The organism is Mitsuokella sp. oral taxon 131 str. W9106 (assembly GCF_000469545.1).
Classification (GTDB): Bacteria; Bacillota; Negativicutes; order Selenomonadales; family Selenomonadaceae; genus AWVT01.
In genome coordinates, this window is the sequence record NZ_KI273056.1 from 1 (window position 1) to 56,673 (window position 56,673).

Annotated in this window: 53 protein-coding genes and 2 tRNA genes (1 of these 55 only partly in view); 13 read left to right on the forward strand and 42 right to left on the reverse strand. The window is 60.0% G+C overall.

What is annotated here, in order from left to right:
- The first annotated feature begins 438 nt into the window (after window positions 1-438).
- Window positions 439-1,464 carry an inositol 2-dehydrogenase gene (gene iolG, locus HMPREF1985_RS02770; protein ID WP_021770931.1) on the forward strand — a complete coding sequence of 342 codons (1,026 nt, stop codon included), beginning with the start codon at window positions 439-441 and terminating at the stop codon, window positions 1,462-1,464.
- Between the two features lie 123 nt (window positions 1,465-1,587).
- Here the strand turns inward: iolG and HMPREF1985_RS02775 are convergent, their stop codons facing one another.
- The gene (locus tag HMPREF1985_RS02775; protein WP_040636873.1) at window positions 1,588-3,270 is read right to left on the reverse strand and encodes a hypothetical protein; all 1,683 of its coding nucleotides are present in this window, start codon (window positions 3,268-3,270) and stop codon (window positions 1,588-1,590) included.
- A 12-nt stretch (window positions 3,271-3,282) separates the two neighbouring features.
- Window positions 3,283-4,194: an AAA family ATPase gene (locus HMPREF1985_RS02780; protein ID WP_021770933.1), complete on the reverse strand. Its 912-nt coding sequence runs from the start codon at window positions 4,192-4,194 to the stop codon at window positions 3,283-3,285.
- 173 nt (window positions 4,195-4,367) lie between these two features.
- Here HMPREF1985_RS02780 and HMPREF1985_RS02785 point away from each other — a divergent pair.
- Window positions 4,368-4,443, forward strand: a tRNA-Thr gene (locus HMPREF1985_RS02785).
- Window positions 4,444-4,530: 87 nt separating this feature from the next.
- Window positions 4,531-5,667 (forward strand): chemotaxis protein CheB, encoded by a 1,137-nt coding sequence (locus HMPREF1985_RS11530; RefSeq protein ID WP_021770934.1) that lies wholly within the window; start codon window positions 4,531-4,533, stop codon window positions 5,665-5,667.
- 75 nt (window positions 5,668-5,742) lie between these two features.
- Here the strand turns inward: HMPREF1985_RS11530 and HMPREF1985_RS02795 are convergent, their stop codons facing one another.
- From HMPREF1985_RS02795 to HMPREF1985_RS02805, 3 genes are read right to left on the reverse strand one after another with little or no spacing between them, the layout of a single operon-like run.
- The gene (locus HMPREF1985_RS02795) at window positions 5,743-7,101 is read right to left on the reverse strand and encodes an amino acid permease (protein ID WP_021770935.1); all 1,359 of its coding nucleotides are present in this window, start codon (window positions 7,099-7,101) and stop codon (window positions 5,743-5,745) included.
- Window positions 7,082-9,166, reverse strand: a complete 2,085-nt coding sequence (locus tag HMPREF1985_RS02800) for a molybdopterin-dependent oxidoreductase (RefSeq protein ID WP_071782664.1) — start codon at window positions 9,164-9,166, stop codon at window positions 7,082-7,084. Before HMPREF1985_RS02800 ends, HMPREF1985_RS02795 begins: the two co-directional genes overlap by 20 nt.
- 40 nt (window positions 9,167-9,206) lie before the next feature.
- On the reverse strand, window positions 9,207-10,175 hold the full coding sequence (locus tag HMPREF1985_RS02805; RefSeq protein ID WP_021770937.1) for an asparaginase: 969 nt from the start codon (window positions 10,173-10,175) through the stop codon (window positions 9,207-9,209).
- 208 nt (window positions 10,176-10,383) lie between these two features.
- On the opposite strand from HMPREF1985_RS02805, the gene HMPREF1985_RS02810 reads away from it, so the two are divergent.
- Window positions 10,384-10,457, forward strand: a tRNA-Gly gene (locus tag HMPREF1985_RS02810).
- Window positions 10,458-10,634: 177 nt separating this feature from the next.
- On the opposite strand, the gene HMPREF1985_RS02815 is transcribed toward HMPREF1985_RS02810, so the two are convergent.
- On the reverse strand, window positions 10,635-11,912 hold the full coding sequence (locus HMPREF1985_RS02815; RefSeq protein ID WP_021770938.1) for a pectate lyase family protein: 1,278 nt from the start codon (window positions 11,910-11,912) through the stop codon (window positions 10,635-10,637).
- A 353-nt stretch (window positions 11,913-12,265) separates the two neighbouring features.
- Here HMPREF1985_RS02815 and HMPREF1985_RS02820 point away from each other — a divergent pair, with 353 nt between their 5' ends.
- Both HMPREF1985_RS02820 and HMPREF1985_RS02825 read left to right on the forward strand, forming a co-directional pair.
- A complete protein-coding gene (locus HMPREF1985_RS02820; protein WP_021770939.1) occupies window positions 12,266-13,804 on the forward strand; it encodes a sensor histidine kinase in 1,539 nt (512 codons plus the stop codon).
- The gene (locus tag HMPREF1985_RS02825) at window positions 13,801-14,487 is read left to right on the forward strand and encodes a response regulator transcription factor (protein ID WP_021770940.1); all 687 of its coding nucleotides are present in this window, start codon (window positions 13,801-13,803) and stop codon (window positions 14,485-14,487) included. The genes HMPREF1985_RS02820 and HMPREF1985_RS02825 overlap by 4 nt, the downstream gene beginning before the upstream one ends.
- A gap of 25 nt (window positions 14,488-14,512) precedes the next feature.
- On the opposite strand, the gene HMPREF1985_RS11255 is transcribed toward HMPREF1985_RS02825, so the two are convergent.
- The 34 genes from HMPREF1985_RS11255 to sufC form a co-directional block, all read right to left on the reverse strand.
- Entirely contained in the window at window positions 14,513-14,677 is a 165-nt protein-coding gene (locus tag HMPREF1985_RS11255; protein ID WP_155943508.1) for a PepSY domain-containing protein, read from the reverse strand.
- Window positions 14,678-14,852: 175 nt separating this feature from the next.
- Window positions 14,853-16,304 carry a glycoside hydrolase family 32 protein gene (locus HMPREF1985_RS02830; RefSeq protein WP_021770942.1) on the reverse strand — a complete coding sequence of 484 codons (1,452 nt, stop codon included), beginning with the start codon at window positions 16,302-16,304 and terminating at the stop codon, window positions 14,853-14,855.
- A 171-nt stretch (window positions 16,305-16,475) separates the two neighbouring features.
- Window positions 16,476-18,332, reverse strand: a complete 1,857-nt coding sequence (locus HMPREF1985_RS02835) for a glucose PTS transporter subunit IIA (RefSeq protein WP_021770943.1) — start codon at window positions 18,330-18,332, stop codon at window positions 16,476-16,478.
- Between the two features lie 151 nt (window positions 18,333-18,483).
- On the reverse strand, window positions 18,484-19,224 hold the full coding sequence (locus tag HMPREF1985_RS02840; protein WP_021770944.1) for a hypothetical protein: 741 nt from the start codon (window positions 19,222-19,224) through the stop codon (window positions 18,484-18,486).
- The gene (locus tag HMPREF1985_RS02845) at window positions 19,215-19,457 is read right to left on the reverse strand and encodes a hypothetical protein (protein ID WP_155943509.1); all 243 of its coding nucleotides are present in this window, start codon (window positions 19,455-19,457) and stop codon (window positions 19,215-19,217) included. Before HMPREF1985_RS02845 ends, HMPREF1985_RS02840 begins: the two co-directional genes overlap by 10 nt.
- Before the next feature lie 91 nt (window positions 19,458-19,548).
- Window positions 19,549-20,877 carry a replicative DNA helicase gene (dnaB, locus tag HMPREF1985_RS02850; RefSeq protein ID WP_021770946.1) on the reverse strand — a complete coding sequence of 443 codons (1,329 nt, stop codon included), beginning with the start codon at window positions 20,875-20,877 and terminating at the stop codon, window positions 19,549-19,551.
- Between the two features lie 2 nt (window positions 20,878-20,879).
- Window positions 20,880-22,832: a Lon family ATP-dependent protease gene (gene lonC, locus HMPREF1985_RS02855; protein WP_021770947.1), complete on the reverse strand. Its 1,953-nt coding sequence runs from the start codon at window positions 22,830-22,832 to the stop codon at window positions 20,880-20,882.
- A 59-nt stretch (window positions 22,833-22,891) separates the two neighbouring features.
- Window positions 22,892-23,335, reverse strand: coding sequence for a 50S ribosomal protein L9 (gene rplI, locus HMPREF1985_RS02860; RefSeq protein ID WP_040636874.1), 444 nt, complete (start codon window positions 23,333-23,335; stop codon window positions 22,892-22,894).
- Window positions 23,307-25,316, reverse strand: coding sequence for a DHH family phosphoesterase (locus HMPREF1985_RS02865; RefSeq protein ID WP_040636920.1), 2,010 nt, complete (start codon window positions 25,314-25,316; stop codon window positions 23,307-23,309). Before HMPREF1985_RS02865 ends, rplI begins: the two co-directional genes overlap by 29 nt.
- 58 nt (window positions 25,317-25,374) lie before the next feature.
- The gene (locus HMPREF1985_RS02870; protein WP_021770950.1) at window positions 25,375-26,349 is read right to left on the reverse strand and encodes a YybS family protein; all 975 of its coding nucleotides are present in this window, start codon (window positions 26,347-26,349) and stop codon (window positions 25,375-25,377) included.
- Between the two features lie 15 nt (window positions 26,350-26,364).
- Complete coding sequence (locus HMPREF1985_RS02875) at window positions 26,365-27,282, reverse strand: hypothetical protein (protein WP_021770951.1); 918 nt, start codon at window positions 27,280-27,282, stop codon at window positions 26,365-26,367.
- Window positions 27,283-27,508: 226 nt separating this feature from the next.
- Window positions 27,509-28,873 (reverse strand): class II fumarate hydratase, encoded by a 1,365-nt coding sequence (gene fumC, locus HMPREF1985_RS02880; RefSeq protein ID WP_021770953.1) that lies wholly within the window; start codon window positions 28,871-28,873, stop codon window positions 27,509-27,511.
- A gap of 48 nt (window positions 28,874-28,921) precedes the next feature.
- Window positions 28,922-29,671, reverse strand: a complete 750-nt coding sequence (gene gpmA, locus HMPREF1985_RS02885; protein WP_021770954.1) for a 2,3-diphosphoglycerate-dependent phosphoglycerate mutase — start codon at window positions 29,669-29,671, stop codon at window positions 28,922-28,924.
- A 126-nt stretch (window positions 29,672-29,797) separates the two neighbouring features.
- The gene (locus HMPREF1985_RS02890) at window positions 29,798-30,718 is read right to left on the reverse strand and encodes a cation diffusion facilitator family transporter (RefSeq protein WP_021770955.1); all 921 of its coding nucleotides are present in this window, start codon (window positions 30,716-30,718) and stop codon (window positions 29,798-29,800) included.
- Between the two features lie 14 nt (window positions 30,719-30,732).
- Window positions 30,733-31,146 carry a hypothetical protein gene (locus HMPREF1985_RS02895; protein ID WP_051349043.1) on the reverse strand — a complete coding sequence of 138 codons (414 nt, stop codon included), beginning with the start codon at window positions 31,144-31,146 and terminating at the stop codon, window positions 30,733-30,735.
- Window positions 31,147-31,322: 176 nt separating this feature from the next.
- The gene (sdhB, locus tag HMPREF1985_RS02900; RefSeq protein WP_021770957.1) at window positions 31,323-32,075 is read right to left on the reverse strand and encodes a succinate dehydrogenase iron-sulfur subunit; all 753 of its coding nucleotides are present in this window, start codon (window positions 32,073-32,075) and stop codon (window positions 31,323-31,325) included.
- Window positions 32,076-32,098: 23 nt separating this feature from the next.
- On the reverse strand, window positions 32,099-33,922 hold the full coding sequence (sdhA, locus tag HMPREF1985_RS02905; RefSeq protein ID WP_021770958.1) for a succinate dehydrogenase flavoprotein subunit: 1,824 nt from the start codon (window positions 33,920-33,922) through the stop codon (window positions 32,099-32,101).
- Between the two features lie 21 nt (window positions 33,923-33,943).
- Entirely contained in the window at window positions 33,944-34,567 is a 624-nt protein-coding gene (locus tag HMPREF1985_RS02910; protein WP_021770959.1) for a succinate dehydrogenase cytochrome B subunit, b558 family, read from the reverse strand.
- A gap of 37 nt (window positions 34,568-34,604) precedes the next feature.
- On the reverse strand, window positions 34,605-35,171 hold the full coding sequence (locus HMPREF1985_RS02915; protein WP_021770960.1) for a Fe-S-containing hydro-lyase: 567 nt from the start codon (window positions 35,169-35,171) through the stop codon (window positions 34,605-34,607).
- A 21-nt stretch (window positions 35,172-35,192) separates the two neighbouring features.
- Entirely contained in the window at window positions 35,193-36,035 is an 843-nt protein-coding gene (locus HMPREF1985_RS02920; RefSeq protein ID WP_021770961.1) for a fumarate hydratase, read from the reverse strand.
- Between the two features lie 295 nt (window positions 36,036-36,330).
- A complete protein-coding gene (locus HMPREF1985_RS02925) occupies window positions 36,331-36,825 on the reverse strand; it encodes a metallophosphoesterase family protein (RefSeq protein ID WP_021770963.1) in 495 nt (164 codons plus the stop codon).
- Window positions 36,822-37,436, reverse strand: coding sequence for an RdgB/HAM1 family non-canonical purine NTP pyrophosphatase (gene rdgB, locus HMPREF1985_RS02930; protein WP_040636876.1), 615 nt, complete (start codon window positions 37,434-37,436; stop codon window positions 36,822-36,824). Before rdgB ends, HMPREF1985_RS02925 begins: the two co-directional genes overlap by 4 nt.
- 2 nt (window positions 37,437-37,438) lie before the next feature.
- Complete coding sequence (rph, locus tag HMPREF1985_RS02935; protein WP_021770965.1) at window positions 37,439-38,185, reverse strand: ribonuclease PH; 747 nt, start codon at window positions 38,183-38,185, stop codon at window positions 37,439-37,441.
- Between the two features lie 7 nt (window positions 38,186-38,192).
- The gene (locus tag HMPREF1985_RS02940) at window positions 38,193-38,861 is read right to left on the reverse strand and encodes a coenzyme F420-0:L-glutamate ligase (protein ID WP_021770966.1); all 669 of its coding nucleotides are present in this window, start codon (window positions 38,859-38,861) and stop codon (window positions 38,193-38,195) included.
- A gap of 15 nt (window positions 38,862-38,876) precedes the next feature.
- Window positions 38,877-39,428 carry a hypothetical protein gene (locus HMPREF1985_RS02945; RefSeq protein ID WP_021770967.1) on the reverse strand — a complete coding sequence of 184 codons (552 nt, stop codon included), beginning with the start codon at window positions 39,426-39,428 and terminating at the stop codon, window positions 38,877-38,879.
- An 11-nt stretch (window positions 39,429-39,439) separates the two neighbouring features.
- The gene (locus tag HMPREF1985_RS02950) at window positions 39,440-39,883 is read right to left on the reverse strand and encodes an acyl-CoA thioesterase (protein WP_040636878.1); all 444 of its coding nucleotides are present in this window, start codon (window positions 39,881-39,883) and stop codon (window positions 39,440-39,442) included.
- A gap of 193 nt (window positions 39,884-40,076) precedes the next feature.
- A complete protein-coding gene (locus HMPREF1985_RS02955; RefSeq protein ID WP_021770969.1) occupies window positions 40,077-40,796 on the reverse strand; it encodes a Crp/Fnr family transcriptional regulator in 720 nt (239 codons plus the stop codon).
- Complete coding sequence (locus HMPREF1985_RS11265; protein ID WP_021770970.1) at window positions 40,793-40,936, reverse strand: hypothetical protein; 144 nt, start codon at window positions 40,934-40,936, stop codon at window positions 40,793-40,795. Before HMPREF1985_RS11265 ends, HMPREF1985_RS02955 begins: the two co-directional genes overlap by 4 nt.
- Before the next feature lie 58 nt (window positions 40,937-40,994).
- Complete coding sequence (locus HMPREF1985_RS02960) at window positions 40,995-41,495, reverse strand: flavin reductase family protein (RefSeq protein ID WP_021770971.1); 501 nt, start codon at window positions 41,493-41,495, stop codon at window positions 40,995-40,997.
- 329 nt (window positions 41,496-41,824) lie between these two features.
- On the reverse strand, window positions 41,825-42,253 hold the full coding sequence (gene sufU, locus HMPREF1985_RS02965; RefSeq protein ID WP_021770973.1) for a Fe-S cluster assembly sulfur transfer protein SufU: 429 nt from the start codon (window positions 42,251-42,253) through the stop codon (window positions 41,825-41,827).
- Window positions 42,243-43,478, reverse strand: a complete 1,236-nt coding sequence (locus HMPREF1985_RS02970) for a cysteine desulfurase (RefSeq protein ID WP_021770974.1) — start codon at window positions 43,476-43,478, stop codon at window positions 42,243-42,245. The genes sufU and HMPREF1985_RS02970 overlap by 11 nt, the downstream gene beginning before the upstream one ends.
- Complete coding sequence (locus HMPREF1985_RS02975) at window positions 43,471-44,307, reverse strand: SufB/SufD family protein (protein ID WP_021770975.1); 837 nt, start codon at window positions 44,305-44,307, stop codon at window positions 43,471-43,473. The genes HMPREF1985_RS02970 and HMPREF1985_RS02975 overlap by 8 nt, the downstream gene beginning before the upstream one ends.
- On the reverse strand, window positions 44,307-45,725 hold the full coding sequence (gene sufB / locus HMPREF1985_RS02980; protein WP_021770976.1) for a Fe-S cluster assembly protein SufB: 1,419 nt from the start codon (window positions 45,723-45,725) through the stop codon (window positions 44,307-44,309). Before sufB ends, HMPREF1985_RS02975 begins: the two co-directional genes overlap by 1 nt.
- A complete protein-coding gene (sufC, locus tag HMPREF1985_RS02985; RefSeq protein WP_021770977.1) occupies window positions 45,725-46,480 on the reverse strand; it encodes a Fe-S cluster assembly ATPase SufC in 756 nt (251 codons plus the stop codon). The genes sufB and sufC overlap by 1 nt, the downstream gene beginning before the upstream one ends.
- 318 nt (window positions 46,481-46,798) lie before the next feature.
- On the opposite strand from sufC, the gene clpX reads away from it, so the two are divergent.
- The 7 genes from clpX (at window position 46,799) to HMPREF1985_RS03020 (ending at window position 55,102) form a co-directional block, all read left to right on the forward strand.
- The gene (gene clpX, locus HMPREF1985_RS02990; RefSeq protein ID WP_040636882.1) at window positions 46,799-48,073 is read left to right on the forward strand and encodes an ATP-dependent Clp protease ATP-binding subunit ClpX; all 1,275 of its coding nucleotides are present in this window, start codon (window positions 46,799-46,801) and stop codon (window positions 48,071-48,073) included.
- Window positions 48,073-49,047: a LacI family DNA-binding transcriptional regulator gene (locus tag HMPREF1985_RS02995; protein ID WP_021770979.1), complete on the forward strand. Its 975-nt coding sequence runs from the start codon at window positions 48,073-48,075 to the stop codon at window positions 49,045-49,047. Before clpX ends, HMPREF1985_RS02995 begins: the two co-directional genes overlap by 1 nt.
- A gap of 180 nt (window positions 49,048-49,227) precedes the next feature.
- Complete coding sequence (locus HMPREF1985_RS03000; RefSeq protein ID WP_021770980.1) at window positions 49,228-50,628, forward strand: glycoside hydrolase family 32 protein; 1,401 nt, start codon at window positions 49,228-49,230, stop codon at window positions 50,626-50,628.
- Window positions 50,625-51,893 carry an oligosaccharide MFS transporter gene (locus HMPREF1985_RS03005; RefSeq protein WP_021770981.1) on the forward strand — a complete coding sequence of 423 codons (1,269 nt, stop codon included), beginning with the start codon at window positions 50,625-50,627 and terminating at the stop codon, window positions 51,891-51,893. The genes HMPREF1985_RS03000 and HMPREF1985_RS03005 overlap by 4 nt, the downstream gene beginning before the upstream one ends.
- Window positions 51,894-52,031: 138 nt before the next feature.
- Entirely contained in the window at window positions 52,032-53,051 is a 1,020-nt protein-coding gene (gene dcm / locus HMPREF1985_RS11535; protein WP_021770982.1) for a DNA (cytosine-5-)-methyltransferase, read from the forward strand.
- Window positions 53,048-54,217 (forward strand): type II restriction endonuclease, encoded by a 1,170-nt coding sequence (locus HMPREF1985_RS03015; RefSeq protein WP_021770983.1) that lies wholly within the window; start codon window positions 53,048-53,050, stop codon window positions 54,215-54,217. Before dcm ends, HMPREF1985_RS03015 begins: the two co-directional genes overlap by 4 nt.
- A 21-nt stretch (window positions 54,218-54,238) precedes the next feature.
- Window positions 54,239-55,102: an NAD(P)-dependent oxidoreductase gene (locus tag HMPREF1985_RS03020; RefSeq protein ID WP_021770984.1), complete on the forward strand. Its 864-nt coding sequence runs from the start codon at window positions 54,239-54,241 to the stop codon at window positions 55,100-55,102.
- Window positions 55,103-55,189: 87 nt separating this feature from the next.
- Here the strand turns inward: HMPREF1985_RS03020 and HMPREF1985_RS03025 are convergent, their stop codons facing one another.
- Entirely contained in the window at window positions 55,190-56,476 is a 1,287-nt protein-coding gene (locus HMPREF1985_RS03025; RefSeq protein ID WP_021770985.1) for an adenylosuccinate synthase, read from the reverse strand.
- Between the two features lie 27 nt (window positions 56,477-56,503).
- Window positions 56,504-56,673: the 3' portion of an adenylosuccinate lyase gene (purB, locus tag HMPREF1985_RS03030; protein WP_040636884.1), read on the reverse strand. It continues 1,123 nt past the right edge of the window; the window shows 170 of its 1,293 coding nt (coding positions 1,124-1,293); its start codon lies off the right edge, out of view — the gene reads right to left on this strand; its stop codon occupies window positions 56,504-56,506.

The window sequence follows — 56,673 nt, forward strand, 5'->3', positions numbered from 1 at the left end:
CGAGGCTTTCCGCCTCTCGCTTCAAGCGACTACGTCAGTATACTCCAGCCGATGCCATCCTGTCAACATCTTTTTCAAAAAAAGTTTTCTTCTTCAGCTTTTTCGCTTCTGCCGCCACTTTTGCTACAAGACGGCATTCCTTCATCGTGATTTCATGCCTCATGTTCTCAACAAATTGATATGCGTAATGATGCATCATATTTCAGTGTATCCAATGAAAATGATGCGCAAGATTTTATAGTTTTCTTTTCATCGGTGCCGTGCGGAACATGGAATCTCTCTTTTTTTTCATTACTTTGGACAAAATATTGAAGGATTCTCTCGTGTTCTCGTGCTATAATGAATACGAAGTTAATCAAGAAGGACCATGTATCTACTCAAGAACATACCTACTTGGTGATGTATCTGTTTCTTCTATTTTAGAAAGGCGGTATCCTGATGATCAAAGTTGGTATCATTGGCGCCGGTCGCATCGGCCACGTCCATGGGGAGAGCATTTCGAAGTTCGTCAAGAACGCGACGGTCAAGACGATCGCCGATCCGTTCATGAACGAAAAGACGGAAGCATGGGCGAGATCCCTCGGCGTCGAAAAGACGACGAAAGACTACCATGAAATCCTCAACGACCCCGAAATCGCCGCAGTTCTCATCTGCGCGTCCACGGATCAGCATTCCCCGCTTTCGATCGAAGCGCTGAACGCAGGCAAGCACGTCTTCTGCGAGAAGCCGATCGACCACGATGTGAAAAAGATCCAAGAAGTCCTCGATGTCGTAAAGAAATCCGGCAAAAAGTATCAGGTCGGCTTCAACCGCCGCTTCGACCACAACTTCAAGGCGATCCACGATGCGGTTGCGGCAGGCAAGGTCGGCAAGCAGCAGATCATCAAGATCACGTCGCGTGACCCCGAGCCGCCCTCCATCGACTACGTCAAGATTTCCGGCGGCATCTTCCTCGACATGACCATCCATGATTTCGACATGGTCCGCTACCTTTCGGGCGCAGAGGTCGAAGAAGTCTATGCAGAGGGCTCGGTCACAGTCGACCCTGCAATCGGCAAGGCCGGCGACATCGACACGGCCGTCATCACGCTGAAGCTCGACAACGGCGCAACGGCCGTCATCGACAACTGCCGCGCGGCTTGCTACGGCTACGACCAGCGTGCGGAAGTATTCGGCGACAAGGGCTGCATCGCAATCTCGAACGACTCCGACTCCAACGCCGTATTCTCCTGCAAGGACGGCGTCATCGCCGAAAAGCCGATGTTCTTCTTCCTGGAGCGCTACATGATGGCGTATGCAAACGAGGTTGACCAGTTCGTCGAATCGATTGTCAACGACACGCCGACGCCGGTCAATGCGAACGACGGCCTCCAGCCCGTCCTCATCGGCCTCGCGGCAAAGAAGTCCGTGGACGAGCACCGCCCCATCAAGATTTCCGAGATCCGCGCGCAGTACGGCCTTTGATTTTCCCTTTGCATGCCCTTCATTTGAGGGGGGGCACGCAAGCACAAAAAAGCAGCCTTTTGATCGAGGCTGCTTTTTCTTTTCCGAAATTCCGAAATGCTTTCCCGTAATCGTTTCCTATGCCTAACCGCGAATCTGCCGTGCCACCAGCGCTCCGACACGGGCGGCGAGCTGCTCAGGCCGATCGATGCGCGTAAAGTCGTGACCGAAGACCATGCGTGCGACGCTGTCCGTCTCGCCCTCAGGCAGCACGCTTTCCACGATGCCGGCGACGCGAACGCCGCCTGAGCGCAATTCGCGTACGGCGTCCGCCGCATCCTGCACGGCGCGAGCCCCCGCGTATCCATGCATGAGCATGCCATCCGCGAGCGGCAAGGTATCGGCGGGATGCGCATCGGTGAAGACGATGAGAAGCGGCCTTCCCCTTCCGCCTGCAAGCAAGGGGCGCACGGCGCGAAGTGCGAGCCCGTCGCGGTTCCACCCGCGTGCTTCATAGCGGAGCACCGCCTTCGCCTCGCCGCCCACAAAAGGCTTCAGGCGCACGAGCACGGTACATCCCTTGACGCTTGAAAACGCAACGACCTGCACGGGAATCCGTGCGCGCGAAAGCGCTGCAGCAACGAGGTATGCCTGTGCGGCGATCGCCCCCTGCTGCGCTTTGCGCGAAGCGGACGCATCGAGCAGCAGCGTCACCGAAAAATCGGAAACGGGCGTCTCCTCGCCCGCATGAAAGACACGCCCATCGTTTGCATGGAGCGCGCGCCATACGAGCCTCGGCGCGAGCCGGCCGCAGCGCGCGTCGAGCGTCATAGGCGCGCGCGTGACGGCGAGCGTATTTTTGAGCTGTGCGGCGAGCTGCCGGATCCCCGTCTCGTAGACGCGCGCGTGCGAAGCAAGATACGCAGCGTTCGCTTCCCGCGCCGTCGAGTGCACGCGCCCGCGCGTAAAGGCGAGATGTGCCTTTCGATGGGCACCTCGGCAGACCATGCACTCGATCGCGCTGCGTTCGCGCTCGGCGATGAGCGGTGCGCCGAACCGCTCCGCAATTTCCGCCGCGAGCCGAGCTGTCCACGGCGCAGCGTCTGCGACCAGGCCGCGGAGCGTCGCGAGCGTTGAGCCGCCCGCCGCTGCCGTTTCCTTCGCACGTGCGGGGACAATGCCATCCTCGAACCGATGCTCCATCGGCATCGCGCGCCGAATCCATGCGTTCATGCGGCTGCCAAGCGAGATGTGCCAGGCGTGGCGGTGCAGGACATCGCGAAAGTGAAAGCGGAAGTAATGGTGCAGCACGGCCTGTGCGCGCTGCACGATCGCTTCTGTCGCAAGCGATCCCTCCCACGCAAGCGCCGCATAAAGCGAGCGTTCCCATGGATTGCGGAGTCCAGCCTTTCCCGTGAGGCATGCGCGGCACCGCGCTGCCCGCAGCGTATGGACGAGGTCGTCGCGCGCCATGAGCTCTTGCATGGAGAGGTCGGCTTGATCGGCGAGAAAGCGGCGCGCATGCTCCTCGCGGAGGTCGAAAAGCGCGGGGCGCACCCCGATCTCACGCTCGTAGACGGCATGCTCCAGCCCCATCCACACGACGTCAAGGAACGTATCGCGCAAAAGAGAATCGTCCAAAGAATGAAAGAACGCGCCTAGGATCGCCGCATCGTAGTGACGGTGCACGAGCCCAACAATCGTATTGAGGTAGCGATCCGGCGTGCCATCGCGGTAAAACGCCAAGAATTCGGGGGTGAAATCATACGCTCCAGCTGCCGTCCAAACGATATTTTTCGCGCGGCGCATGCGTTTCTCCCGGCTCATACGCATACCTCCTCAGCGCACCTTGCCGCGTACTGCATACGCCTTCGGCACGCGCAGCGCGACGGTGTCCGCAACGATTTGGCGCTCGTCGGGGTCAAAGCACTGATTCGTGATGCCCATTGCGACAGCAGAGCGAGGCGCGATGCCTTTCTCCATGAGACGGAGCGCAGCGATGAGCCCGCGCAGGTCAACGGCGTGCGCGGAGATCTCTCCCTGCGCCGCCTTTTCCTGCAAGTCGGCAAAGAGTGCCGCAAACAGCGCATACGTCTCCTGGCGAAGGTCCGGCACGGCTTTCTCCAGGAGGCGCGCGATGCCCGCCTCGTCGAGCATCGGCATTTGGATGACGACAAAGCGCGAGGCGAGCGCCTCATTGAGGTCGCGCGTTCCGGCATAGCCGTAGTTCATCGTCGCGATGAAGCGCGTCGCCGCATGCACGCGAAGCTGCCCATAGCCCGGTACATCGAGACGGCGACGGTGATCCAGGAGGGCGTGCAGCACGGCAAGCGCCTCGTTGCGCGCCATGTTGATCTCATCGAAGATCGCCATGCCACCCGCCTCGGCGCAGGCACATACAGGACCGGGGCGAAAGCGCACGGCGCCCGCCTCGAACGTGTCCGTGCCGATAAGCGACGCCGCATCCGTATGGATATGGAATGAAACAGTCCATTCGGGACGCGCGAAAATCGCGGCAAGATGCTCTGCGAGCACGTTCTTGCCCGTCGCCTTCGGCCCCGCGAGCAGGAGGTTTTCCCCCGCGAGCAATGCGGCAATCGCCGATTCCAGCACCTCTTTCCCGTCGTAGAAATACTGCGGCACGGCAAGCGCCTGCTCATCCTGCCAGGGATACCTCTCCCGGTAACGGCGCACGCCCACGAGGAGATCTGCATTTACCCCCTGCTGCCGAAGCTGCTCCAATACGTCCATCGCATTCTTCCTCCCATTCCAGTCTGTCCTCTGTCCTGCAACTCCCCTAAGAAAACCTTCGCTTTCGGAACGCCAAAATCCTAGGTTGCGGCATCGAAAAATAAAAAAGTATTGACAACGTATCCTGATCCCGCTATAATGAGTGCTGTCAGTTGCGGCGACGCAAGGGACATGCTGATTTAGCTCAGTTGGTAGAGCAGCTCATTCGTAATGAGCAGGTCGTAGGTTCAAGTCCTATAATCAGCTCCATCTGAAAGCAAAAGGCTTCTGTACGGAAGCCTTTTTTCATACGATTTTATTCCAGCTTTTATTCTGGATCTGAGGCAGGTGAACAGCATGAGCGGACTGCGTGTGCTCATCGTAGACGGCTCCCCGCTCGAGCGGGACCGTCTTGTGCGGGAGCTCTCCACGCGCCTTGCGTCGGGCACACTCGTAGAGGCGGCAGCCAGCGTCGACGAGGTGCAGGAGAAGCTGCGCCTTTTTCATCCAACTGTCGTCCTGCTGAGTTTCGCAAGCGCTGCGACCAGCGTCCATGACGCATGCAGTCTCCCCCGGCTCATCGAGGAAAGCCGCGTGCCGATCATCACGTATGGACGGCTCGAAACGAGCCGCGAGGCGGCGCTCTCGATGGGCGTATTCGATTACCTGCACAACCCCGGCGACGAGCGGGGACGCGCTTCGTTCTATCGTCTGCTCATCGCCGCAATCAAGCGTGCGTCCGAAGCGGAGCACGTTCGCCCGTTCGCGTCGCTGCGCCCGCTCGCACCACCCCGCCCCTTCCCTGCGCCACGCGATGCGGAGCCGGCGCAGCGGGATGCGGAGCCCTCCCCCCCAAGTCCCGCACCCGTCAGCCCATTCGTCATCCCTGCCGTGCGCCCCGCCATTCCCATGGCAAGCCGCCCGGCACATCCGTCGCTCATCGCGATCGGCGCATCGACGGGCGGCCCGGACGCCCTTTCCAGGGTTCTCGTAAAACTCACGACGCCGATGCCGCCGATCGTCATCGTCCAGCATATCCCCGCGACGTTCTCAGGCCTCTTCGCCAAGCGCCTCAACGGCGAATGCGCGCTCCATATCAAAGAAGCGGAAACGGGCGATATCCTGCGCCCCGATACCGTCTACATCGCGCCGGGTGGCAAGCACATGACCGTGCAAAAAAAGGGGAATGCCCTCTGTCTCGTCTGTGAGAAAGGCGTGCCGCGCCACAATGTCTGCCCCTCCGCCGACGTGCTCTTCGAATCCGTCGCCGAAACGGTCGGCGCAGCGGCGGCAGGCGTCATCCTGACGGGCATGGGGCGCGACGGCGCAGCGGGCCTTCTCAAAATGCGTCAGGCCGGCGCGCCGACCATCGGCCAGGACGAGGCGTCGAGCGTCGTTTACGGAATGCCACGCGCCGCTTATGAAATCGGTGCCGTCGAAAGACAGTGCCCGCTCGAGGAGATCGCCACCGCTATCACGCGCCTCGTGCGATAAAAAGGCATATACGAGAAAGCCGCTCCCCATCACGGAGCGGCTTTTTCGCAATAGGTTGCCTTATGCTGCCTTTGATCAAGCCTGCGCCTGCCCGTGCTTCTTGCAGCGATAACCGAGGTAGAGCACGATGAGCCAAATCGGAAGCACGATGACGGCAGGCAGCATATCCGGGATCTGCGTCATGCAGGCGAGCACGCCTGCGAGAAACGCGAGGCAGAGGTAGTTCGCCGTCGGGTAAAAGAGCGAGCGGTACCGCAGTGCTTTTCCCGCGCGCTCGCACTTCGCGCGAAATTTCAGATGCGTCACGCAGATCGTCGTCCAGCTTATGACGGCAGCACACGTCGCGATCGAGAGAAGGAACATGAATACGTGCCCGGGGAAAAAGTAGTTGAGCACGACGCAGACAAGCGTGATGCCCGACGAGACGAAGATGCCGCGCACGGGCACGCCGCGTCCTGAGAGCACCTGCAGGAACTTCGGCGCATCGTCCGTCGCCGCGAGCCCGTAAAGCATGCGGCTGTTGCTGTAGATCGCGGAGTTGTAGACGGAGACCGCCGCCATGAGCACGACGACGTTCAGAATATGCGCTGCGGCGGGCACGCCGACATTCGAAAAGATCTGCACGAAGGGACTTGCCTCCTTGCCGACCTCATTCCACGGCCAAAGCATCATGAGCACCGCCATCGTGCCGACGTAGAAGACGAGGATGCGCCAGACGACCTGCCCGATCGCGCGCGGGATCGTGCGCGCAGGGTCCTCCGCCTCGCCCGCCGTGATGCCGATCAGCTCGATGCCGCCGAACGAGAACATGACGACGGACAAAGAGAGCGCCATGCCGTACCAGCCGTTCGGCAGGAAGCCTCCATTCTCCCAAAGGTTGCTGATGTTCGCGGGAAAGGGCGCGGGACTCGTGACGATGAGAAAAAGCCCGAGGACGATCATGCCGACAATCGCGAGGATCTTGACGAGCGCCATCCAGAATTCCGTCTCGCCGTACGCACGGACGTTGATGAGGTTGAGCGCCGTGATGACGATGAGCACCGCGAGCGCCGCGACCCACTGCGGCAGGTCAGGCAGCCAAAAATTCATATAAATGCCGACGGCGGTCAGCTCCGCCATCGAGACGATGACGTAGTTGAACCAGTAGTTCCAGCCTGCGAGGAATCCCGGAAACGCGCCCCAGTACTTCGTCGCGTAGTGGCTGAACGAGCCCGACACCGGCTCATCGACCGCCATCTCGCCGAGCATGCGCATGATGAGGAAGATGACGATGCCGCCGATGAGGTACGAGAGCATGACGGCGGGTCCTGCGAGCGCGATCGTCGACGCCGAGCCGTAGAAGAGTCCCGTGCCGATCGCGCCGCCGAGCGCGATCATCTGCAAGTGGCGGTTCTTGAGCCCGCGCTTCATGGTTTTATGTTGGATTTCTTCCATATCCGTCTTTCCCTTCTTTATCCGTCTCCACGTTCTTAGCGAAATCGCCTCTGCCCCACACGCACCGCACCGCCCGTACGTCGACGCAGACGTCGTAGAATGTGCTGCCGCCGCCACTATCCGTGAGGCGCTGGGCGGTCAGGCGATTGACATTGCCGCCCTTTGTGAGTGCCTGCCACCAGACGCCCTCCGTGACGACGCGCCCGACGGGCACGCGCGGCGTGCATTTCAGCGTGAAGCGCGCCGCGCCGCGCGTATTCCCGCAGACGACTTCCACGCCGTCCGTGAGCGCGAGCCGCGCGGCATCCGCAGGATGCATCATGAGCACCATCGTACCCTCCCGCGTAAGCTCCTCACGCTCGCAGAACGAGCTGTCGAGGATGCGCATGTCGGGCGCGCTCACGAGCGCAAACGCCGCCGCATCGCCGTACGGCGCGATGTAGTCGGGCAACGCAGGCTCTACGCGCGGATTTTCGATCTCGATCTTCCCGGACGGCGTCAAAAAGTCCATCTTGTAGCCGGCGGGAAGCGGAAGCTCGACCGGCTCGCAGGCGGCAAGGCGCGCCTTGTCCACGGGAAGCTCCCATGCGCGGTCCGCGCTCGCAATGAGCGCTTCGACAAGCGCTTCTGCCGTCTGGTCAAAGAACGCGTCCTTTATGCCCATCGCGTGCGCGAGTGCGCAAAACACCGCCCAGTTGCTGTGGCTCTCGCCGACGGGTGGAATGACCGCCCGCGCACGCTCCACGGTGTAGTGGCCATACGAATAGTAGAGATCGTCGTGCTCCAGCGATGACGTCGCGGGCAGGACGATATCAGCATAGCGGGCCGTATCGGTCAAAAACCGCTCGTGCACGACGGTAAAGAGGTCGCCGCACGAGAGCCCCGCGAGCACCCTGTTCTGGTCGGGCGCCGTGCAGGCGGGATTCGACGCGTAGACGTACAGGCTCCTGACGCGCGGCGCGAGCCTTGCGTCCGTCAGCACATTTCCAAGCGCGCACATATTGATGTGGCGCACGCCCTTTTTCGCAAGGTCGGGACGGTGCACGATATCCCGGTCGAATGCCTTGCCGCCCGATATCGAGCTCAAAAATCCGCCGCCGCGTCTCGCATACGCGCCGACAGCGGCGGGCAGGCACGCGATGAGCCGCGTCGCCGCTGCGCCGCCCGCATAGCGCGAATAGCCGCTGCCCGTGCGGATGAAGGGGGCGCGCGCCATACCGTAGAGGCGCGCGAACCGCTCGATTTCCGCAGCGGGAACGCCCGTCTCTGCGGCAGCCCGCTCCGGCGTATAGTGCGGAAGGCGGCGCTCCTTGAGCGCTTCCCAGCCGGTGACGTGCGCTTCGATAAACGCCTCGTCCGTCAACCCCTCGCGCGCGAGCACATGGAGCACGCCGAGCGCAAACGCGCCGTCCGTCCCCGGCTTCACGCAGAAAAATTCGTCGGCGTACTGCGCCGTCTTCGTCTCGTAGGTGTCGATGCAGAGGACGCGTGCGCCCTTTTTGCGCGCCGCCTCGACATCGTGGCGGAAATGGATATCCGTCGCGAGCATGCTGCAGCCCCAAAGCACGATGCAGTCGCTCTCCTGCGCCTCCTGCGGCGCGGCGCATCGCGTATCGCCCATGACCGCCTTGTAGCCCGCGCGCTTTGCAGGCGAGCAGATCGTGCGGTCAAGGCTCGACGCGCCGAGGCGCGCAAAGAACGCGTGCCCTGCGCCGTGCTGTACGATGCCCATCGTGCCCGCGTAGGAGTACGGCAGGATCGCTTCCGCGCCGTCTGCGGCGATGATCCGTTTCCAGCGCGCAGCGATTTCCTCGATCGCCGTATCCCATGAGATCCGCTCGAACTTCCCCTCGCCCTTCTTGCCGATGCGCCGCATGGGGTGCTGGATGCGCCGGTCGTTATGCACCGTGCGCTCGTAGTGCGCCATCTTGGGACAGAGCGTGCCGCGCGTGAACGGATGCGATGGATCGCCCTCGACGCGGGTCGCGTGCCCGCCTTCGACATGGACGCGAAGCCCGCAGCAGTCGGGGCAGTCGTAAGGGCAAACCGAATTTCTGATTTCCATCAAATGAAAGACTCCTCCCAATCCGGCGCGGCGCATGGACTCATGCGATTTCGGATGTGCCCGAAAGGCGCACGCAGCCTTGCTCGCCCAGCTCTGCCATCGCCCATGCGTAGAGGTACTCCGTCGTGTGCGCACCGCCCGAGACCGCGCCGTGGCGCAGCGCGAGCACGCCGTTCTCGTAGCGCGAGAGATGCACGCCGTCGTAGACGCACTGCGTCGTCGCGATGACGGCGACGCCTTGTGACCGCGCGTAGTCGAGCGCAGCGATAAAGCTCTCCTCTGCCGCATCCGTCGGCACGCCGCCCGCGCCGAATCCTTCGAGGATGACGGCGCGGTAGCCCGTATTGACGAGCGCGCGCAAAAGCTCTGCCGATGCGCCGGGCACGAGCTTCAGCACGGCGACGCGCGTATCGAGCGCATCGCGCAGATGAAACGGCTCTTTTGGCACCGCCCATTCCTTCTGCCAATGGAGCCTGCCACCGTGAAACAGCGCCGCCGCAGGCGCGCCGATGCTCGCGAATGCCGCGAACTGCTCCGTGCAGAGCTTGCGCGCGCGTGCGCCCTCGATGAGCTGCCCGCCGAACGCGACGAAGACGCCTGCCCTGCCGCTCACCGCCGCATGCGCGGCGATTTGGAGGTTCTGCTGTGCATCGCTTCCCACCTCCTCGACCGAGAGCTGCGAGCCCGTGAGCACGACCGGCACATCGATATGCGCCAGCATGATGGATAGTGCTGCCGCCGTGTACGCCATCGTGTCCGTGCCGTGCGTGACGATGAACCCGTCGTACGCTTCGCGGCGCGCCGCGACCGCGCGCGCCATCTCCTGCCAGTGATGCGGCGCGAGGTTGCTCGAATCGAGCGCGAAAAGCTCCACCGCATCAAATGCTGCCTCATGCATGGCGGGCAAGTGAGCCGCCAGCGCCTGTCCCGCAATGCTAGGCCGCATGCCGTCCGCCCCTTTGCGGCAGGCAATCGTTCCGCCCGTCGCGAGCATGCAAATGTTCTTCATGTCGTTTTCCCCCAGCTCTTTGCCGTGCGTCCATTTTCCCAGTACTCTTATTCTACCAACACTTTCGATAAAATGCTATGCTTTTTGTTTCCGCACAAGCGCCGCATCGAAAACATCGCGCACGAGACGGGAAATTGAGGGCTTGCACTTCGAAAGAAACCATGCTATACTAGGCGGGTATCGAGGCGTCAGCGCGTCCCGATGCAATGCGGGCATAGTTCATCGGTAGAATGAAAGCTTCCCAAGCTTTAGAGGTGGGTTCGATTCCCATTGCCCGCTCCATATAAGAATTTAGAGCCGTCAAATCGCCAATACCCCCAAAAGCCAAACGGAATAAGGTTCGGCTTTTGGGGGTATTGGCATGTCGAAATGCGGATCAAGCGATGCGATCCATCGCGAGCCCGTGCAGCGGATTGTACCGAAGCCGGATGGGCAAGTGCCGCCTGCGGCAGGATTCCATTATCTTTCCATTGTATCTTTTGTATCTTTCCATACGCCTGCATGATTTAAAACTTCTTCCTTCACCTCATTTACAGCATCGATCCCATCGTATAATTCGGGCGTCCAATCCACTTCTGTCAAGCCATCATCGAATGCAGCGATTTCCCGTCCATTGAAACGATTATGGACCGTTGTAAGTTCTTTCCCGCCAAAGACTTTGACAAAATCCTTATAATCTCCACCTTCTATATCGGCAACATTGCTTTCCGCGTATATCTTGGAGCCTTTTCCAACGCCTAAAGAATAAGAATAACGGTATTCCCCGCTTTTATTGTCCGACCGATAATAATTATTATATAGGTGGACCTTTCCGAACCGTACTCTTGGCGCCCGCTGCACCAAATCATGGAAGTAATTATGATGCAACGTCACATTCAGTTTTCCTTCATCCTCTAGTTTTGAATCGCTGTTCCCTATCAAAATGGCCTTATTATGATGCTCAAAAATATTATAGGATAACGTGATGTAATCGGATTGATCCGTTATATCAACCAGCCCGTCCCGGTGCTCGTATTTGCGGTCAAAATAGGTTTCAGCCGTTTCCGGCCCGTCTCGAAAATGGCAATGATCGATCCATATATGCGTGCCTCCTTTTATGGAAATACAGTCATACTGCGAATTCCAGTTCCCTTCTTTTCCGTCTTTTGGATCCCATGCCGGGAAATAATCATACGGGGACTCAAACAGGATATTCCGGATGATCACATTATCCGCATCTATGATTAAATCGATTCCCTTCAATGCCGCATGTTCAATCCCGACGATACTGGTATTGGCAGGGACATGAACCGTGATATTTTCCGCTTGGTTTTTTTGGGATTGTTTTCTTTTTGCCTCCTGGTCTTCTTTCAAGCGTTCCGGTGCTGAACTTTGGGGAGTCTGTGCTTCTAAATAGTTTTGAAAATCATACCCATCTGCCATATAATCTTCCATCTTGAGCGGGTTTCCCTGATCATCGGCATCAAAATCGATTGTCCCATAGAGCATCAAAATCTTAGGCTCCGTATTGTTTCTAGTTCCGAGCGCCGCAATAAATTCTTTTTTATTGGTAACGTTGACTATATTTTGCCGTACGGCGTCGGCTCCGCCTGTCGTCCCCCTGCCCTCTGAAGCAAATCCGTCATGTTCAGGCAGTACTTCCCGAATAAAATCTGCTTTTTCAACAGGATTCCGTGCCGATAGCAGCATTAGGATCAGTCCAACCATTAGGCCAATGACGAAAATCCTTTTTTTCATGTTTCGCTCTCCTTCATGTCCTCCCCCTACGCAACTCCATTCCTTAAAGTCTCGCTGTCCAGGAAAGTCTCGCTGTTTCGATCCTGTTTCCTGCTCACGCGGCGAGAATCTTGCTGCACCTTGCCGGCGTAAAAACATCGAACCATGTTCCCGCCCGAAATCGGTCGAGCTCCAACACCGGCCGCAGTGATCCGGATAATCCAAAAGAAACGGTGGCAAAATTGACTGCTTTGCTTTAAAATGATTGGCAGTTGAATTCGTTGGATGTTTCATTGGCACGTAAATCTTACCACAAAAAGCAGGCCATTTCACAGCCCCTTTCGGAGCATGCGCAGCAAGCAGGAGGCGATAGGATGCGAATTCGCGATGTTTCCCTCAGGACGCGCCTTTGGGCGGCAAATTTCCTCATGGTGCTCGTGCCGGTCTGCGCGCTCGCGATTTTGGGCGCGTCGCTCACGGCCTTCCTGCAGGTGTCGGGTGCGAGCCGCATGAGTGCGCTTGCCATGCTGTGGCCGGAGAAAGGCCCTTCGCTGTCCGTGCAGTATCTCACCAGCGACCTGCGCGCAAGGGCGGCGCATCGCGGAGCGGATGCGGGCGAAAAGAGGCAGAAGCACCCATCCAAAACAATTGCCAAAATGGCGGAGGACTGTGCCCTTTTGGAGCAGCAGGGACTTGCGGTTGCCATTTTGCAGCGCGGCGAGGTGCGCTACGTGACCGAGGGGCAGGATGTGCACGACTTGATGCGCCGCGTAGAAGACCATATCGGCAGGACGGGATCGGGCGACCGCTGGGACGAGACCGGGTTTTTCGCCCGATACGAGCCGCGCCCGCACGACATGGCCATTTTCATCGCGGGGCATCCCGCGCGCTACCCGGAAAGCGATGAGACGGGGGCCTTGACCCCGAAAGACCTCCTAAAGGCCGCGCTCTGGACGATTCTCGCCCTCTCCATTGCCGTGACCATCCTGCTCGGCAGATGGCTTTCGCGTATGCTCAGCGAGCAGGTCCTCGCGCCGCTTTCCGCCCTGCGCAGCGCCTCGGCAGCGATCCGGGAGGGCGACCTAAACCATGCGCTTTCCGTCCGTGCGCAGGACGAGGTCGGCATGGCGTGCGCGGACTTCGAGCGCATGCGGCAGGATCTGAAGCGCGCGAAGGCGGAGGAAATCCGCTACGAGAACAATCGCAAGGAGCTCATCGCGGGCATCTCGCATGACCTTCGCACACCGCTTACGGCGCTCAAGGGCTACGTCAGCGGACTGCGCGACGGCATCGCGCAGACGCCCGTGAAACGGCAGCACTACCTCGATATGATGCACGAGAGCGTCGAAACACTCGAGCATCTCGTCGGAAGCCTCTTCCTCTTCTCGAAGCTCGACCTCGGCAAAGTGCCGTTCCATTTGGAGCGGCTTCATCTCGCGCCGTATCTGGAACATTTCGTTGCCGAGCAGCGCGCCGCCTTTCGCGCGGACACAGAACTCTCCTTGCGCGCACCGGCGGCGCGGGATCTTGCCCTAGTGGATCCCATGCAGTTTGCACGCGTCCTGCGCAATCTCCTGGACAACAGCCGGAAATACCGCACGGGCGCAAAAGCGCGTGTGGAAATCCTGCTGGAACATCATGCGGGCACAATCCAGCTCACATGGCGCGATCACGGGCGCGGCGTCAAGGAGGAGCACCTCGCGAGGCTCTTTGCGAGCTTTTACCGCACCGACGAGGCACGCAGCAACGTCGCGGACGGGAGCGGGCTCGGGCTTGCCATCGCAAAGGCAATCATCACGGCCATGCAGGGGAGCATACGGGCAGAGCAGGCGCCCACTGGCGGACTCACCACCATCATCACGCTGCCGTGCGCCCAACCGGAAGCGGCAGAGCAGAAAGGAACATCGGCATGAAACAGCTGCTCCTCATAGAGGACGACCCGAAAATCGCGGAAATCGAGCGCGATTATTTGGAGGCAAACGGCTTTTCCGTGACGCATATCGCAGACGGCAAGGACGGCCTCGCCCATGCGCTCGAAAAGGACTACGCGCTGATCCTGCTCGACGTCATGCTGCCGAGGCTGGACGGCTTTTCCATCTGCCGCGCGATCCGACGGGAAAAGGAAACGCCCATCCTCATGGTGACGGCGCGGCAGGAGGAAATCGACATCCTGCGCGGCCTTGGGATGGGCGCGAACGACTACATCATGAAGCCGTTCAACCCGAACGAGCTCGTCGCGCGGGTGCGCGCCCATATCGAGCGATACGAGAAGCTGACGGGCAGGGCGGAGGCGGCGCGCGCCATCTGCATCGGCGCGCTCAAAATCGAGCCAGATACCTACCGCGTCTTCGTTGCGGGAAAGGAAGTGCGCCTCGCGCGCCGCGCGTTTGAGCTTCTATGTTTTCTCGCCGAGAACCCAAACCACGTATTTGACCGCGAAACGTTATTTGAAAAAGTCTGGGGATGCGACGCGATGGGCGACAACGCGACGGTCATGGTGCACATCAACCGGATTCGCGAAAAAATCGAAAAAGACCCCGCGCACCCAGTCTACATCGAGACAGTGCGCGGGGCGGGCTATCGCTTCCGCAAGTAGCTTGCAAAAAGGAACGTAATCGTTCTCAGGCCTTTGCGCTCAGCACCTCTCCGGTCACGGCATCGATGCGGAGCTTGTACTTCGCCTCGCCGACCTTGCAGCTCACACGGTAGACGGGGCGGAAATCCGCCTCGTCCGCCATGGGCTTTGCGGGCGATTCGGGCAGTACAGCAGGATTTCCATGATGCATTCCTCCTTATTTATACCAATTTATACCAAGATTTCTTTGATGGTCTCAGTATAGGACGGAAACCTAAACAGAACCTAACGCGAAAAAAAACCGTCCCTAAATTCTCCCTTTTCCATGCAAAAAAGCTGCTGCATCCTTGCAAGGCGAAGGACGCAGCAGCCTTTTCTTTTTCCCATCAAGGATCAAACCGTATCGCGTCGAGCTCCCAGACGCATCCCGTCACGCTCTCCATCGGTGCATCCGATTCGAGAATGAGCTCCGGGCAAACCTCTTTTTCAGGGAATACGAAGAGAGACGCGGCTTCCTCGCCGTGCTGGAAGAATGCCTCGACGGCGGTCTTGTCGACGAAGAGATGGAGGTGCAGCGTGCGGTCGGCGAACAGGCGGAAGCGTCGGATGCCGCGCCCGCCTTTTTTCATGCCCGTGCGGTCGATGGTCACGGCCTGTTCGTTCCGGTCATACGAAAAGACAAGTTTTTCCTGCCCGTATGTGAGCGTCGCGCTCACATGCCGCGCCTCGCCAAGCATGACGTTCAGCAGGACTTCCGAGCCAGCAAAGAGTGTCTCACGGACGCTTTTTTCCATCTCGGCGTCGATGCCCTTTGCCGTGCTTTCGATGCGCAGTGTGCGAAGTTCCTTTACGGGATGCGAATAGATATGCCCTTGCCGAAGCGTGAGGACACGCGGCATCGTCAGCGAGAAGCGCCAGCCTGCTTCCGCCGTCGGGTATTCCTCGTCCTTGTCCGGCATGCCCATCCAGCCAATCAGGATATGGCGCCCCTCGTGGCATACGACCTGCGGCGCGTAGAAATCAAATCCATGATCGAGTTCCTGGAACTTCGTATGCTGAAGCAGATCCATGCTGTCAAGCGACATGCGTCCCACGATGTAGCCCGCTTGATAGAGATTTTGCCGGTCGTATTCGCGCGCAGGAAGTCCCTGCGGGCAGAAGATGAGCACGTCATGGTCGCCGAAGCGCAGGAGATTCGGACATTCCCACATGTAGCCGAAGTCCGCAAGGCGCGTCTTTAGCTCGCCGCGATTCTTCCAGCCGCCTTTCTGCTCCTCGTAGAGGAGCGCCGTGCCGCGCGGGTGCTCCCCATCCGCCTGCGCGCCGATGATGAAGTAGCGCTTGCCGTGGCGGTAAAAGAGATACGGGTCGCGGAAATGTTCCGTGATGCCATCGGGCGAATCGGGAACGGCAATCGCATCCTTGCGGACCGTTCCGTCCGCTTCGAGCGTTCCGAAGCGCTGTGCGCTCGTGCGCACGCCGTCATTCTTTGCATTGCAGGTATAGCATACGCGCACGGCTCCGTCTTCGGCAAAGCCGCAGCCCGAATAGCAGCCGTCCTTGTCGTGTTCGTCGCTCGGCCACAGGGAAAGTTCCGGCACGCGGTAGTGGACGAAGTCGCGCGTTTTCGTATGTGCCCAGCATTTATTTTTGTGGACGCAGCCGAGCGGGTTCCACTGGAAAAAGATATGGTACTCGCCGCCTGCGCAGGAAAGCCCGTTCGGATCGTTGATCAGGCCAAACGGCATTTCGAGGTGGAAGCGGTTGTGCAGGGGGTGCGCGAAGGGAAGCCCTTCCGCCACTTTTTGGTCGATGGCTTTTTTGTCGAAGTGTTCCATGCTTTGCCTCCTTTTTACGTTTCTCCAAAACGATATCTTCGGTATACGATGCGTACTACATTCGCATTTCGCGCCATACTGCGTATGGAGGCGGCATCACATCGCGTTACAAACGTAACACGACCAACCCTTCCATTCGTTACAGACCGTTGTCCTTCCAATGGATTTCCCTTATTCTTCCGGCTTGTAGAGCGTAAACGTCAGGCCGAATGCGACGGCGAAGCCGACGGCATTGACGAGGATGTACTGCGGAAGCGCGTTGATGTAGAGGAGCGTGCCCGGGAGGACGGTGATGCCCATGCCCGTTCCAGCGAGGTGGAATATGCCCGCGAGCGCGCCTGCGCAGGCGCCGCCTGCGAGTGCATAGAGGAAGGGCTTCATGAAGCGCAGGTTGATGCCGAAGATGACCGGCTCGGTGATGCCGAGGAAGGCGGGAACGATCGAGGAGATGTAGAGTGCGCGCTTCTTCTTGTTCTGCGTGCGCGCTGCGACGGCTGCCGCCGCGCCGCCCTGTGCGATGATCGCGCCCGTGATGATCGCGTTGAACGGATCGGCGCCCGTCGTCGCAAGGAGCTGTACTTCAAGGGCATTGAATACGTGATGGACACCGAAGACGACGATGACCTGATGGAGACCGCCGACGACGAAGCCGCCGATGCCGTACGGGAGCGCGAGGAAGCTCTCGACCGCGCCGAAGACCACAAGCTCAATCGTGTGCATGATCGGGCCAACGACGAGCAGCCCGAGGAGCATGGAGATAAAGAGCGTCAAGAACGGCGTCACGATGAGGTCGATGACATCGGGCACGAATGTCTTGAGCCACTTTTGCAGCTTCGCGGCGAAGATGCCGAGCACGAGCGCGGGGAGGACCGATCCCTGATAGCCGACGACTGGAACGGAAAGCCCGAGGATGTCCATGTAGATGGGCTGCGCCTCGCCTCCCGCGATCGCGTAGGCATTCGGGAGCTGCGGCGCGACGAGCATGAGGCCGAGCACGATGCCGATGACGGGCGTGCCGCCGAAACGCTTCGTCGTCGACCAGCAGACGAGTGCCGGCAGGAATGCAAACGCCGTATCGGTGAGGATCTGGCTCATGCGCAGGATATTGTCGCTGAACGAAAGGCCGAGCGAGAGCGATGCGCCGCGCAGCCCCATAAAGAGGCCGGTCGCGACGAGGACGGGAATGATTGGCACGAAGACATCGCCGAGCGTGCGGCTGATCTTCTGCACGAGCGTCATCTGCTCGTAAGCCTCCGCCTTATTGTTGCTCGCGCCTGCGAGCTCCGTTCCCGCGACAAAAGCGTCGTAGACCTTGTCGACAAAGCCCGTGCCGAGAATGATCTGGTACTGTGCCGCCGCGAAGAACTGCCCCTTGACGCCGTCGATGTTTTCAATCGCCTTTTCGTCCAGCTTTTCCTTGTCGTTCAGGATGAGGCGCAGGCGCGTCGCGCAGTGCTCGGCGCTCCGCACGTTCCCCTTGCCGCCGACGTATTTCCAGATGAGCTTTGCGACGCGTTCCTCGTCGGGAAGGTTTGCGTACTCCGCCGCATCGGCATCCGCGCTTTCGCTGCCCGCGTCCGCTTCCTGCTCCGCTTCCGTGACGATCTCTTTATCGCCGAGTGCGACGGTGACTTTGTCGTAGTCGCAGGCATTCGTCACGAGCACGGGCGTCGTCGTATCGTAGCCCGCCGCGCGGATCGCCGCCTCGTCAAACTCCAGGAGGAGGTCGCCTTTCTTGACGCGCGCGCCCTGCTCGACCTTCGCGGTGAAATGCGCACCGCCGAGCTTTACCGTGTCGAGCCCGACGTGTATGAGGATATCTGCCCCATCGTCTGCGTGAATGCCGATCGCGTGCTTCGTCTCAAAGAGCACCGTGATCTCGCCGTCGACCGGCGAGACGACTTTCCCCTTTGGATTCCGCACGGCCGCGCCCTTGCCCATCGCGCCGCCCGCAAACGCGGGGTCGCTTACCTTGCTGAGTTCGATGAGCTCGCCGTCGAGCGGGCTGTCGAGCCGAATCTCCTTCATGTCTTGTCCTCCTTCTCATCGAGTCTTCAGAATAAGAATGAAACCGTTTTCATAAATATTGTACGCGCGGAATACGAAGAAGTCAATTCTGGTACAAAAAAAGGCACCTGTTCCAAATGCATGGAAATGTGCCGTTTCTTTTGCGCTATTTTTAGTCGGCCACGCCCACGCGGTGCCGGCCGCATCCCGCTCGCCCATGGTAGGAAACGCCGAGCGCCTCCGCCACATCCGACCAACTGTTGTCCGGCTTTTTCATTTCGAGCACATCGCGCACGTCGCGGCCCGATTCCTTTGCGAGGCAAGCCGCGCGCGCGATGTCGCGCGGACGGTATCCCGAAGAGAGGAGGGCGAGCGCATCGGCCTCGGAAAGCGTATCGCCGTCCGCCAAGCGATGCGCCGTCACTTCGTCCTGTGCCATGCGCCAGCGCTCCGGCGAGATGCCGAGCTGCTCCTCTACGTCGCGCCAATCCGCGTTCTTCCGCACCATGTCGAGCACGTCCGCAAAGGACGCGTCGCTCGCCTTGGAGAGCATGGCGACGCGCGCAATCGTGCGGAAACTGTATCCCTCCCTGATGGCGGTCTCCACTTCGCCCACGTTTACGCCGTACGTTTCGGCAAAGTCCGTCGCAATCGCTGCGATGTCTTCCTCGCGATAGCCGTGCCACATGCGCGCATCGCCCATCCAGCCGCGGCGCATGTGCCTGCCACCCCAGCCGTGCCTCGGCGTGCCATACCATCCACAGCCCCAGTCTTCCTGCGGCTCATCGCCGTACCAGCCGCAGACGCCTGCCGCTTCCTCAGCCTGCGCCGAATGAAACGGCGCTGCGCTGCCGGCAGCGAAGAGCGCTCCCGTCAGGATTCCGGCAAGGAATTTTCTGCTCTTTATATGCATTTGCTTTCCTCTTTTCTTTTCTCTTTCGTGCGTTCCGTCATGCGCGGCTCGAACCGCAATATGGTTTCCCCTGCTGCCTCAGCAGGAATTTGCAGGAGTTCTTTCGCTTCACTCGGCATGGCATCCCACGTTTTTTCATTGAAACAGCAGACATCGGCTGCTATTTGGATCATTTTGGGTGCTTGCGGATGAGGCTGGCATTGGGCAACGGGGTTCAAAGCCAGCCCGTTCAAAGCCCAAATCCAATCCGCCGCAGCCGCTGAATAAGCGGATTATTTTCCTGTGCCATACAACGGGCAGTTCTGCCCATTCCTTTCTTCACGTTCACTCCTGCAAGAGGTCGCGGAACTTCGTGAACTCCTTCTGAAAGAAGAGGCTCACACTGTCGACGGGGCCGTTGCGGTGCTTCGCGATGATGACTTCGGTGATGTTCTTGTTCTCGGTGTCCTGGTCGTAGTAGTCCTCGCGGTAGAGGAACATGACGATGTCGGCATCCTGCTCCAGGGAACCGGACTCGCGCAGGTCGGAGAGCATCGGGCGCTTGACCTGGCGCGACTCGACGGAGCGCGAGAGCTGTGAGAGCGCAACGACGGGAACGGAGAGCTCGCGCGCGAGCGCTTTCAGCGAGCGCGATATCTCGGCGATCTCCTGCTGACGGCTCTCGCTGCCCTTGCCGCCGCGCCCCTGCATGAGCTGCAAGTAGTCGATGACGATGAGGTCGAGCCCGTGCTCCGCCTGTAGGCGGCGCGCCTTCGAGCGCAGCTCCATGACGGTGATGCCCGCCGTATCGTCGATGAAGATCGGTGCCTTATTGAGCTTGTCGCTCGTCATGACGAGCTTGTTCCACTCCTCGTCGCCGAGCTGCCCCGTGCGGAGCTTCTGCGAGTCGATGCCGCCCTCGGCGCAGAGCATGCGCTGCACGAGCTGCTCCTTGCTCATTTCAAGGGAGAAGAACGCGACGCGCGCGCCGCGTATGCCCGCATACGTCGCGATGTTGAGCGTGAATGCCGTCTTGCCCATCGAAGGGCGTGCAGCGACGAGGATGAGGTCGGAGGGCTGAAGGCCGCTCGTGAGCTTGTCGAGGTCTCGAAATCCCGTCGCAAGCCCCGTGATGCCGCCCTTCGAGTCGTAGAGCACATTGATCCGTTCGAATGTGCGCAGCAGGATGTTCTTCATCGGCTCAAAGCCGTTTCCGCTGCGGCTTCCCGCGATGGAAAGGATGCGCTTTTCGGCGCTGTCCATGATATTCTCGACGGTATCGGCATCCTCGTACGCCGCGCCCGCGATCTCCGTTGCGGCGTCGATGAGGCCGCGCAGCTCCGCCTTTTCACGGACGATTTTCGCGTGGTAGACGAGGTTCGCCGCCGTCGGCACGCAGTTCGCCATGGCGGTGACGAACGCGATGCCGCCGACCTTGTCGAGCATGCCCGTCTTCTTAAGCCGCTCGACGAGCGTCACGATGTCGACGGGCTCGCCCTCCGCGGAGAGTGTCGCCATCGTCTCGAAGACGACGCGGTGCGCCTCGCGATAAAAATCGTCGGGACGCAGGATCTCCTGCGCCTCGACGATGGCTTCCTTCTTGATGAGCATCGCACCGAGCACGGCTTGCTCCGCTTCGATGTTGTGGGGCGGCATGCGTTCGGGTAGTGCCATGATTACGCCTCCTCCGATTTGATGGGCGATTCTTCAAAGATCAGGGAAAACGCCTGCTCTGCCGTCTCGACGGGGTGAATATCGAGCCCCAAGAGGTCGTTTGGGATGTCCGTTTCGTTTTCCTTCGGGATGACGAGCGTCCGGATGCCTGCCTGCCGTGCGCCGTACGCTTTCTCGAAGACGCCGCCGACCGGGCGGATGCGCCCGGCGAGCGAGATCTCGCCCGTGACGGCGACGTCCTGCCGGATCCTCGCACCCGTAACGGCGCTCGTGATGCAGGCGAGGATCGCCGTGCCTGCGCTCGGTCCGTCGATGTTGCCGCCGCCGATGGCGTTGATGTGGATGTCGTAGTCGTGCATGTCCTTGCCCGTGAGCCTTCGGAGGACGGAAGCCGCATTGAATACGGAATCCTTCGCCATCGAACCCGCCGTCTCGTTGAACCGCACGGTCCCCTTGCCCGCCTCGTGCGCAGGGAAGGCGACCGCCTCGATCTCGATGACCGATCCCAAAAAGCCCGATACGCCGAGTCCGAAGATGTGCCCTTCCTCCGCGTCCGGTTTCGCCTTCTTCGTAACGAACTGATAGAGACGCGAGACCTGCGCGACCTCGTAGATGGCTTCCTTCGTGATCCTAAGCCCCTCCGCCTCGCCGCCCGCCGCTTCGAGCGCGAGGCTGTAGGAATCGGCGAGGATGTTGATCGCCTTGCGCCCCTCCGTCGTGTACTCGGCGATAAGCTCCGCGATGCCGTCATCGAGCGTGACGCGGAGCTTCCCCGCCGCGTTTTTGACGATCTGCACGATTTGTTTCGGCGTGAGCGGCTCGAAGTATATCTCGGCGCAGCGCGAGCGGAGCGCGGGATTGATGTGCCCCGCATCGCGCGTCGTCGCGCCGATGAGCACGAAGTCCGCCGGCGCGCCCTTTTCAAAGAGCTGCCGTATATACGGCGGGATCTTCGTATCGGTCGGATCGTAGTATGCCGACTCGAAGAATGCGCGCTTGTCCTCAAGCACTTTGAGGAGCTTGTTTTGGAGCGTCTCGTCCATCTCGCCGATCTCGTCGATGAAGAGGATGCCGCCGTGCGCGTCCGTCACGAGGCCGGGCTTCGGCTCGGGGATGCCGCTGTCGGCGAGCGTCTTCTGCGCCCCCTGATAGATCGGATCGTGCACGGAGCCGAGGAGCGGATTCGTGATGTCGCGCGGATCCCAGCGCAGCGTCGTTCCGTCCGTCTCGACGAACGGCGCGTCCTCGGCAAAGGGGGACGCTGCTTTTTTCTTCGCCGCCTCGAGGACGAGACGCGCCGCCGTCGTCTTGCCGACGCCCGGCGGGCCGTAGAGGAGAAGGTGCTGCGGGTACGGCGAACTGAGTTTCGCGAGCAGCGACTTCACGGCGCGCTCCTGCCCGACGATCTCCGAGAAGTCCTGCGGGCGCAGGAGCTCCATGACGCTCTGTGTCAGATGGACGTTCTCCAGTTTTTCGAGCTTCCTGCGCTTTTCGGCATCCTGCGGCGTCTCGACAGAGTTCTTCTCTTCCTTGATGACTTGGCGGCGAATGTCCTCGACGTAGTCCTCATGCTCCTTTTCGAGCTTTTCATTGACCTTTCGCTCGATCTTGTCCTCGATGCTTCGCCGCGCGCGCATATCGGCAATACGCTCGGAAAGGCGCATGAGGATCTCCGGGATCTCCGCCTCAGAGGGCGGCGGCGCGATGAGCGGGTCCTCTTCCAGGACGCGCTGGAGGGCGAGGACGCGCTCTGCGCGGCGCTCACTGCGCAGGAGTTTCATCGCATCCATGCGCCCTGCGCGAATGACGAGCTCTTCCGTGCCGATGAGGTCGATGAGCGTTCCGTAAATCGCGTCAATCTCGCGGTCAACCGGCTCGGCCATAGGCGGCTGCCGCATCGCTTCCCCATGCCGCGCCGCTTCCTTCTTGTTAAAAAACCGTTCAAAAAAAACCATAGTTCCCCTTCATGCGAAAGCGCCGAAACGGTGCTTTCCATCGCCCGTTCGGGCAGGCCTCACTTTGCGACAACCTTGACCTTGATCCTGCTCGTGACGCTCGGATGGATCCGGATGACGGCCTCGTAGAGGCCCTCGCCCGTCACATCGCCCTGAATCTGGATCCTCCGCCTGTCGATGTCGATATCCTGCTTCTTGAGCGCGTCCGAGACATCCTTCCCCGTCACGCTGCCGAAGAGCTTGCCGCCCTCGCCGACGCGCACGGGGATCGTGACCTCGACGCGCTCAAGCTGCTTTGCCATGAGCCTTGCCTCGTCGGCCGCCTGCGCCTCCCTGCGCGCCTTCGAGCCTGCCTTTGCATGGGCGACGTTGAGGTTCGCTGCCGTTGCGAGCGCCGCCGCGCCACGCGGCAGCAGGAAGTTGCGGCCGTAGCCCTCTGCGACCTCTACGATTTCGCCTGCCTTTCCGAGTTTCTTAACGTCCTGCTTCAAGATCACTTTCATCTTCATCGTTCTCCTTCATGTATTCTTCTGCAATGGCGATCGCCTTCGCCTTGATTTTCTCCATATCGCCGTCCTTGACCTGCGCGCCGGCGACGTTCTGATGGCCGCCGCCGCCAAATGCCTCCATGATGACCTGCACGTTAACATCGCCCGTCGAGCGTGCGCTGATGCCGACCGTATCCGCCGTGAGCTGGAAGATGACGATGCTCATGCGCACGTTCTCGACGCGCAGCAGCGAATCCGCCGCCTGTGCCGCGATGATCTGCCCGTTCGGCGTGACATCGGGGCACGTCGTCACGATGAGCCCGCCCTCGTAATACGCCGCACGCGTCTTCGCCTTCGCGAGCGCGACAGTCGTCTCAAAGTCCGTACGGAAGAGATAGCGCACGAGGACGGGATCGGCGCCGCTTCGTCTGAGGTATGCCGCCGCGTCAAAGGTGCGCACGCCCGTCTGGACGGCGAAGTTTTTCGTATCGACAACGATGCCCGAATAGAGTGCCGTCGCATCGAGACGCGAGAGAGATACCTTGTCGGAAAAGTACATCAAAAGCTCCGTGATGAGCTCGCACGTCGAACTCGACGACGGCTCGATATAGGCGAGCAGCGGATTTTTGACGAAGGACTCGCTGCGCCGATGGTGGTCGATGACGACGACGTTCAGCGTGCGCTCCAAAAGCGCAGGATCGGCAACGAGATGTGGGATATGCGTATCGACGACGAAAAGCACGGGGTTCTCTGCCGTGAAGTGCATCGCCTCGCCCGCGTGAACGAAGAGATCTTCGTAGCCTTCCTTGCCCGCGAACAGATCGACAATCTTGTCAATCCCCTCGTTCATCGAGGACAATACGACATGGACCGGCTTCTTGAGGCTGCGCGCCATCCACGCGACGCCGATCGCCGCGCCGAATGCGTCGAAGTCCTCGTTATGATGCCCCATGATGTAGACGCCGTCCGCGTTCTCCAGGATCTCGCGGACCGCATGCGAGACGACGCGCGCCTTGACGCGCGTATGCTTTTCGAGTGCCTTTGTGCGCCCGCCGAAAAACTGCGTCTTGCCATCTCCCTGCACGGCGACCTGATCGCCGCCGCGGCCGAGCGCGAGGTCGAGCTGCGCCTGCGCCTCGCCGCCGAGCTCTGCCATCGTCTGGTTTTCCGCGACGGAGACGCCCATCGAAAGCGTGAGGGGGAGGCGGTTCGCACTGTGAAGCTGGCGTACCTTGTCGAGCACGTCGAACTTTTCCTCGATCGCGCGGTCAAGATTTTCCCGGTCGAGCACGACGAGGAACCGATCCTGCGAGACGCGGCGCATAAAGCCGTGAAGCGACTTGACCCACGCGCCGATCTGCTGGTTGACGGTGAGGATGAGCGCCGTCTGCTCCGCATCGCTTTGCCCCTGCACGACTTCATCGAAGTTGTCGACCTGTGCCTCGACGAGGACGGTACGGCTCTTCTGATGGCGTATGCGAAGGCGCTCGAAGTCCGTGACGTCCGCGACGTAGAACGCCATGAGAGGCGGCTGCCTAAGCGGCACGGGAACAGGACGGCAATGCACTTGATAGTGGCGGTCCTCATGGGCGAAGATGTACTCGCCGACCGTTCCCCAAACGGGCTCGATGATGATGTTCGGCCATATATCGTGCACATCGGTATTCTGCTCCGGCTTCTCGCCGACGTAGTCCGCGATGCGCTCGTTGCTCCACTGGATGCGCCCTTCCTTGTCGACGATGAGAATCGCCTGCGGCAGATCCTCAATGGCGTAGTTCATCATCTCGTTGAGGTTGCGCACGACCGTACGGCAGTAACGCTCAAAGCGCTTCGTGCGGTCGTTGCAGCGCTCCCACGCAAAAAAGGCAAGGCAGAGCCATACGATAAACCCGACGGCTGCCAAAAAAATATTGTACGACGCGATGAGCCCGATCATCACGAGCATGACGACGAGATGCACCGTCAGATCAATCCACGCCGAAAGATTGCGCGGCATATACATACCTCTTTCTATTCAAAGCACGATTCCAAGGGCGCGGCACAGCCGCGCGGAATCACGACCTCTTGTCCGTCCCGTCCTTTTTGCCGAACCGGCGGCGGTAATCAAACAGCATATCGAACAGCCCCGCAAAGGCCAAAATCTGGGCAAGTGTTCCATTCAATACGACCATCGCATAGATGGGCACGCGAATGAGCCGCGACAAACGATACCGATCCATGACGTAGCTCATGAGCGAAAGCCCTTCGATCATCCCTGCGAAGATCGCGAGCATGTTGAGATTGAGCGCCGCTTGGTAGAGCATCTTGATATCGCGCGTCGTGCCCCAGTAAAGACCGACAAGCGCAAAGCCAAAGACGTAAAGAAACACCTGCGGCAGGCGCCACGCGGCAAACGGCGGCAGGGCGGGCGTCTCGTGCCCGAGGCGCCGGAGGACGCGCCCTCCGACAAAATAGCCGATTGCCGTGTCGAGCAGGCCCATCATGGCGACGACGAGCGGCAGGAGCATGGAGACGAACTGGAGCCCTTCTCCTATCTGCGCACGGCTCTTGTCGATGGCCTCCCCGGACACGCCCATCCCTTCGTACATCTGAAACGATGCGTCGAATGTCTGCTGCACCGCCTCAAGCTCCATGTTAAGGGGATTTACCCCCGTGACGGCAAAAAGAAGGCCGAGCGCCGCAAGCTTCGCGAGGATCGATACGGCAAGCGCGAGCACAAAGACCCGCACGCCGCCCCACCTACGCCGGAACCCTATGCCGAGTGCCAGCCCCGTAGGCGTGAACGAAATCGCCATACGAAGCGAGACCATCGGCTCGATGAGCGCCGCCATGAGCACGGCAGACGTTGCCGCCGCCATGACAGCCCAGCGCATGCCGTGGCGCACGACGAGCACGAGGATCGGAAGCGCATAGAGCAGTGCGAGAATGACGCCGACGACGGGCAGGCAGAGCGCACCAAGCGCCATGACGACGGAGAGCGCGACGAGCATCCCGCTCTCCGTCAGTGGTGTGATACGATGTTGTTCCATCTTCCCTCTTGCTGATCACTGCGTCTGGACGCCGTAGAGCGTCGTTTCCGCTTTCGTCTGGACGTAGACTTCCGTGCCTTCCGGCAGCTCGATGTTCTTGCCATGGACAAACGCACCTGCAATGACGCCGATCGGTCCCAATATGACCATGCCGGCGAGGCTCGCACCGGCTGCCATCGCGAGATTCTTCATTTCTTCCTTCGCCTCTTCGCCGACGAAGGTATCGACTTCCGTTCCGTCGATCGCCTTCGTCTGCTTGAAGTCGACCTCGACCTTTGCATTCCGCCCGAAGTTGCGCGCGGGCTTCGCCTTGGTCACGACGCCTTCCCCCGGAAGCCCCTTCGCGAAGATGAGCTTGCCGTCGACGATGACATCATCGGCGACCTTGTACTTCACGGTATCGCCTACCTTGATATTCTTCGTGCTGACCGGCGTGACGAGCGCGACCTTTATCAGCGTGTTCGCCGGCACGGCAATCGGCGCCATCGGCAGTGTCGCCGTGCCGAACGAGATCTTCGCGAGCGCCGCGATGCGCTTCTTGTACGTGCCCTCGCTCGTCTGCCCCGCAAGCCGGATCTCCAGATTCGCGACGCGGTTCTCGACCGAGTCCATGCTGACTTCATGCGTCACGTTCCACTCGATCGCGTTGAGTTCTGCGAGGATCGAGGGATACGTGCTGTTCGTGTAGACCTCGTCGTAGATGGCATTGACACGTGCCATGAGGCTGCCCGTGCGGTTCCCTCCGTCGTAGTCCTTCTCCAGTTTGATGATTCGGTCGAGCAGCGCGCCCGTCTGCGGCGTTCCGTAGGTATCCTTTTCGATGAGTTCGAGCTTGTCCTGCACGGTATCCGGCGTCGCCGCAGCGACGATGCCCATCGAGGACACGAGAAAAATCGCGCAGAGAAGCGCAGAAAAGAATTTGCGAAGCGTCATGATATGCCTCCATTCGTCCAAATCATACGCGCATGACGAGCGCCGCCATGCCGCGTTTCTTTATACCGATATTTCGTATTATATCATATTTCTTCTGCGAATGCGAAAAAGGATTTCCGCATGCGGACAGCCGTAGTCCCAGTAGTCCCATTATAGGGAAACTGCCCCGTCACGTCAATGTGAGGGGCAGTCTCCCTGTCGTTGTCTCTTCGGTTTTGCTCGACGATCAGACCATCTCTTCCGGGTGGAACACTTCGTCAAACCTCTCCGCCGATAGGAAGCCGAGCGCAACGCACGCTTCCTTGAGCGAAATATTTTCTGCAAACGCCTTGTGGGCGGTCTTCGCCGCCTTCTCGTATCCGATGTACGGGTTGAGCGCCGTCACGAGCATGAGGGAACGGTGCAGGTTCTCATGCATCTTCTCCCGGTTCGCCTTGATCCCCCGCACGCAGCGAAGGTCAAACGAACGGAGCGAGTCGGCGAGCAGCCGGACGGACTGCAGGAAATTGTAGATCGTGACGGGCATGAACACGTTCAGCTCAAAATTGCCCTGCGAAGCAGCTATGCCGACGGCCGTATCGTTCGCCATGACCTGCACGGCGACCATCGTGACGGACTCGCACTGCGTCGGATTGACCTTGCCCGGCATGATCGAGCTGCCCGGCTCATTTGCGGGAATCTGGATCTCGCCGAGGCCGCAGCGCGGGCCACTCGCGAGCCAGCGCACGTCGTTTGCCATCTTCATCATATTGGCGGCAAGCCCCTTCAGCGCGCCGTGCGCGAAAACCATTTCGTCCTTGCTCGAAAGCGCGTGGAACTTGTTCGGTGCCGTGACGAAGTCGAGCCCCGTGAGATCGCTGATCATGCGCGCGACCTCCACATCGAATCCCTTCGGCGCATTGAGTCCCGTGCCGACGGCCGTCCCGCCGAGTGCAAGCTGCTTCAAAAAGGGAAGCGCCTGCACAATCATCGCACGCGATTCCGTCAGCATCGCGCGCCATCCGCTGATCTCCTGTGAAAACGCAATGGGAACGGCATCCTGCAAATGCGTCCGCCCCGTCTTGACGATTCCCTCGTTCTCCTCGATGAGGCGTGAAAGCGTTGCCGCGAGCGCGTCGATGCTCGGCAGAAGCGTGTCCTCTATCGCAATGGCAGCCGCGATATGCATGGCGGTCGGGAACGTGTCGTTCGAGCTTTGCGACATATTGCAATGGTCATTCGGATGCAGGAGCTTTTCTCCCGCGATCTCATTGCCGCGGTTCGCGATGACCTCGTTGACGTTCATGTTCGACTGCGTGCCGCTGCCCGTCTGCCAAACGGAAAGCGGGAAATGCCCGTCGAGCTTGCCGTCGAGGATCTCATCGCATACGCTTGCGATCACGGCACGTCTCTTTTCGTCGAGCTTGCCGAGCTTGTGATTGGCAAATGCCGCGCCCTTCTTCAGGACGGCAAACGCGCGGATGACCTCGCGTGGGATCGTCTCCGTGCCGATCGGAAAATTCTCGTGGCTGCGCTGCGTCTGCGCGCCCCAATAGCGATCCGCCGGCACGCGGACCTCGCCGAGCGAGTCGTGTTCTACTTTGTATTCCATAGCGATTTCTCCTTTCCCTACGTGCCCTTTCCTGCGCGCGGCCCTCCGTTACCCCTTGCTCTTTCCCTGATTGGCAACCGCTTCCATCTTCGCCTTCAGCGCCGCCTGGTCGCCGAGGTAGTAGTGGCGGACGACCTTGAACGCCTCGTCGAACTCGTAGACGAGCGGCACGCCCGTCGGGATGTTGACGGTTACGATCTCCTTCGGCGAAATATCGTCGAGGTACTTCACGAGCGCGCGCAGCGAGTTCCCGTGTGCGGCGACGAGAACGCGGCGGCCTGCCTTCATGTCCTTCTCAATCGTCTCCTTGTAGTAGGGAACGACGCGCGCAATCGTCGTCTCAAGGCTCTCGGCAAGCGGCAAGTCCTCCGCTGCAACATTGCGGTAGGCGGGCTGCTTCTGTGGTGCGCGCTCGTCGTCCGGCGTAAGCGCAGGCGGCTTCACGTCGAACGAGCGCCGCCAGATCTTCACCTGCTCCTCGCCGTACTTCGCTGCCGTCTCCGCCTTGTTCAGCCCCTGAAGCGCGCCGTAATGGCGCTCGTTGAGCTTCCACGACTTGTGCACAGGCAAGAAGTCGCGGTCCATGACATCGAGGACGTGCCCGAGCGTGTGGATTGCCCGCTTGAGGTATGACGTGTAGCAGACATCGAAATCAAAGCCCTCATCCTTCAGGAGCTGCCCGCCCTGCCTTGCTTCCGCGCGCCCCTGTTCGCTGAGGTCGACGTCCGTCCAGCCCGTAAACAAGTTTAACTTATTCCACTCACTTTCGCCATGGCGTAAGAGTACAAGTTGATGCATAGCAAACCCTCCTATTCGATTCCCCTATACGACAAGTATACTCATTATCGTACGATAAAGCAAGAAGAACCTGTATCTTTATTCGGATCAGCGAAACAGGCGCGAGATTCTTCTCACGCCTGTTTCTCATAGTCGCCGATGGGATGCCGCATATACGCTTTCCTTCGTCTCGTCTTCATGCGATTCGGCAGGCTCTGGATGAATGATGACGTCGAACGTGCCAAACTCCGCGCGGATCCTTTTCTCCAGCTCATCACAGATCGCATGCACCCGCGCGAGGGGCATCGTGCCGTCAAAGAGCACGTGGACGTCGAGCAATTTGTAGGAGCCCGAACGGCGCGTGCGCAGGCAGTGGCAGTCTCGCACCTCCGGCACGCTCTCGATGAGGAACATAATGCGCGCTTCCGTTTCGAGCGGCAGGCTCGCGTCCGTAAGCTCCATCACCGACGCGCGCACCATGCGCCAGCCCGCGCGGAAGATAATGCCGGCGACGAAAATCGCGATGACGGGGTCAAGCCACGCCCAGCCCGTCATCCGCATGAGCACGAGGCCCAGAAGCACGCCGACCGACGTCCAAATATCGGATTGGAGGTGCAGTCCGTCGGCTTCGAGCGCCTGTGATCCCGTCCGCTTTGCGACGGCAATCAGGCGGCGTGAGACAAGGAAATTGACGGCAATCGAGAAGAGCATGATGGCGATGCCGTATTCGAGGAACTCCGGCACGGCCATCTCGTCGAATTTGTCCACGGCTTCATAGAGGATGCCGAGCGCCGCCGCGACAATCAGCACGGCCTCAATGGCCGCCGAGAGGTTCTCAAACTTGCCGTGCCCGTAGTCGTGCTCGAGATCGGGCGGCACGGTGGACTTTCGCACCGCCCAAAAGGCGATGAGCGCAGCGACGAGATCGACGCCTGAGTGCAGCGCCTCCGAGACGAGACTGACGGCGCCGACGGAAAATCCGACGATGAGTTTCAAGAGGACAAGCACCGTATTCGAGCCGATCGAAAGCCATGCTGTGCGCTTCTTCAGCACATCGTTTTCCGTCATGGGAAATCCTCCTTTTACGGGCGTTTCGCCTGCATGATGAAGTCGACGATTTCCTTCATCGGCGAGTTCGCCCCATAGCGGCGGGGCAGCTCGACTGCCGCACTCGTCTCGATGGTTTCCTTCGTGTCGTATGCCTGCACTTCGGACGCCATGATGCGGTACGTCGACTTCGCGGGCTCGAATTTCATCGCGTAGAGGTAGCGGCGATTGTCATCGGCGCGCACGACGGCAATGCGCGCGCAGACGTATGTGACAGGCGTATCGCCCTCTTTCGTATTCTCGTAGGAAATCGAGTCCGTGTCGACGTAGTATCCCGTCGAACCATTCGCGTCGACGAACTGCATGTCCTCCGCAAGACACACCCCCGACATAAAAAACAATGCCATGGCGACGAGGCAGGCGCCATTTCGAATCACGTTCCATTTCATTTTCATCCATCTCCTAAAAAACAAGGCAGGCGGAGCCATCCTGCTGCGGCATTTATCTAGTTATTATACGTCGCGCGAAGAGGCGCGTCAAGGTTCCTCCTCCCATGCAAAACGCCGGCCTCCCAAAATGGGAAGCCGGCGTAACATGCCAGCGAATCGCAGGCCATGGTCAATGGTCAATGGTCGAAGATGTTCCTGAGTGCCTGCTTGTTGACATCGCGGTTGAGCTGCGCGAGATACGTCGTGAGCTTGATGTTCTTGGGGCAGACCTCGACGCAGTTTTGGCTGTTGCCGCAGCTCGTAATGCCACCCTTTTCCATGAGCGCATTGAGCCGGATCGGCGCATCGTACTTGCCGAGCGGATGCAGGTTGAAAAGATATGCCTGCACCGTCGGCGCAGGGCCGATGAAGTCGGACTGCGGACCGACGTTCGGGCATGCCTCAAGGCAGCAGCCGCACGTCATGCAGTGCGAGATCTCGTAAGCCGTCTGCGCCGTGTACGGGTTCTGCCCCGGCGCGTCCTTGCTGTCCCACGACCCATCGACTGCGACCCAGCCATGGATGCGCTTGAGACTCTCAAACATGACGGAGCGGTCAATGAGGAGATCGCGGATGACGGGGAACGTGCGGGCCGGCGCGAGATGGATCGGCTGGTCGAGCTTGTCGACGAGCGAGCAGCATGCCTGACGTGCCTTGCCGTTGATGACCATCATGCAGGCGCCGCAGACCTTCTCGAGGCAGTTGCACTCCCAAACGACCGGAGCGACGGTCTTGCCGTCGACGGTGACGGGGTTCTTCTGGATTTCCATCAGGGCTGCGACGACGTTCAGCCCCGGACGATAGTCGACATCGAATTCCTGCGTGTACGGCTTATCGTTTGGGCCGTCCTGCCGCTCGATGACGAAACGAACTTTCTTCTGTTCTGCCATTTTCTTATCCTCCCTCTTATCTCTTATTCTTTCTTCGCTACGGCGTAGTTGCGCAGGCGAGGCTTGATAAGAGAGTGATCAAACTCGCGGTAGGTGACTTCCGGCTCTTCCGTTTCCTTGTTGAAGGAGACGATGGTGGTCTTCATGAAGCGTGCGTCATCACGCGGCATGAAGACGAGGTCGCCGTTTTCGTCGAGCTTGCGCTCGCCGTTCTCAAGGACGATCTTCGCATGCGCGCCGCGCGACTCGTCGCGCAGCAGCGCCGCCTTCGTGATCGCCATCGCGTAGATGATCATGTTGCGGAGCTGGCGGACGAACATCGCTTCCTGGTTCGCCCACGTGCCGTGATCCGTGACACCGATCGAATCCCAGCGCCTCAGGATGCCCTTGAGCTCCTTGAGGCACTCGGCCAGTCCGTTGTTGTCGCGCTCGACTGAGACGTACTTGTACATGATGTCGCCAAGCTCATGGTGCAGGCGGTGCGCATTTTCCGTGCCGTTCATCGCACGGATGCGGTCGAATTCCTCGGCGCACTCCTTGCGCGCCGCCTCCATCTCCTCCGGCGTGAGCGCATCGCCGAGCTCGCCGGAACGTGCGAGGCGCAGGCTCTCAGGGCCGGCGACGACGCCCGAATACGTTGCCGAAAGCAGCGAGTTCGCGCCGAGGCGGTTTGCGCCGTGGTACTGGTAATCGCACTCGCCGGCTGCCATGAGGCCAGGGATGTTCGTATGATGCTTCGTATCGACCCAGATGCCGCCCATCGAGTAGTGAATCGACGGAAAGATCTCCATCGGGACCTTGCGCGGATCTTCGCCGACGAAGTCGTCGTACATCTCCAAGATGCCGCCGAGCTTGCGCTCGAGGTAGTCGGCTGGGATATGCGAGAGATCGAGGTAGACGCGGTTCGGGTTCTTCATGCCGAGCCCCATGTGGACGACGACCTTGTAGATCGCACGCGATGCGACGTCACGCGGAACGAGGTTGCCGTATGCAGGGTACATATCCTCAAGGAAATACCAGCGCTCCTTCTCGCCCGTCTGCGGGTTCTTGCGGTAGACCCAGACGCGTCCGCCCTCGCCGCGGCAAGCCTCGCTCATCAGGCGGTTCTTGTCCGAGCCCGGGATAGCCGTCGGATGGATCTGCAGGAACTCCGGGTTGCCGATCTCAGCGCCCTGCTGGTACGCGGAGCTGACCGCCGAGCCGTTGCAGATCGTCGAGGCCGTGCAGCGGCCGTAGACCTGGCCGGGGCCGCCCGTCGCGAGAATGACGACGTCCGCGGCAAAAGCCTTGATCTCATTCGAGTTCATGTTCTGCGCGACGATGCCGCGGCAGATCCCCTGCTTGTTCTTGATGATCTTGATGAATTCCCAAAACTCATATTTTTTGACCGTGCCCTTCGTCTCCCAGCGGCGAACCTGCTCGTCGAGTGCATAGAGGAGCTGCTGCCCCGTCGTCGAGCCGGCAAATACCGTGCGCTTGTTCTTCTGCCCGCCGAAGTTGCGGAGGTCGAGCGTTCCCTCAGACGTGCGCGTGAAAGGGACGCCCATGCGGTCAAACATCTTGACGAGCTTCGGCGCCATCTCGACCATGCCTTTGACCGCTCCCTGGTCGGCGAGGAAGTCGCCGCCGTAAACCGTGTCGTCGAAGTGCTCGTAGATCGAGTCGTGCTCGCCTTTCGTATCCATGCAGGCATTCATGCCGCCCTGTGCGCAAAGCGAATGCGAACGCTTGACGGGGCAGTAGGAGAAGAGGTCGACGGAACTGCCGTCCTCACAGATCTTGAGCGTGGCCATGAGGCCTGCGAGACCGCCGCCCACGATAATGATTTTTGCTGGTTTTTTAGCCATTGCTATGCTCCTTTTCTCGCCTTAAATGAAGTAGCTGCCCATGAATACGAGCGTCACGAGGCAGAGAACGGCGCAAAGGCACATGCTCAGCACGTTGATGACGCTTTGAACGCGCGGGCCCTTTGCGATGCCCCACGTCATGCAGAACGTCGTGATGCCGTTCGTGAAGTGGAAGATCGCGGCGAACATGCCAAGGATGTAGAGCACCGTGAACACGGGATGCGACGTGAAGTACGTCTGCAGGAGCTCATAGGAAATCGGCGTTCCCGTGATGCCCTTGACGAAGATGCGCAGGTAGAAGACGTGCCAAAGAAGAAATACGACGAGATACCATGCCGTCCAGCGCTGCAGCGCGAACTGCCAGTTGCGGACGTAGCCGTAATGCGACGGATTGTTCTTCGCCTGAAGCGCGATGTAGATGCCGTAGATGGCATGGAATAGGAGCGGTACGCCGATGCAGGTGACCTCGATCGCGACGAAGATCGGATGCGGGATCAGCTCCATCATCGCGAGTGCGCCGTTCAGCGCCTTCGGCCCGCCAATGGCCATGGAGTTCGTGAAGATGTGCTCGAAGAGCACCAGCCCCAGCGCCAGGAGACCTACGAGGGAATGCAGGCGGCGCAGGTAAAAAGTAGTATGAAACATGCTAAACCTCCTATCGGTAAGGTAGATTCTGAAGGAATCAATATCCCTTCAGCGTGCGATACTTCTTTTGATTCTCCTCGTAGAGATTGCTGCCCTCCGAGTCGATGACGACGATGGCAGGGAAGTCCTCGACCGTCAGGCGGGCGACGGCCTCAGGGCCGAGCTCTGGGTAGGCGAGCACCTCGTACTTCTTGACCGACTTCGCGATGAGCGCCGCCGCGCCGCCGACCGCAGCGAAATACGTGACGCCGTTCTTCTTCATGGATTCGACGACTTCCTTCGAACGTGAGCCCTTTCCGATCATGCCCTTGATGCCCTGCTCCAGCATCGTCGGCGTGTAGGCGTCCATGCGGCCGGACGTCGTCGGGCCGCAGGAGCCGATCGGGTCGCCGGGCTTTGCGGGCGTCGGGCCGAGATAATAGACCATCTGGTTGTGCCAGTCGACGGGGAGCTTCTCGCCCTTGGCGAGCGCCTCGCACATGCGCTTGTGCGCTGCGTCGCGCGCCGCGATGATCTCGCCCGAGATAAGGACGTTGTCGCCGATCCTGAGCTTGCGGCTCATTTCCTCCGTAAAAGGCGTATGGATGCGAATTGGTTCTGCCATGATATTCCCTCCTACCTGCAATCAAAGTGTGCGCGTAGCGTGGCGCATCGCATGGCAGCAGATCGTCACGGCAACGGGAAGGCCGGCGATATGCGTCGGCCCCCACTCGATGTTGACGGCGAGCGCGGACGTCGTGCCGCCGAGCTGCGGTCCGATGCCCGTCTCATTGATGAGCGTCAAAAGCTCCCCTTCGAGCTTCGCGTACGCAGGCATCGGATTGCGCTCGTCAATGGAGCGCGTGAGCGCCTTCTTCGAGAGGAGCGCCGCGCGGTCCATCGTGCCGCCGATGCCGATGCCGACGACCATCGGCGGGCAGGGATTCATGCTCGCATGGAGGATGATCTCCATGACCGCCTTCTTGACGCCCTCGACGCCGTCCGCCGGGACGAGCATCTTGACGCCCGACTTGTTCTCCGAGCCGAAGCCTTTCGGCGCAATCGTGATCTTGAGCTTGTCCCCCGGCACGATTTCCGTGTAGATGACGCCCGGCGTGTTGTTCGTCGTATTCACGCGGTTGAAGAGCGGCTCGCCGACAACGGACTTCCGAAGGTAGCCTTCCGTGTAGCCCTTTGCGATGCCGTCGTTGATGGCATCCTCGAAATTGCCGCCCGTGATGTGGAGGTCCTGCCCGACCTCGGCAAACACGATCGTCATGCCCGTGTCCTGACAGTATGGACGGTCTTCCGCACGCGCGATCTCCGCGTTCTTGATGATCTGATCGAGAACCGCCTGCCCGACCGAAGACTTCTCCGTCTCACGGCCGCGCTTCAGAGCGTTGTACACATCCTTCGGCAAGTAGTACGCCGCTTCCTTGCACATCTGCGCTACGGCTTCCGTGATTTGTTTTGCGTCTAGCTCTCGCAAAATGAATCCCTCCTATAAATTTGACTTATCGTGTGATGTATGCCCATCATAGCATAAAGCGATACCGCATTCAAGCGCGAAAAGCGACGGACAATTCATAAGAATTATGAACCCCGTTCACCTTTTCACAAAGCCAAAAGGCATTTACACGTGACCCGAATCACACTGACTCACTGTATTATTTTGCTGTCCAAAAAAAAAATCCTGCTTTTTTACAGGACTTTTTTAATCTTTCTTTGGCTGCGCGAAACCATTTTGCCGGTTCCACCGATCCATCCATGCATCATCCTATGCATCATCGCGGCTCAAACCGAATGAGCTGAACGCCGGGCGCATTTCCTTCCGTGAGCTCCATCGTCATGAACGATCCCTCCATCGCGTCGCGCGGGCGCGCGACGCTGCCAGGGTTCAGGACGAGCACGCCGTCCATCATGCAGTTCTCAGCGCAGTGCGTATGGCCGTAGACGGCGATGTCCGCACCCGCCTGCCGCGCCGCCTTCGCGAACCGTTCCCGTCCGTACTGCACGCCGTAGGTATGGCCGTGTGCGAGCAGGATGCGATGCCCCGCGAGCGCGACGAGTTCCTCGTCCTTCACGCGCGGGCTCGGCCAATCGCCGTTGCCCGCGACGCAGTAGACGGGGACGCCCGCGAGCCTTGCGAGAGCGTCTGCATCGGGCGCGAAGTCGCCCGCGTGAAGCCAGACCGCTACGCCTTTTGCCGCGGGGTGCGCGAGCATGGCCTCGACCGCGCCCATGCTGCCGTGGCTGTCGCTTACGATTCCGATTTTCACAGGCTGATCCCCCCCGCGAGAAACTCCTGCAGTTTCATGACCATGAGGCGGAGCGCCGCGCCGCGATGGCTGATGCGGATCTTCTCCCCGATGACGAGCTCCGCCATCGAGCGTCCCATGCAGGCGTCCGGATAGAAGTACGGGTCGTAGCCGAAGCCGCCCGTGCCGCGCCTCGCGCGGCGCACAACGCCCTCGCACGAGCCGAGTGTCTGAAACGCCTCGCCATCCGGCGTGCAGACAGCGAGCGCGCAGCGGTACGCAGCGCGCGACTCGGGAAGCCCGCGCCGCGCGAGCTCCTCGCAGAGCTTCGCGTTGTTCGCCGCGTCGTCGCCGTGCGCGCCCGCATAGCGCGCCGAGTAGATGCCAGGCGCGCCGCCGAGTGCCTCGACCTCAAGCCCGCTGTCGTCCGCCATGCAGATGCAGCCCGTCCGCTTTTCGTAAAATGCCGCCTTGGCTTTCGCATTTTCGAGAAACGTCTTGCCGTCCTCGACCGCGTCCGGCAGATCGCCGAACGCGCGGAGCGAGACGACTTCGACGGGCAGGTGCGAGAGCGCCTCGCGCATCTCGCCGACCTTGCCCTCGTTCTTCGTTGCGATCACGATCTTTTCCATCCTCAGCCCTCTCTTCCCACGAGCCATACGAGCTGCCCGCCGAGCACATCCTTCTGATAGGAAATGAGTTCGCGGCAGCCTTTTTCGCCAAGTTCCAAGAGCTTTCCGAGCTCTGCACGCGAGAACGGGCGGCCTTCACCCGTGCCCTGCACTTCGACGAAGCGGCCGTCGCCTGCCATGACGACGTTCATGTCGACGATCGCCTTTGCGTCTTCCTCGTAGTCGAGATCGAGAATCGCCGTACCGGCCGCCGCAATGCCGACGCTGATGGCCGAGAGGAAATCCCGGACGGGGAAGACGCCGCCCTTCTTGTAAAATGTCGAGCATGCCTCGACGAGCGCAACAAAGGCCCCTGTGACCGAAGCCGTGCGCGTGCCGCCGTCCGCTTGGATCACGTCGCAGTCGATGAGAATCGTGCGCTCGCCGAGCGCGCGTAGGTCGACGACGGAGCGCAGGCTGCGTCCGATGAGGCGCTCGATTTCCTGCGTGCGCCCCGACTGGCGTCCGCGCACGGCTTCGCGTGCCGTGCGCGTGCCCGTCGCGCTCGGGATGAGCGCATACTCCGCCGCGATCCAGCCCTCACCCGTGCCGCGCAAAAAGTACGGCACGCGCTCCTCGACCGTCGCGGCGCAGATGACCTTCGTGCTGCCCGTCTCAATGAGCACCGAGCCGGCGGGACCGTTCTGAAAATGGCGCTGGATCCGGCAAGGACGCTTTGCGTCCTCAGCGCGATGATAGGTTCTCGTCATTTGAATATTATGCCTGCTTTTCCTGATACTGGCGATAGTGTTTCAATATGCAGATCGGCGTCTTTTGGCTCGCGTTGCCGAACGGATTGTCGAGGAGGAGCTTTGCCGCGAGCGCGCCGTCCGTCCCCTCCGTCACGCCGACGACGCGGCTGCGCTTCAAGTCATTGACGTCGGCGATCATCGCGCCGAAGCAGCCAAGGCGTTCGCGGACGCGAAGGGCGACTTCGTCCGGCTCATCCGGGCCGTAGACGATGCACTTGTCGAACGGTGGCATCGTGCCCGTCACGTCGTCGATGAGCGCCGCCTGCTCGCCGCCCCACTTGTAGAAGAGCCCGCTCTTCCCGATGAGCTTGCCCAAAAAGCCCGCGGCGAGCGCAAACACGACGCGCCACTTGCCCGCGACGTCCATGAGCGACTGCATGCCGTGCGGCGAGGCGAGGCTGCCGTAGTCGGGGATAAAGCGGCAGCAGTACTGCGCAACGCCCGAAATCGCAAGTTCCTCAGGGCGCACATAGCGCCCCTGCGTGATCGCGACGACGCTCTCTGCGAAGCAGATGAGGTCATCGGGACCGATCTTGCCTTTCGTGTAGTGCTCGATCGCATCGACGATGTCGTCCTTTTCCGTCAGGATGCGCGTCGGCACGGGAATGCGTTCGATTTCTTTCGTCTCTTCCATCTTCTGCCCCTCCCCTCAGTCTTTTGCCAGCGTGACGCCCGCGAGCCGCGCAAGTTCGTCCGCCGTGAGCTCGAGCCGCACCTTGCGGTAATGGCACGGCATGCGCCCCGTCTCGAGCCAGATGAAGTCGATGCCGAAATCGACGGCATGGGCAACCGCATCTGCAAGCGTGCGTCCGCCGCGCGGACGGAGTTCGATCTTCGCATAGACCGTCAGCTTGTCCTCGTCGTGCGCATCGCCTTTTTTCTGCACGATGACTGCCTCGAAGTAGTCGTCCTCGCGCGCCTTCCCCTCGCACTCCGCCTTGCCGCGCACGGAAAGCCCCGCATACTGCTCGTACGGGAGCTGCGGGCGCACGATGGCGTCCATGAGCGTCGCGCATGACGTGCCTTCGTTATGGAAGAAAAGCGGTTTCGACAGCACGATGTGATCCGCTGTCTTTTCCTCGACCGTGAACGGCGCATCGATGCCGACGCGCACGTCCTCTTTGCCGCAGAAGTGAAGCAATAGCCTGCCGATGACGAAAACGGCAAGGACAATGGCAAGCATGATATGGATGACCGTCATGATAAATCCCCCTATTCGTCCGCTTCTGTCTCAAGCCAGTCCGACTCGTCCTCCATGGCGAGCGCGAGCTTCGTGTAGTATTTCGCCGGCAGGCGGCAGATCTTGCCCGTGTCCCGGTGCGTGAAGACGTTCTGCGTGAAGCCGCGCACCATGAGCGTACCCGTCGCCTTGTTGAAGACGCGGTAGGTGAACGCCATCTTCGCCTTCGTGAGCTGGCTGCCGCGCGTCTCGATGCAGACCGTGTCATCGAACCGCCCCGGTGCGAGGTAGCGCGCCCGCACTTCCGTAATCGGGAAGACGTAGCCGTCCTCCATGAGATCTTCGAGCGTGATGCCATACTTGCGGAGATATTCGACGCGCCCTTCCTCAAACCAGCGGATGTAATTCGCATGATGGACGACTGCCATCGCGTCCGTATCGTAAAAACTCACATGGTGTTCCGTGATGATGGGCAAGAAAAACGCCTCCTTTGCGTCGATAAGACTCAGCAGTCTTAGCCTAGACCAAAAGAGAGGCAAAGTCAAGCCCGCCCCGTCATCCCTAAGACATTCCGTTTGCAAAAGTTCCGAGGGAAAGTTCCGCCAAACGGGGCGAACGCCATGATAGCTGTCCCGCCCGAAATGAACGAGGCGGCTATCATGGTGTTTTCTATAAATACGCCTCGAACCGCGCCATATCGAGCACCTTGATGCGTTTGCCGCTGACGGCGAGCAAGCCCTCCCGCTGCATGGCGCCGAGCTCGCGCGAGAGCGAGGGGCGCGTGACGGCAAGGTAGGCAGCGAGGTACTCGCGCGTCGCCATAAGCATGGCCGTACCGTCCGGCTTCATGATCTGAAAAAGGAACCGCACGATCTTCTCGCGCAGCGAGCCGCTCGCGAGCACCTTGATGCGCCCGTGCATGAAGTACGCCTTCTTCGCAAAGATGCGCATGAGATTGCGCTGGACGAGGAGCGCGCTGCGCGTCATGCCGGCGTTGTCGATCGTGAAGTAATCGCTCGCGATCATGAGCACATCGCTCGCCTCTACCGCCTCGACGTAAATATCGTACGGCTGTCCGAGGACGTTGTAGACCTCGCCGAACATATCGCCCGGCTCGCTTACCTCCGAGATGAAGATGCGCCTGCCCGAAACGGTATCCTTGAGGATATGCACTTCGCCCTTCAGGTGGATGTAAAGGTATTTCGGCATATCGCCGTCGTAAAATAGGATCTCGCCGCGACTGTAGTGCTGCCGATGTACCTTGCTCGACGCGAGCAGCTCCTCGATCTCCTCGTCCGTCATGCCCGCTGTAAGCATGCTGCACCGCAGGATCTCGCAGGCGGATGCTTCCATCGCTTCAGCGCAGCCGCATGGCTTCCGCTGCGTCATGGCCGTGCCTCGATGACACCGCGCCGCACGAGGCGCTCGTAGATGCCGTCCGCCTCATTTGAAGCCGTGCGCCCCGTCACGCGCTTGTCATCCGCCAAATGGGCTCCATCCCTATCGGAAAACACAATCCGCACCGCCATAACGTGCTCCCTTTCCCAAGAAGACGCACCGCCATAGACACAGGCGGTGCGTCTTCCGTTATCCTTCTACGCGAATCTTCTCAATCCCGACGACGTACATCGTATGGTAGTCGTCATCATACCACTTCTCGTCGCACGACTTGTCGAGGAAGCAATCGGACTGGAGCGCCTGTGCGTAGAGCTTCCGGCACTCCATCGTCACGCGTGCCTCGGCAAACGTCGTGTAGCCGTTCTCGTGGCGGACGGTAAGCCCGGATTTTGCAAGCTTGTCCTCGTCACGCCCCGACACCGTGCCGAAATAGCGCATCATCTTGCGGTGTTCCTCCGTAAACACGGAAAGCGTGAGCTTATCCGCCCGATCGATAAACTCCTTCGTGTAGCGCGTCGGACGGATGAAGATAAACGCGACATTCTTGCCCCAGAGCACGCCCATGCCGCCCCAAGACACCGTCATCGCATTCGCCTTGCCATCCGCCTCCGCCGCGACGAGCATCCACTCCTTGCCGATCACTTTGAACGGGCTTTCCGCAAACGCTTCTGCCGCGATTTCCTTTGCCATTTTTATCCTCCTTTTCTTACGATAAGTTTAGGAAGCACGGATACCTTCCGCCGTGCCATCTTGACGCATCTTTTTGGCCGCACTTCGGCGGAAACCCTACGCCAATCCGACGAATTTCATTTGATCCGTGATTCTTTTATTCTGCTATTCTGTCTGCGTGCACACTCCACACGCTTTTGGTGAAAATCGGAAGTTATCCACATTGTCCACAGTGTTATGCACAGGCTTTTGGGGGAAATCCCCAACAGAGACAAGCGATACGAAAATCCTTGTGGATAATGTCATTTTTTTGCGGTGGATAAACGCTGGAATTTGGGGATAACCTGCGCTCATTTCTCCTTGAGTGCGTCGTCAAGCGTATGCCATGCGAGCACGGCGCATTTGACGCGTGCGGGCATATTGGAAACGTTCTGCAGGAGGGCAGCGTCCTCGAGCTCCTCGAGCTCCGCCTCGTCCGTGACCTCGCGCTTGATCATGCCGATGAACTTGTGCGCAAGCTCCCGTGCATGGCCGACGGTCTCGCCGCGCACGAGGTCGATCATGATGTCCGCCGACGCCTGCGAGATCGCGCAGCCGACGCCCGTAAACGCCGCGTCCTTGACGACGCCGTCCTCGACTTTGAGCGCGAGCGTGATTTCGTCGCCACAGCTCGGATTATGCCCCTTGAGCGAGCACGTCGCGCCAGGAAGCTCCTTCTTGTTTTCGGGATTTCGGCTATGCTCGCCGATAAGCTCCGTATAGATATCCTCAAGCGCCAAAGCCGAGCACCCCCCTCACCTTTTGGAGCGCCGCAATCCAGCGGTCGACATCCGCACGCGTGTTGTAAAAGTAGAAGCTCGCCCGGCAGCTCGCGTTCTGACCGAGGTAGTGATGCAGCGGCTGTGCGCAGTGATGGCCGGCGCGGATCGCGACACCGAAGCTGTCGAGGATGCTCGCGACGTCGTGCGGGTGCACGTCACGGACGTTGAACGCGATGATGCCCGTCTTGTTGGGGCGGCGCGAATCACATCCGTACAGCTCGATGTAGGGAAGCGCGCGGAGCTTCGGCAGCGCGTAGCCGACGAGATCCTTCTCAATCGCCTCGACGCGGTCAAACGTGAGCGATTCGAGGTAATCGATCGCTGCCGTGAGGCCTGCCGCGCCGCCGACATTCTGCGTGCCCGCCTCGAACTTCGCGGGCAGCTCCGCCCACGTCGTATCCTGCTCCTCGACCGAATCGATCATATCGCCGCCCATGAGGAACGGCGGCATCGCGTCCAAGATATCGTACTTGCCGTAGAGGACGCCAATGCCCATCGGCGAGAGCATCTTATGCCCCGAGAATGCGAAGAAGTCCGCATCCAGATCCTGCACGTTGACCGCCATGTGCGCGACACTCTGCGAGCCGTCGACGAGTGCAGCCGCACCGACGGCATGCGCCTTTTTGACGATGCGGCGGATGTCGTTCTTGAGTCCGAGGACATTCGAAATCTGTGTCACGGCGACGAGCTTCGTGCGCTCCGTGATCTTCTTCTCGATGTCCTCCTCCGAGAGGTTGCCGTCGTCTTCCAAATAGATGTAGCGAAGGCGTGCGCCCGTTGCCTTCGCGACATGCTGCCACGGCACGAGGTTGCTGTGATGCTCGGCAATCGATATGAGGATCTCATCGCCCTCGTGGACGTTCGTCATGCCGTAGCTGTAAGCGACGAGGTTCAGCGCCTCCGTCGCGTTCTTCGTGAAGATGATTTCCTCTGGACGTGCAGCGTGGATGAACTGCGCCGTGCGCACGCGTGCCTTCTCGTAGATCTCCGTCGCCTCGACGGAAAGCGCATACGCGCCGCGGTGCGGGTTCGCGTTGCAGCCGCCGTAGTAGTGGCAGAGTGCCTCGATCATCTGCTCGGGCTTCTGCGTCGTCGCGCCGTTGTCGAGGTACGTGATCTGTTTCCCGTTCATCTTCTGCCCAAGGAGCGGGAAGTCTTTCAAAAATTCCTGTGCGTCAGCCATTCGTAATCCTCTCCTGCAAAAACTGGTCAATCTCCTCGCGCAGCGCCGCATCGGGAATGCGCGAAAGCACGGGCGCGAGCGATGCCTCGACGACGAGTCGCTGCGCTTCCGCGAGGTCTAGCCCGCGGCTCATGAGGTAAAAGAGGCGATCCTCGTCCATCTTGCCGACGGAAACGGCGTGATGGCCGTCGACATCCGCCTCGTGCGAGAGCATGATCGGCACGCTGCGATTGCGCACGCCGTCACTGAGCAGGACGACTTCCTCGTTCTCGCGTCCGACCGAGCCGCTGCTCCCCTCAAGGAAGTCGAGCGTCCCGCGGAAGATCTTCTCCGCATGCCCCTTGAGCGCGCCGCGCACCTGCATGTTCGCATCCGTATGCGTGCCGCCCTGCCGGATGACATAGTTGAGATCGAGCTTCTGCTCGCCGTCGCCGAAGTAAAGCCCCCAGACATCCGCCCCGGCGCCCTCCTCTGCGAGATCGACAAAGAGCTCCGCCGCCGCATGGCGGGCGCCGACCTCGGCGAGCGTCGCCGCGAATTTCGCGTCTGCCGCACAGCGCACGCGCACGCGGCACGTGCAGCTCTCCGCCTGCGGGGCGAGCTGCGCGAGCACGAGGTGGAGCGCTGCGCCCGCTTCGAGATGCACCTGCACCTCGTAGTTGCCGCCCGTGCGGAAGGCGCGGACGATTTCGTCCCGTTGCCCCTTCTGCACGAGAATCTGTTCCTTCTTTATCGCATCGTCCAAATCCGCCGGCGCGGGCAGGTCGTTGACGCCAAGCCAGCGCCATGTCCGCATCGGGATCCGGGAAAATGTCTTCGTTTCACGCATCAGCCCATCGTCCCTTCCAGCTCCATGTTTACGAGATTGTTCATTTCGACCGCGTATTCGAGCGGCAGCTCCTTCGCGATCGGCTCGACGAAGCCGCGCACGATCATCGCGCGCGCCTCATCCTCGTCGATGCCGCGGCTCGTGAGGTAGAAGATCGCCTCGTCGCTGATGCGGCCGATCTTCGCCTCATGTCCGACATCGACCTCGCTCGCTTCGATGTCCATGACAGGAAGCGTGTCACTCCTGGAGGCACTGTCGAGCATGAGCGACTCGCAGTTCACGGAACACTTCGAGAACGGCGCATGCTTCGTGACCTTGACGGCACTGCGGTACGTCGCCTTGCCGCCCGCCTTCGAAATCGTGCGCGTGTTGATGGTGGACGACGTATGCGGCGCGGCGTGAATGACGCTCGCGCCCGTGTCAAGGTTCTGCCCCTTCGAGGCGAACGTCACGCCCGTGAACTCGCACCGCGCGCCCTCGCCGCGCAGCACGCTGCGCGGGTAGAGGCACGAGACGTGCGAGCCGAAAGAACCCGACACCCACTCGATGATGCCGTCTTTCTCGACGAGCGCGCGCTTCGTGTTGAGGTTCATCATGTTGCGCGACCAGTTCTCGATCGTCGAGTAGCGCAGGCGCGCGCCTTCCTTGACAAAGAGCTCGACGCAGCCCGCGTGGAGATTCGTCACGTTGTACTTCGGCGCGGAGCAGCCCTCGATGAAGTGAAGGCTCGCGCCCTTTTCGACGATGATGAGCGTGTGCTCGAACTGCCCTGCGCCCGCCGCGTTGAGACGGAAGTACGACTGCAGCGGGATCTTGACCGCGACGCCCTCCGGCACATAGACGAACGAGCCGCCCGACCAGACCGCGCCGTGGAGCGCCGCAAACTTGTGGTCGTGCGGCGGCACGAGCGTCATGAAGTACGTTTTGACGATGTCCTCATGCTCCGTAAGCGCCGTCTCCATATCCGTGTAGACGACGCCCTCTTTGACGAGATCTTCCTGGATGCTGTGGTAGACGACCTCCGAATCGTACTGCGCGCCGACACCCGCGAGACTCTGCTTCTGCTCCGCCTCTGGGATGCCGAGGCGGTCAAACGTGTTCTTGATGTCCGTCGGGACTTCCTGCCAGTTGCCCGTCATCTTCGCGTTCGGGCGGACGTACGTGACGATCTCGTCCATGTTGAGTTCGGAGACGTCCGGCCCCCACGTCGGAAGCGAGAGCGAATTGTAGGTCGCGAGCGACTTCAAGCGGAAGTCGAGCATCCATGCCGGGTCGTGCTTGCGCGCCGAAATGTCGCGGATGATCTCCTCCGTGAGCCCCGTTTCCGACTTGTAGCTCGCGTTGTCCGCGTCCCGGATGTCGTAGAGCGTGCGCTCGATGTCCTCGACGTACGTTTTTTTCTTCTCAGCCACCCTCATCACTCCCCTGCCTGCGCGCCCGCGATATGCGTATAGCCGTTGGCGTTGATGTCCGCGACGAGCTCCGCGCCGCCCTCTTCGACAATGCGCCCGCTTATGAGGACGTGCACGCGGTCGACCGTCAGCTTCTCCAAGATGCGCGTGTTATGCGTGATGATGAGGCAGGCGTTTCCTGCATGGTGATACTTCGCGACGCCCTCCGAGACGATCTGGACGGCATCGACGTCGAGTCCGGAATCCGTCTCGTCGAGCAGCGCGAGCTTTGGGTCGAGCATGAGAAGCTGCAGGATCTCATTGCGCTTCTTCTCGCCGCCGGAAAAGCCGACGTTCATGTAGCGCTCGGCGTACTCCGGCTTTATCCGGAGTTCCTCCATCATCGCGCGAAGCTGCTTGCGGAACGGGAGGATCTTCACCCGCTCGCCCGTCACGGCCTGCTTCGCCGTGCGCAGCATGTTCTCGACCGTGATGCCGGGGATCTCCTCCGGCGTCTGGAACGACAGGAACAGCCCGCGGCGCGCGCGCTCGAATGTCTTCGCCTTTGCGATGTCCTCGCCTTCAAAGCGGATCGTGCCCGCCGTCACCGTATACTTCGGATGTCCCATGATGACGTTCATGAGCGTCGACTTGCCTGAGCCGTTCGGCCCTAAAATCACGTGGACCTCGCCGCGCCCGACGGAAAGCGAAATCCCCTTGAGGATTTCCTTCCCCTCGACTCCCGCGTGGAGATCCTTGAGCTCTAAAAGCGTATTCGACATGACCTACTCTCCTTGCCATACTCTGCTATCGAAAGCGCCGCGTCCGCCGCCTGCTTGCTCCCGGCAGGCTGCAAAGGAAGGGCTCCCCTCCGCTTTGCAAGACGCCGCGCTTCAATCCCTATGAAAATACTCGGAATTACCATTTCATTGTATGGCGAAATAAAAAAAATGTCAACAGATAACGGTTATATGATAACTCCTGTCTATTGATATTTCGGACGGACTCCTGTGCTGCCCTTGAAAAAAATACGGCAATCGGCGATAATGGTTGGGAAAGAATCATTTTTCGCCAACCGGCAAAGGAGAAAGGAATTTCCCATGGCAAAACAGCTTCAGTGCAGCTTCTGCAAGCGTGTCGTCGCAGTCCGCGACCAATACGACATGCCGATATACGACCCGAATACGGGCTTTGCGATATGCAGCCACTGCATCCGCGAGATCAACCACTTCCTCGACGAACACGAGACGGCAGCAGCCGAGACGAAACAGCGTGACTTCGCCGTGCAGCTTGACGAGATCCTCGAAAAGAACAAGCCGCATATCATCAAGCAGTATCTCGACGCGTACATCATCAATCAGGACCACGCGAAGAAGATCCTCTCCGTCGCCGTCTACAACCACTACAAGCGCATGAAGTACGGCCTCCAAAACGAGGACGGCACGGAAATCGAAAAGTCGAACGTCATCATGCTCGGCCCGTCGGGCTGCGGCAAGACGGCGCTCCTTTCGCATCTCTCAAAGTTCCTCAACGTACCGTTCGCTGTCACCGATGCCTCCAGCCTCACGGAGGCGGGCTTCGTCGGCGCCGACGTCGAAGTCGCCGTACGCAACCTTTACTACGCCGCCGACAAGGACACGGAGCGCGCCGAGCACGGCATCATCTACCTCGACGAGTTCGACAAGATCGCCAGGAAGTCGGGCGCGAACAACTCCATCACCGCCGACCCCGGCCACGAGGGCGTCCAGCAGGCACTGCTCAAAATGCTCGAAGGCAGCGTCGTCGAGTTCACGGCGCGCGGCCAGCGCAAGCACCCCGAGGCGCCGACCATCAAAGTCGACACGACGAACATCCTCTTCATCGTCGGCGGCGCATTCGTCGGCATCGAGGACGTCATCGGAAAGCGCGTCAACAAGAACGCCGCCTCGATCGGCTTCGGCGCGGACGCGAAAGGCGCGTCGGAAAAGACGAAATTCGACGAGCTCATCCATCAGGTGCGCCCAGAAGACCTCATGCAGTACGGCATCATCCCGGAGATCATCGGCCGCCTGCCCGTCATCTGCACGCTCGAAACGCTCGACGAGGACGCGCTGCTGCGCATCCTGACCGAGCCGAAAAACGCACCCGTGAAGCAGTACGAAAAGCTCCTTGCGATGGACGGCGTCACGCTCGAATTCGAGGAAGCGGCATTGCGCGCCGTCGCGAAGAAGGCCATCGAGCGCAAGACGGGCGCGCGCAGCCTCAAGGGCATCATCGAGGATACGATGCTCGACATCATGTTCGACATTCCAAAGAGCAGCGAGCCGCGCAAGGTCATCGTCACGAAGGCGTGCATCGAGGGCACAGAGAAGCCGCGCATCGAACCGCTTTCCTGATGGCGCGGATCAAAGACGTGGCGAGAGAGGCAGGTGTCGCCGCGAGCACCGTCTCCCTCGTCCTCAACAACAAGGGCTACGTCTCTGCCGCGACGCGCCGAAAAATCGAGGCGGCAATGGAAAAGCTCCGCTACGTTCCGAGCGAGGTCGCGCGAAATCTCTCGCTAAGCCGGACCAAGACCGTCGGCGTCATCGTCCCCTCCGTCTCCCACCCGTTTTTCAGCGAGCTTTTGGAATCGCTCGAATCCGCGCTCTACGCGCTCGGCTACAAGACGCTCCTCTGCTGCACGAAGGAAAAGGACAACGCCGAGCGCGCTTTCCTCGATATGCTGCGACGAAAGACGATGGACGGCATCATCATGGGCGCGCATACGCTCGACACCGCGCTGTACGCGAACCTTGACCGACCGATCATCGCATTTGACCGATTCCTCCGCGAAGACATCCCCATCGTGCACGCGGACCACCAATACGGCGGGCGGCTCGCCGCCGAGGCATTCCTGCGGCGCGGCTGCCGGCACGTCGTCGCCATCATGGGCTATCAGGGCGTCGCGACCCCTGCCAATGACTACCATCGCGTCTTTGCCGAGACCATGCGCCAGAGCGGCGCCGCGGTGCACCAGATCGAAATGAAGTGGAACGCCTTCGCCTACCGCGACTTCCTGCAGGCCGCGGACGAACTCTTCGCCCGCTTCCCGGCTGCCGACGGCGTATTCGGCTCCGACCTCGCGATCGCGAGCTGCCTGCGCGCCGCCGCCGCGCACGGTCGGCGCGTCCCGAACGACGTGAAGCTCCTCGCCTACGACGGCACGAGCCTCACGCGCATCGGGGCGCAGACCGTCACAGCCGTGCGCCAGCCCATTGAAGGCCTCGCCGCGCTTGCCGCAAAGAAAATCGTCGCCCGTGCCGAGGGCACGGCAGACACGCTGCCATGGATACTGAAGCCCTCGCTCATCAAAGGAGAAACCTGCTGAAGCGGGTTTCTTTTTTTGCCTTCTGCCACGTGGTCTTTCGCGAAGCAGGCGATTTGGTAAGAATTTTGTCGGAAAGCCATTGACATTTTATTGTTTAATCGCTATGATACCTATATCGAACCGGTTCACTAAATGGATTTCGTCTGATTTGTTTTTGGTTTTGACAAAGGAGATGCCTCGATGAAACAAGAGATGCACGTCACGAACCAACGCTACCGTCTCGGCTACCACCTGATGACGAAGGGCGGCTGGATGAACGACCCGAACGGCTTTTCCTACTTCAAAGGCTATTATCATATCTTCTACCAGTATTACCCCTATGCCGCCGAGTGGGGGCCGATGCACTGGGGGCACGCGAGGAGCACGGACCTCGTGCACTGGGAGACGCTGCCGGCTGCGCTTGCGCCCGGCGACATGGAGTCCGGCTGCTTCTCGGGAAGCGCCGTCCCCCATGACGGCAAGCTTTGGCTCATCTACACCGGCCATCACTACATCGACCCGAAAGATCCCGAGGCATTCTACGAGGACCAGAACCTCGCCTACAGCGAGGACGGCATCCACTTCACGAAATACGAGGGGAATCCCGTGCTGCGCGTGCCGAAGGACAACACGAAGCACTTCCGCGACCCGAAGGTATGGCGCGAGGGGGACACCTTCTACATGGTCGTCGGAAGCCAGGGAGCGGACGGCTGCGGCAGGGCGCTCCTCTACCGCTCGCCGGACCTCATCGACTGGACGCGCTGCTCCGTGCTCGCGAAATCCGAAAACGAGAAGACCGAAGGCTACATGTGGGAATGCCCCGACTTCTTCCCGCTCGGCGACAAGTATGTCCTCCTCATGAGCCCGCAGGGGCTTGAAGCATCGGGCGACGACTACCGCAACCTCAACCAGACCGGCTACCTCGTCGGCACGCTTGACAAAGAGACGCATGTGCTCGCGCACGGCAAATTCGTCGAAATCGACCGCGGCCATGACTTCTACGCGACGCAGACGATGGAAACGCCCGATGGCAGGCGCGTCATGATGGCGTGGATGGCGGCGTGGGACTCACCGATGCACGAAAAGGAAGACGGCTGGGCGGGCGCGCTCACCATCCCCCGCACGCTTCGCCTCGCAGGCGGAAAGGTGTACCAGTCGCCAATCCGCGAGATGGAGAGCCTGCGGGAAAAAACGCTGCAAGACGGCGCGTGGGAAGCGGGAAAGGCCTACGCGCTGCCGCGCAAGGCGGAAATCTGCCTCCGCTTTGATGCAGCGCCCGCCGTCCTGCTCACGCTGACCGACGGCACGCACGGCCTGTCCCTCGCATGGGAGGCGGAGAAAAACCGTCTCGTGCTCACGCGAAAGACGAAAGACGGCGTGCGCGCTTGCACGCTTTCCGCCGCGCCGCACGCCGTCCGCGCCTTCCTGGACCAAAGCTCCGTCGAAGTCTTCGTGAATGACGGCGAGACGACGTTCACCGAGCGCATCTACTTTGCGGGGAACGTGACGCTCACAGCCGCAGCACAAGAGGGCGCGATTTACGCGCTTGAAGCAGAGACAAACACCTACGGCACGGACGCCGCCGAGGAGGAAACAAAATGAGCACGATGCACACAAAGGCCTTTTCCAATCCATTCTACCGCGCAAGCTCGCTCCAAATCCTTCTGTTCTTCGCGGGCTGGGGCATCTGGTGGTCGTTCTTCCAGATCTGGCTCACGACGAAGCAGGGCTTTTCTGGCGCCGAGGTCGGCACGATCTACTCCTTCAACTCCGCCGTCGCGCTCGTCCTCATGTTCGTATACGGCTCGATCCAGGACAAGCTCGGCATGAAAAAGACGCTGCTCGCGTTCTTCGTCGCCTGTGAGATCCTGCTCGCGCCGTTCTTCACTTGGGTCTACGTCCCCATGCTCGAGGCGAATTTCTTCCTCGGCGCGGCGATCGGCTCCCTCTACCTCTCCGTCGCCTACCTCGCGGCGTGCCCTGTCCTAGAGGCCATCACGGAGCGCATGAGCCGCCGCTTCCACTTCGAATACGGGCAGGCAAGGGCATGGGGCTCGTTTGGCTACGCCATCTCCGCGCTCAGCGCAGGCTTCCTCTTCACCGTGAATCCCTACCTCGTCTTTTGGACGGGCAGCATCATTGCTGCCATCCTCGGCGCGACACTCCTTTTCCTAAAGCCCGAAAGCAATCCTGCGGCGCGCGAAAAATACGAGGACAAGTCCGAGAGCCAAAAGGGCAGCAAGACGCCATCCCTTCGCGAAATTCTCCACGTCTTCCGCCTCGTCGAAGTTTGGAAAATGATTGTCTTCATCCTAGTGAGCTGGACATTCTACACGGTCTTTGACCAGCAGATGTTCCCCGAATTCTTCACGAAGTTCTTTGCAACCCCAGCGGACGGGGCGCGCGCCTACGGTGTCCTGAACTCCATCCAAGTCTTCCTTGAATCCCTCATGATGAGCCTCGTGCCGATTCTCATGCACAAGATCGGTGTGCGCCGCGCCATCCTGCTCGGCTGCTGCATCATGATCGTGCGCATCGGCCTCTGCGGCCTCGTCACGAACCCCTTTGGCATCGCGGCAGTGAAGCTCCTGCACGCCCCGGAGACCGCACTCTTCATCCTCGCGATCTTCCGCTACTTCACGCTGCACTTCGACACGCGCATCTCCGCCACTCTCTACATGGTCGGCTTCCAAATCGCCGCGCAGGTCGGGCAGATCCTCTTCTCCACGCCGCTCGGCGCCCTGCACGACAGCATCGGCTACCAGCATACCTTCCTCGTCATCTCCGGCATCGTCTGTGCCGCGAGCATCTACGCCTTCTTCGTCCTGCGGCGCGACGACGAGCTGGTAGACGGGCAGCCGCTCTAAAGAGCATTCCATCGCAGCATATCCCACAAACCATCCCACCCTTTCGTATGGGATGGTTTTTCTTTGCAGACACATTGCACCAAATAAAAAAGCCGTGTAGAATGAAATTGGATTGGTACATGACATTAGGAGGATTTCATGAGACATCGGAACATAGCGCGTCGCGGCGTTTCTCGTTTTGCCTTCATCGACTTATTTGCGGGAATCGGTGGAATGCGAATGGCCTTTGAGCATGCCGGTGGGACCTGCCTTTACTCCAGCGAATGGAACAAGTACAGCCAGCAAACCTATCGCGCCAACTTTGGCGAAACCCCCGATGGCGACATCACGAAAGCGGACGAGAATGCGCTTCCCGACCACGACATACTCGTCGCCGGATTTCCATGCCAGCCGTTTTCCATTGCCGGCGTGTCCAAAAAGAACAGCTTGGGCAAGGCGACAGGCTTTCAGGACAAAACGCAGGGCACGCTTTTTTTCGACGTATGTCGCATCCTGAAAGCAAAGCGCCCCAAAGCCTTTCTTCTCGAAAATGTGAAAAACCTAAAGAGCCACGACCACGGCAACACATACCGCATCATCATGGAATCCTTGCATGAGCTGGGCTACGATGTCCATGCGGAAGTCTTGGACGGACAGGCCTATGTGCCGCAGCACAGGGAGCGCATCCTTCTCGTCGGCTTTGACCGCTCCCGTTACGAATCGCTTCCCTTCTCGTTTGCCCTTCCGCCTTGCAGGGAAAAACCCGTCATGCGCACGATTTTGGAGCGAAACGTCCCCGACAAGTACACGCTTTCGGACAAGCTATGGACGTATCTCCAAAACTATGCCGCCAAACACAAAGCTGCGGGGCACGGATTCGGCTACGGCATCGCGCCATTCGACGGAATATCCCGCACGCTCAGCGCAAGATACTACAAGGATGGCTCGGAAATCCTCATCGCGCAGGAAGGAAAAAACCCGCGTCGGCTTACACCTCGCGAATGTGCACGCCTGCAAGGATTCCCCGACACCTTCAAGATTGTCGTTTCCGACACGCAGGCTTACAGGCAGTTCGGCAATTCCGTCGTCGTTCCCCTGATGGAGCGCATCGCAGAGCGCATCATCGGCACACTCGAAACGGCTGCGGATGCCGCCTCGGAAAGGCGATGCGCAATATGACGGAAGCCGCTTTGACGCAGAAGGCAATCACGGTCACTAGGCAAGCCGAATCCGCCTTTTGCAAATTCCTTTCCGCAAATGACAGCGGTGAGACCGGCGGGCATCAAGTTGGCATTCTGATTTCAAGATCAGCAGGAAGAATGTTCTTTTGCGAACGCGAACTTCGCGATAATCACATCCTGAAAAAGCCGGTGCGCGTAAAATGGCAGGATGATTTTTTTACAGACAGTTGTCTGACATGGTATGCGAGCAAGAAAGAATTGCGCTTAACACGATTTGGCAGGAGCTTTTCCTTGCTTCAAGCGAAATACACGGGTGCCCTGTTCGTTTTGGCAAAAGAAAGCGATGTGGACTACGCAGCATTTCTATTCGATACCGAAGATGCGATCCAGCAATACCTCGATGCCTTTGGGCTGACACCCGCCGAGACGAATTGCCTCGTCCAGTCCAACGCCGCTTCCTTGGAATTGCAAGAAGATGCCGCCATCGCGCAATTCATCTCACATCTTACAATGGATTTCCCTTCTTCCTATGAAATGGCACGTGCCGCACGGGAAATCATTGCACAAAATCAACCCTTTCACGTAACCAAAAATCCGGATCAATCCCTATTGGACTGGATTCAAATGGAATATCGTCTGTTTCGCACCATCGAGCACGATCGCTATGGAGGGATTGTGACGGCAGGCTTTTCCACAGTGGACGATTTTCTGACACTTGCAAATAAGATTCTGAACCGTCGGAAAAGCCGGGCAGGAAAAAGCCTGGAACATCATCTTGCGGCTCTCTTTGATGCGTATTCCATAGTCTACACGGCACAGGGCATCACGGAAGGAAAGAAAAAGCCGGACTTTCTTTTTCCTTCCGCAGAGAAGTACCACGACATTTCGTTTCCGACCGAAAAACTCTGCACACTTGCTGCAAAAACCACCTGCAAAGACCGCTGGCGGCAAGTGCTCAATGAGGCCAACCGCCTTCGCAGCAAGCCGAAATACCTCTGCACACTCCAGCAAGGCATTTCGTCCGCACAAATGGATGAAATGCAGGAGGAATGCGTCGTGCTTGTCGTGCCGAAACCGTATATCAAGACGTTTCCACGAACCAGGCAGAATCGAATATGGACCATCCATAAATTCGTTTCTTACATAAAGGAACTACAATCCTAGCACAGGAAAGGAGCCTGCATTATGACTACTACCATCGGCCTCGTCGGCGTCGGCGTCATGGGCGGCGGCATGGGGCGCAATCTCATGAAGGCGGGGTTCCCGCTCACCGTCTACACGCGCACGAAGGCGAAGGCAAAGTCCCTGCTCCAAGAGGGTGCCCATTGGACGGACTCGCCGAAGGAGCTTGCCGCAGCGTCGGATCTCGTCATCACGATGGTCGGCTATCCGAAAGACGTCGAGGAAGTCTACTGCGGCGAAAACGGCATCTTTGCCGGAAAGCACGGCGGCATCGTCATCGACATGACGACGTCCAGCCCGCGGCTCGCCAAGAAGCTCTACGCGACCGCGAAGGAGCACGGCATCGACTCGCTCGACGCGCCCGTATCGGGCGGCGACCTCGGCGCGAAGGGTGGCACGCTCGCCATCATGGTCGGCGGCGACAAGGCAGCGTTTGACGCGGCAATGCCTGTCTTTTCCGCGATGGGCAAGACGATCCGCTACTTCGGCGCAGCGGGAAGCGGGCAGTACGCGAAGATGTGCAACCAGATCGCCATCGCCGCAGGCATGCTCGGCGTCGCAGAATCCATGGCGTACGCGAAGGCGAGCGGGCTTGATCCCGTCGCCGTGCAGGAGACGATCGAAACGGGAGCGGCAGGCTCGTGGTCGCTCTCAAACCTCGCACCGCGCATGCTCAAGGGCGACATGAGTCCCGGCTTCTACATCAAGCATTTCATCAAGGACATGCGCATCGCCATCGAGTCCGCCGAAGAAATGCATCTCGACCTGCCTGGGCTAAAGCTCGCGAAGAAGCTCTACGACGAGCTCGCCGCGCAAGGAAAAGAAAACTGCGGAACGCAGGCGATATACACGTGGTACACGAAATAGACGGAACGCAACAAGCGCCCTGCACGAGGGAGTTCCCCGTGCAGGGCGCTTTTGGTCTGCCTTCGTTTTGCCCGGCTTCAGCGCGGCTCAGAAAATATCCTTGGCAAGGACAATCGTCTCATCGCGGTTCGGCCCGACGGAAACGATGCCGAGCGCGATGCCCGTGACCTCCGCCATGCGCGTCAGATACTGCTTTGCTTTCTCCGGCAGGTCATCGTAGCTGCGTACCTTCCGGATGCTCGTCTTCCAGCCCGCAAACGTCTCGTAGACGGGCTCGACTTTGGCGAGGACTTTGAGGCTCGCGGGAATCTCGTTCAGGATCTCGCCCTTGTACTTGTAGGCGACGCACATCTTGATTTCATCGAAGTCGTCGAGGATATCGAGACGCGTGACCGCCATGTAGTCGATGCCCGAGAGCAGCCCCGCGTAGCGGACGACGCAGGCATCGAGCCAGCCCGTGCGGCGCGGGCGCCCCGTGACGACGCCGAACTCGTGCCCATCCGTACGGATCTTCTCACCGATGGCGTTGAGCTGCTCCGTCGGGAACGGTCCCTCGCCGACGCGCGTGCAGTACGCCTTGACGATGCCGACGACCTTGTCGATCCGATTCGGCGCGACGCCTGCGCCGACGCCGACGCCGCCCGAAATCGGATGCGATGCCGTGACGTAGGGATACGTGCCGTAGTCGATGTCGAGCATCGTCGCCTGTGCGCCCTCGAAGAGGATCTTGCTGCCCGCCTTGATTTCCTCGTTCAGGAGGGCAATCGTATCGCATACGTAGGGGCGCAGCCGCTCCGCGTAGCCGAGGTATTCGGCGAGGACGGCATCGTAGTCGAGCGGCTCATGGCCGTATAGCGCCTGGAGTTCCTTGTTCTTGCGTGCCATGTTTTCCTTGAGCCGCTTCGCCAGCTCGTCTTTATCCATGAGATCGCAGACGCGGATGCCGATGCGGTTGTCGCGATCCATGTAGCAGGGACCGATGCCGCGCTTCGTCGTGCCGATCTTCTCCTTGCCGCGCGCCTCGTCGCCGACGCCGTCCATGATGCGATGATAGGGAAGGACGACGTGCGCGCGATTCGAAATGCGGATGCCCGAGAGGTCAATGCCGCGTTTTTTCAAGGCGTCCATCTCTTCGAGCATGATCATCGGATCGAATGCGACGCCGTTTCCTACGACGCAGAGCGATCCCTTGTACAAGATGCCCGACGGCATGAGGCGCAGCTTGTACGCCTCGCCGCCTACGACGACCGTATGGCCGGCATTGCTGCCGCCTTGGAAGCGTACGACGACGTTTGCCTGCTGCGCGAGATAGTCGACGATCTTGCCCTTGCCTTCATCGCCCCACTGCGTGCCTGTCACGACTACACAAGACATGAAAACCCCTCCTACTAGATTCCCGGCTTACAGGCCGAAACGCTCAAAAATCATATCGACATGGCGCAGGAAGTACTTATAGTCGAAGCAGTCATCGATCTCTTCCTTCGTCAGATATTTCGTGATGTCGGGATCGTTCTCGACACTCGTTCGGAAATCCTGTCCTTCCATCCAGCGCTTCATCGCGTTGCGCTGCA

Excerpts from the sequence above, each read along its gene's own strand:
- iolG (WP_021770931.1), top strand. The coding sequence starts at position 439 with ATGATCAAAGTTGGTATCATTGGCGCCGGTCGCATCGGCCACGTCCAT.
- HMPREF1985_RS02870 (WP_021770950.1), bottom strand. The coding sequence starts at position 26,349 with ATGGAACAACATCGTATCACACCACTGACGGAGAGCGGGATGCTCGTC.
- HMPREF1985_RS02830 (WP_021770942.1), bottom strand. The coding sequence starts at position 16,304 with ATGGAACACTTCGACAAAAAAGCCATCGACCAAAAAGTGGCGGAAGGG.
- HMPREF1985_RS02800 (WP_071782664.1), bottom strand. The coding sequence starts at position 9,166 with ATGGAAATCAGAAATTCGGTTTGCCCTTACGACTGCCCCGACTGCTGC.
- HMPREF1985_RS02910 (WP_021770959.1), bottom strand. The coding sequence starts at position 34,567 with ATGTTTCATACTACTTTTTACCTGCGCCGCCTGCATTCCCTCGTAGGT.
- sdhB (WP_021770957.1), bottom strand. The coding sequence starts at position 32,075 with ATGGCAGAACAGAAGAAAGTTCGTTTCGTCATCGAGCGGCAGGACGGC.
- HMPREF1985_RS03025 (WP_021770985.1), bottom strand. The coding sequence starts at position 56,476 with ATGTCTTGTGTAGTCGTGACAGGCACGCAGTGGGGCGATGAAGGCAAG.
- HMPREF1985_RS02825 (WP_021770940.1), top strand. The coding sequence starts at position 13,801 with ATGAAACAGCTGCTCCTCATAGAGGACGACCCGAAAATCGCGGAAATC.
- HMPREF1985_RS02840 (WP_021770944.1), bottom strand. The coding sequence starts at position 19,224 with ATGCATATAAAGAGCAGAAAATTCCTTGCCGGAATCCTGACGGGAGCG.
- HMPREF1985_RS02815 (WP_021770938.1), bottom strand. The coding sequence starts at position 11,912 with ATGAAAAAAAGGATTTTCGTCATTGGCCTAATGGTTGGACTGATCCTA.
- HMPREF1985_RS02805 (WP_021770937.1), bottom strand. The coding sequence starts at position 10,175 with ATGAAGAACATTTGCATGCTCGCGACGGGCGGAACGATTGCCTGCCGC.
- HMPREF1985_RS02940 (WP_021770966.1), bottom strand. The coding sequence starts at position 38,861 with ATGGAAGAGACGAAAGAAATCGAACGCATTCCCGTGCCGACGCGCATC.
- HMPREF1985_RS02865 (WP_040636920.1), bottom strand. The coding sequence starts at position 25,316 with ATGCCGCGCAATCTTTCGGCGTGGATTGATCTGACGGTGCATCTCGTC.
- sufB (WP_021770976.1), bottom strand. The coding sequence starts at position 45,725 with ATGAGGGTGGCTGAGAAGAAAAAAACGTACGTCGAGGACATCGAGCGC.
- HMPREF1985_RS02945 (WP_021770967.1), bottom strand. The coding sequence starts at position 39,428 with ATGACGGTCATCCATATCATGCTTGCCATTGTCCTTGCCGTTTTCGTC.
- HMPREF1985_RS02970 (WP_021770974.1), bottom strand. The coding sequence starts at position 43,478 with ATGGCTGACGCACAGGAATTTTTGAAAGACTTCCCGCTCCTTGGGCAG.
- HMPREF1985_RS03000 (WP_021770980.1), top strand. The coding sequence starts at position 49,228 with ATGAAACAAGAGATGCACGTCACGAACCAACGCTACCGTCTCGGCTAC.
- sdhA (WP_021770958.1), bottom strand. The coding sequence starts at position 33,922 with ATGGCTAAAAAACCAGCAAAAATCATTATCGTGGGCGGCGGTCTCGCA.
- HMPREF1985_RS02835 (WP_021770943.1), bottom strand. The coding sequence starts at position 18,332 with ATGAAGGAGATTCGGCTCGACAGCCCGCTCGACGGCGAGCTCATCGAA.
- HMPREF1985_RS03020 (WP_021770984.1), top strand. The coding sequence starts at position 54,239 with ATGACTACTACCATCGGCCTCGTCGGCGTCGGCGTCATGGGCGGCGGC.
- clpX (WP_040636882.1), top strand. The coding sequence starts at position 46,799 with ATGGCAAAACAGCTTCAGTGCAGCTTCTGCAAGCGTGTCGTCGCAGTC.
- HMPREF1985_RS02775 (WP_040636873.1), bottom strand. The coding sequence starts at position 3,270 with ATGAGCCGGGAGAAACGCATGCGCCGCGCGAAAAATATCGTTTGGACG.
- HMPREF1985_RS11265 (WP_021770970.1), bottom strand. The coding sequence starts at position 40,936 with ATGGCGGTGCGGATTGTGTTTTCCGATAGGGATGGAGCCCATTTGGCG.
- fumC (WP_021770953.1), bottom strand. The coding sequence starts at position 28,873 with ATGGAATACAAAGTAGAACACGACTCGCTCGGCGAGGTCCGCGTGCCG.
- HMPREF1985_RS02995 (WP_021770979.1), top strand. The coding sequence starts at position 48,073 with ATGGCGCGGATCAAAGACGTGGCGAGAGAGGCAGGTGTCGCCGCGAGC.
- HMPREF1985_RS02780 (WP_021770933.1), bottom strand. The coding sequence starts at position 4,194 with ATGGACGTATTGGAGCAGCTTCGGCAGCAGGGGGTAAATGCAGATCTC.
- dcm (WP_021770982.1), top strand. The coding sequence starts at position 52,032 with ATGAGACATCGGAACATAGCGCGTCGCGGCGTTTCTCGTTTTGCCTTC.
- HMPREF1985_RS02820 (WP_021770939.1), top strand. The coding sequence starts at position 12,266 with ATGCGAATTCGCGATGTTTCCCTCAGGACGCGCCTTTGGGCGGCAAAT.
- rph (WP_021770965.1), bottom strand. The coding sequence starts at position 38,185 with ATGACGAGAACCTATCATCGCGCTGAGGACGCAAAGCGTCCTTGCCGG.
- dnaB (WP_021770946.1), bottom strand. The coding sequence starts at position 20,877 with ATGGCACTACCCGAACGCATGCCGCCCCACAACATCGAAGCGGAGCAA.
- lonC (WP_021770947.1), bottom strand. The coding sequence starts at position 22,832 with ATGGTTTTTTTTGAACGGTTTTTTAACAAGAAGGAAGCGGCGCGGCAT.
- HMPREF1985_RS02890 (WP_021770955.1), bottom strand. The coding sequence starts at position 30,718 with ATGACGGAAAACGATGTGCTGAAGAAGCGCACAGCATGGCTTTCGATC.
- HMPREF1985_RS11255 (WP_155943508.1), bottom strand. The coding sequence starts at position 14,677 with ATGCATCATGGAAATCCTGCTGTACTGCCCGAATCGCCCGCAAAGCCC.
- HMPREF1985_RS02795 (WP_021770935.1), bottom strand. The coding sequence starts at position 7,101 with ATGGAAGAAATCCAACATAAAACCATGAAGCGCGGGCTCAAGAACCGC.
- HMPREF1985_RS11530 (WP_021770934.1), top strand. The coding sequence starts at position 4,531 with ATGAGCGGACTGCGTGTGCTCATCGTAGACGGCTCCCCGCTCGAGCGG.
- HMPREF1985_RS02975 (WP_021770975.1), bottom strand. The coding sequence starts at position 44,307 with ATGCGTGAAACGAAGACATTTTCCCGGATCCCGATGCGGACATGGCGC.
- gpmA (WP_021770954.1), bottom strand. The coding sequence starts at position 29,671 with ATGCATCAACTTGTACTCTTACGCCATGGCGAAAGTGAGTGGAATAAG.
- HMPREF1985_RS02960 (WP_021770971.1), bottom strand. The coding sequence starts at position 41,495 with ATGGCAAAGGAAATCGCGGCAGAAGCGTTTGCGGAAAGCCCGTTCAAA.
- sufC (WP_021770977.1), bottom strand. The coding sequence starts at position 46,480 with ATGTCGAATACGCTTTTAGAGCTCAAGGATCTCCACGCGGGAGTCGAG.
- rplI (WP_040636874.1), bottom strand. The coding sequence starts at position 23,335 with ATGAAAGTGATCTTGAAGCAGGACGTTAAGAAACTCGGAAAGGCAGGC.
- HMPREF1985_RS02875 (WP_021770951.1), bottom strand. The coding sequence starts at position 27,282 with ATGACGCTTCGCAAATTCTTTTCTGCGCTTCTCTGCGCGATTTTTCTC.
- rdgB (WP_040636876.1), bottom strand. The coding sequence starts at position 37,436 with ATGGAAAAGATCGTGATCGCAACGAAGAACGAGGGCAAGGTCGGCGAG.
- HMPREF1985_RS02915 (WP_021770960.1), bottom strand. The coding sequence starts at position 35,171 with ATGGCAGAACCAATTCGCATCCATACGCCTTTTACGGAGGAAATGAGC.
- HMPREF1985_RS02955 (WP_021770969.1), bottom strand. The coding sequence starts at position 40,796 with ATGACGCAGCGGAAGCCATGCGGCTGCGCTGAAGCGATGGAAGCATCC.
- HMPREF1985_RS03005 (WP_021770981.1), top strand. The coding sequence starts at position 50,625 with ATGAGCACGATGCACACAAAGGCCTTTTCCAATCCATTCTACCGCGCA.
- HMPREF1985_RS03015 (WP_021770983.1), top strand. The coding sequence starts at position 53,048 with ATGACGGAAGCCGCTTTGACGCAGAAGGCAATCACGGTCACTAGGCAA.
- HMPREF1985_RS02895 (WP_051349043.1), bottom strand. The coding sequence starts at position 31,146 with ATGAAATGGAACGTGATTCGAAATGGCGCCTGCCTCGTCGCCATGGCA.